Source organism: Streptomyces sp. NPDC020898, from assembly GCF_044333925.1.
Lineage (GTDB): Bacteria > Actinomycetota > Actinomycetes > Streptomycetales > Streptomycetaceae > Streptomyces.
The window spans coordinates 1-46,506 of record NZ_JBIRRV010000034.1 but is presented as its reverse complement, the minus strand read 5'-3'; the positions used below and the strand labels follow the sequence as shown (position 1 = coordinate 46,506).

Sequence of the window (46,506 nt, the reverse complement as noted above, 5' to 3'; positions counted from 1 at the left end):
GCGACTCCGAAGGGCCAAAACCTTCATCTCCCGCACAGCATCATTTCCAGAAGCTGCCCTACAACCAACTCCCTTTCATGTTCAGGACACACCAACCCCTGCTACCTCAGCACCGACAGTGGCCTCAGCCGGCTCTCTCTCCTCGCCGACGACATCGAGGCGGCCCAACTGGATTCCGGGGAGCAGGTGTTGAAGGGGGCGAAGGCCTTGCTCAGTGACCCCAGGGCGGGGGAGCGGGCCGTGCGGTTCGCGCTCACGCGGGCCGCCGAGTCGTTGGCGGACGTCCTGCGGATCGCGGTCAGCCGGGGAGGGCGGATCCCGATGGACCCGGCGGAGTGGTGATACCGGGTTTCCTCGGTCGCGGAGCCGAGCAGAGGTTCCGCTCCGCGACCGAGATTTCCCCCGTTGCGGAATCAACAATGCCTGGGCGCCGCCCTGTTGTCGTTGGCAGCCGGTGCACAGTTACTTGGCGCTGCGTCTACTCGCGTCCTACGGCCCTTTCCGGCAGCGCTTGTTGCCGGTACTCCCTGGGGGACATCCCGTACGTGGCGCGGAACGCCCGGGTGAAGTCGGAGGGGCGCGGGTAGCCCCAGCGGGCCGCGATGGTGTGGATCGGGGTGCCGCTCAACGAACCGTCCGCCAAGTCCCGGTGGGCGTTCTCCACGCGTCGGCGGCGGATCCAGGCCGCGACCGTTTCGCCCCGCGTCTGCTGCTGGAAGATGCGGTGCAGATAGCTGAGCGAGATGTTGTGGGCGGCGGCTATCACCGGCGGTGTCAGCTCCGGGTCGTGAAGGTTGTGGCGGATGAACGCCTGGACGCGTTCCGCCATAGCCCGCCCTCGGGTCTCCGGCGCCAACACGGCCTCCGCGTCCAGCAGTTGGGCGAACCAGGCCGACAGCAGGTCGAGGACGACCGTGCCCAGGCGGGGCGCGTCGGCGGGGGTGAGGGTGGCGGCCTGCCGGTCCAGGCCGACGAGGAACTCCGCCAGCAGGGCACCGATCCCGTCCTGCCCCGGCAGGTTCCGGCCCAGCAACTCCCGTACCCGGTCCGGCGGTAGGGGCAGCAGTGCCTTGGGGAAGTCCACGGCCATCCCCCTGACGACGCAGTCCTCCCGGTCGTCTGCCGTTCTGACGTCGTACGGCTTCGAACTGTCGGCCAGATGCAGGGTGCGTGCGGTGAACGTGCTTTCCCGGCCCGCGTGTTCGAGGTCCAGTCCGCCGTCGGTCAGCAGCGTCAGGTGGAACAGCTCGGGGTCGTCCTGACGCACCATTCTCGGGGTCCGCCGATAGCGTGTCGGCCGGAACGACATCTGGCTCACGATCAGCGGCCCCAGTTCCATCAGCCGCTGCTCCGCCCAGAAGTCGGCGGCGTGGTCACTGATGATTTCGCTGGAGCGCGTCCGGCCGACCAGTTCCCGCCAGTACTCGAACCGGTCTCCCGCAGGCACGTCCTCGCTCCGGAACACGGTCCCGATCATTCCGCCTGCCTCTCCGAATCCACCCCCACCCCACCACCAGCCGCGTCACCACCCTCTGACGGTAACCGAGCACTGTCCGAAACCCGTGCCCCACCCCGGCAACCTTTCCCCCGTCAGCTGCAACCACCAAGTGACCTGCCACCCCCCTCACTTGAACGGATGCCGCCGTGAGCGAGACAACCCGCAGCAAGCCCCGCAGCCCTCGTCGTCACCGTCGCCGCAGGACCGCCCTGTTCGCCGGGGTTCCGCTGGCCCTGACCGCCTCCGGGGCCATGGCCTACGGCGGCGTCTTCGGTGTGTTCGGTCAGGACGCGCAGCCGACAGCGTCCGCCGCCACCGCCGCCGCCTCCGCGCTCGCCGGTGTCACCGACGTCGCCAACGGGTTCGCCTCCGTCAACGCCCTGGGGCAGAACGGGACTTACGGCGGCCGGGACGGTCAGACCGTCACCGTGAAGACGCTCGCCGATCTCGAGAAGTACGCGACCGCGGCCGAGCCGTACATCATCGTCGTCGCCGCGACCATCAACATGAACCCGGTCGGCAAGGAGATCAAGGTCGCCTCCGACAAGACCATCATCGGGGCGGGGACGTCCGGGCACATCGTCGGTGGGGGGTTCTTCCTCGGGACCGGCGTCCACAACGTCATCATCCGGAACCTCACCATCCGGGATGCGTACCAAGGCGTCTGGAACGACAAGGAGAACGACTTCGACGCCATCCAGATGGACGGTGCCCATCACGTCTGGATCGATCACAACGACCTGCGGCACATGGCCGACGGGCTCATCGACAGCCGTAAGGACACGACCTATCTCACCGTGTCCTGGAACAAGCTGAGCCAGGAGAACAAGGCCTTCGGTATCGGCTGGACCGAGAACACCACCGCCGACATCACGATCCACCACAACTGGATCCGCGAGACCGAGCAGCGCAACCCGTCCACCGACAACGTGGCCCATGCGCACCTCTACAACAACTATCTGGAGGACGAGGCCGGGACCACCATCAAGTCCTCGTACGGTAATTACTCGCGCGGCAAGACGAACATGGTGCTGGAGAACTCCTACTTCCAGGGCCTGACCAACCCCGTCGTCCGGGACGCCACCGCCACCGTCGTCCAGCGCGGCAGCGTCTTCTCGGGGACGAGCGGGAAGAACGAGAGCGGGGGTACGGGCGCCGCCTGGAACCCCAAGACGTACTACACCTACACGCTCGACAAGGCCGCGGACGTGCCCGCGCTCCTCAAGTCCGGTGTGGGGCCCCGGAGTTCGGTGGCGAAGGCGACGACCGCCACCACCCCGGGCACCACCGCCGCCGCTGCCACGACCCTCACCGTCGCCGCCGACGGCTCCGGCCAGTACCGGACCGTGCAGGCGGCCGTGAACGCCGTACCAGCGAACAACGCCTCCCGGGTGGTCATCTCCGTCAAGCCGGGCACGTACCGCGAGCTGGTCAAGGTGCCGTCGAACAAGCCGCACGTCACCATCCAGGGCAGCGGTGGCAGCCGCAAGGACACCACGATCGTCTACAACAACGCGTCCGGTACGCCGAAGCCCGGCGGAGGCACGTACGGCACCGGCGGCAGCGCCACCGTCGCCGTCGAGGCGGACAACTTCCAGGCCCGCAACCTGACGATCTCCAACGACTTCGACGAGGCCGCGCACCAGGACATCGCCAACCAGGCGGTCGCCCTGCGCACCTCCGCCGACAAGGTGTTCCTCGACAGCGTCATCATCAGCGGCGACCAGGACACCCTGCTGGTGGACACCGCGTCCAAGGACAAGCTGGGCCGCGTCTACATCACCAACTCCTATGTCGTCGGCAACACCGACTTCATCTTCGGCCGGGCCACGGCCGTGATCGACAAGTCCGTCATCACCCTGAAGAAGCGCTGGAACGGCACCTCGGCCGGCTACGTCACGGCCCCCAGCACCGCCGCGAACCGCAAGGGCATCCTGATCGCCAACTCCACGATCAACGGCGACGTCTCCGACCGCAGCTTCTACCTCGGCCGGCCCTGGCACGCGGGCGGCGACGCGAGCCTCGACCCGCAGACCACGATCCGCAACACCACCCTGAGCGCCGCGATCAGGACCACCCCCTGGACCGACATGAGCGGCTTCTCCTGGAAGGACGACCGCTTCGCCGAGTACCAGAACAAGGGCGCGGGCGCGGGTGCCGCGAGCACCGACCGCCCCATCCTGACCGACGCCCAGGCCGCCGGCCAGGAGGTCGCCGACTGGCTGGGCGACTGGACGCCCACGGCCGGCTGACCGACGTACGAACGGCCAACGTACGGAACGACCCAGAGACCGGCTGGGGAGCGTGTGTCGACACCCCGCTCCCCAGCCGCACCACATTCCCCACGTACAGGGCACAGCAGAGGGCCCGAGGCGACTCGCCTCGGGCCCTCTGTGATGAAACTGCTGCCAGTACCGGCCAGTACCGGCCAGTACCGCTACTGAACGATCGTGATCCGGTTCGTCACCGGCGGCGCGATCGGGGTGGTCGCCGTGGAGTTGGCGGTCAGGTAGTCCGCCAGCGCCGCAAGGTCGTCCCCGCCGACCAGGTCGTTCGTGCCCTGGCCCAGCGTCGGGTAACCGTCGCCGCCGCCCGCGAGGAAGCTGTTCGTCGCGACGCGGTAGGTGGCCGCCGGGTCGATGGCCGCACCGTTCAGCAGGACGGAGCTGACGACGATCCGGTCCGCGCCGGTCTTCGTCATGTCCAGCGTGTACGTCAGGCCCGTCGACGGCAGCAGGATCTTCGGCGCCGCCGCGTTCGAACCGCTCACCTGCTCCTGGAGTACGGAGATCAGCTGGGCGCCGGTGAAGTTCTGCAGGTTCACCGTGTTGGAGAACGGCTGGACCGTGAAGCCCTCGGCGTAGGTGACGACGCCGTCGCCCTCACTGCCCTTCGCCGCGAACGTCAGCCCACCGCGGACCCCGCCCGGGTTCATCAGCGCGAGGTCGGTCTCCGGGTCCAGCTTCTTGCCGTACGCCAGTTGCGCGTCGGCGATGAGGTCACCCATCGGGGACTCGGTGCCGGTGCTCGGGATGTCGGCGGAGATGAAGCCGACCGCGCGGTTGCCGATGGGCGCCGCGAGGGTGTTCCAGCGGGCGATCAGCGCGGTCATGTCCGCGGCCTTGGCGACGGTCCGGGTGACCACGTGGTTCGCGGAGGAGACGGCCGTACGGGCGATGTCACCCGTCCAGCGGTCGTACGTCAGCGTGGTGTCCGTGTAGAGGCGGCCGAAGGACGCGGCCGAGGTGACCGTGCGCGGCTTGCCCGACGGGTCCGGGATCGTGCAGGCGTACGCGGCGTGCGTGTGGCCGGTGACCAGCGCGTCGACCTTCGGGGTGATGTTCTTGGCGATGTCGACGATCGGGCCGGAGAGGCCGGAGCCGCCGCCCGCCGCGTCGCAGTCGTAGTTGTAGGCCGTCGAGGCCGGGAGGCCGCCCTCGTGGATCAGCGCGACGACCGACTTGACGCCCTGGCGCTCCAGCTCCTTGGCGTACTTGTTGATCGTCTCGACCTCGTCCTTGAACTTGAGGCCCTTCACGCCCTCGGCGGAGACGACACCCGGGGTGTCCTCCAGAGTCACGCCGATGAAGCCGATCTTGACGCCGTTCTTCTTCCACACCCAGTAGGGCTTGAGGATCGGCTTCTTGGTCTTCTCGTTGAGCACGTTCGCCGCGAGGTACGGGAAGTCCGCCCCCGAGAACTTCTCGCCCTCGACGTAACAGCCGTCGACCGGGTGGCAGCCGCCGTTCTGCAGGCGGGCCAGTTCCTTGGCGCCCTCGTCGAACTCGTGGTTGCCGACCGCCGTGACGTCCAGCTCAAGGCCGTTCAGCGCCTCGATGGTGGGCTCGTCGTGGAACAGCCCCGAGATCAGCGGGGAGGCGCCGACCATGTCGCCGCCCGCCGCGGTGACCGTGTACGGGTTGCCCTTGCGCGCCTCGCGCAGGTGCGTCGCGAGGTACTCGACCCCGCCCGCGTCGATGGTCTTCGTCGTGCCGTCGGCCTGGTGCTCGGTGACGCGGCCGGACGAACCGGCCGGCGGCTCCAGGTTGCCGTGCAGGTCGTTGAACGACAGCAGCTGCACGTCCTGGTAGCGGGTCGGCTTGCTGTGGCCGCCGGGCTTGTACGACGACGTCTCGCCCGCGCTGGCCGGAATCGCGACGACGAGAGCGCCGACCGTGGCGACACCGGCGGCGGTGGCGAGCAGCACGCGCGTACGGCGTCTGCGGCGGTGGTACGGCTGGGGTGTGACTGGCATGTGCCCCCCTGAAGTTCGTGAGAGGAGAGGAAGGGACGCCCAGAAGAAGGCGTAAGAAAACAGTGAGAATTCGGCCCCGTCCCGGCGCAGCCTAGAGTCAACGCGCGTAGCGCGACAGGGGTTCCGGGTTACGGAACGGTTGCCTCCCAGGGCACTTCGCCACGAATCGGGCAGGCCTTACCCTCGTAGCCATGACCAGCGACGACACCGCGCCCCCCGGCACCCCCGGCCCTCCCGTCCTGTCTCGTTCCATCGACACCCTGACGGCCCTCACCGCCGAACAGGCCGACGCCGTACTCGCCCTGCTCACGGAGGCCGCCCGGATCGACGGCCAGCAGCCGGTGTCCGAGCAGGGGCGCCTGCAACTGCGCGGCGGGGCCCGCGAGGGCGTGTCGCACTTCCTTCTCCTGGTCGGCGGCGAACTCGTCGGCTACGCACAGCTGGAGGACACCGACCCGATCGAGGCGCCGGCCGCCGAGCTGGTCGTCCACCCGGCCCACCGCAGCCACGGTCACGGGCGGGCGCTCGGCTCGGCCCTGCTGGCCGCCTCCGGCAAGCGGCTGCGCGTGTGGGCGCACGGCGGCCACTCCGCCGCCCGGCACCTGTCCCAGGTCCTCGGTCTCACCCTCTTCCGCGAACTGCGCCAGCTGCGGCGCCCGTTGACCGGCCTGGACCTGCCCGACCCGAAGCTTTCCGACGGTGTGACGGTACGGACCTTCGTACCCGGCGAGGACGACGCGGCCTGGCTCGCCGTGAACGCCGCCGCCTTCGCCCACCACCCCGAACAGGGCTCCCTCACTCAGCGCGACCTCGACGACCGCATGGCCGAGGCATGGTTCGACCCGGAGGGCTTCTTCCTCGCCTTCCGCGACGGCGAACTCATCGGCTTCCACTGGACGAAGACGCACGCGGCGGAGGGCCTCGGCGAGGTGTACGTCATCGGCCTGCATCCGGGCGCCCAGGGCGGCGGCCTCGGGCGGGCGCTCACGACGATCGGCCTGCGCCATCTGGCGGACAAGGGCCTGCCCACGGCGATGCTCTACGTCGACGCGGACAACACGGCGGCAGTGAAGCTGTACGAGCGGCTGGGCTTCGCGACCCACGAGACGGACCTCATGTACCGGACCGAGTCCTGATGTAACCACCTATCAGGACTCCCCACAGGGGGCGGTGATCTTGACACCGCCCCCATTCTTGGGCCACCCTTTCACTACTTAATTAGTGAAAGGGTGGTTGCACGAGTGGTCGAGTACCGCATCGACAAACGCAACGGCGTCGCCACCTACCTCCAGATCGTCCACCAGACCAAACAGGCCCTGCGCCTGGGCCTGTTGGAACCCGGCGACAAGCTGCCCACGGCCCGCGAGGTCGTGGAGGCCACCGCCATCAACCCGAACACCGTCCTGAAGGCCTACCGCGAACTGGAGCGCGAAGGCCTGGTCGAGGCCCGTCGCGGCCTCGGCACCTTCGTCCGCAAGTCCCTGGGCGCCGCCCCGGCGGACTCCCCCTTCGGCGCCGAACTCGCCGACTGGGCCACCCGGGCCCACGCGGCCGGCCTCGAACGGGACGACGTGGCGGCGCTGTTCAACTCCGTACTCGACACGCATTTCAAGGGGGACCAGGGATGAGCGACACCGCCATGGAGGCCGCCGGACTGGGCAAACGGTTCGGCCGGCGGAAGGGCTGGGCGCTGCGCGCGTGCACGTTCCGGCTGCCGGCCGGGCGCGTCTGCGCGGTCGTCGGACCCAACGGCGCCGGCAAGTCGACGCTGCTGGCCCAGGCGGCCGGCCTGCTCAGGCCCACCGAGGGCACGCTCACCGTCCTCGGCACCAGCCCGGCGGCGGCGCGCGAGCGCATGGCGTACGTCGCCCAGGACAAGCCCCTGCACCTCCACCTCACCGTCGCCGACACCCTCCGGCTGGGCCGGGAACTCAACCCCCGGCGCTGGGACAGGGCCGTCGCCGAGCGGGTCGTGTCGGACGGCGCTCTCGACCCCGACGCCAAGATCCGCACGCTGTCCGGCGGCCAGCGCACCCGGGTCGCGCTCGCCCTCGCCCTCGGCAAGCGCCCCGAACTGCTGCTCCTGGACGAGCCGATGGCCGACCTCGACCCGCTCGCCCGGCACGAGCTGATGGGCACCCTGATGGCCGACGCCGCCGAGAACGGCACCACGGTTGTCATGTCCTCGCACGTCGTCGCCGAGCTGGAGGGCTCCTGCGACCACGTCCTGCTCCTCGGCGCCGGCCAGGTCCGCCTCGCCGGCCCGCTGGACGACCTCCTCGCCGCCCACTCCCTGGTCACGGGCCCGACCGCCGCCCTCGACGAGCACACGGTGATCGAGTCCCGTACGACGGGCCGCCAGACCACCGCCCTCATCCGCCCGGCGGGCCGCCTCGCCGGCACCTGGCGGGCCACCGCGCCCACCCTGGAGGAACTGGTCCTCGCCCACCTGCGCTCCCCGGAGGCCCCGCCCCTGCACCTCGACGCGGACGACTCCGCGAACGAGTCGGTGGAGGCCGCCATATGACCACCCTGACCACCACCGAGGCCCCGGCCCGCAAACAGCCCCGGGAATCCCGCGGCCCCCACGGCCTCACCTGGACCCTGCTGCGCGTCCACCGCTCCGCACTCTGGTTCTGGCTGCTGTACGTCGTCGTGTCGGCCGGCGTGATCCTGTGGACGTACGGGCCGGGCACGAGCGCGGCCCTGGACGAGCTGGCGCGCTCGGGCTGCCGTGACGGCGGCATGCCCAACCTCGGCTGCGACATGCTCGGACCGGCCGGGAACCGCTGGGACTCGGGCATCGTCCTCGGCAGCCTCCTCATCTTTGCCGCCCCGTTCCTGATCGCGGCCTGGGCGGGCGGCTCGCTCATCGGCCGCGAGCTGGAGAACGGCACCGCCGAGCTGGCCTGGACGCAGTCCGTGTCCCCGGCGCGCTGGCTCGCCGCGAAGCTCACCGTGCCCGCCGTGCTGATCACGGCCGGGATGCTCCTGCTCACCGTCCTGCACCGCCTGATGTGGGCCGCCGGTGCCGAACTGCGGCCGGGCAACTTCAACTGGTACGACGACCAGGTCTTCGAGCCAAACGGCACCCTCGCCATCGCCCACGCCCTGCTCGGCCTGACCGTCGGCGTCCTCGTGGGCCTGGCCCTGCGCCGCTCGCAGGCCGCGCTCGGCGTCGCCCTCGTCGTCACCGGCCTCGTCGTACAGCGACTCCAGTCCCTGCGTCCGCACCTGTGGCCGGCCGAGACCCGGAAGAGCCCCGTCGGGTTCGAGGCCCCCGACGGCATGATCGTCGGCAAGGGCTCCTACACCTCCACCGGCGCCCGCATCCCCGACCTGCTCTGCAGCGACAGCACCGCGTGCGTCACCCGCAACAACGTCGCCGGCGTCTACCTCGACTACCACCCGGTCTCCCACTTCTGGCCCCTCCAGCTCGTGGAGACCGGCATCCTCCTCGCCCTCGCGACGGTGTCCGTGCTGATCGCCTTCGCCCTCCTCAAGCGCCGTACGGGAGCCGCCGTATGACCACCACCACCGCACCCGCGGCCCCCGCGAGACCGCGGCGCGACCGCCTGCGCCCGCACGGCCTGCCCGCGACGATGCTGATCCTGCACCGCTCGGCCCTCTGGTTCTGGCTGCTGCTGGTCGCCGGGACCGCCGGGGCACTGCTGTGGGCCTATGGATTCGGGCTCGACGCGGCCTTCGCCGAGTTCACCAGGTCCGGCTGCCACAACGGGGGCGTGAGACTGGCCTGCGAGTACTCCGGAGCCGGCGGCTCCCCCCTCCTCGGCACCACCGTGTCCGTCAGCGGCGGCCTGATCAACCTCGTCCCCCTCCTCACCGCCGCCTGGGCGGGCGGCGCCCTGATCAGCCGTGAACTGGAGAACGGCACCGCCCGGCTGGCCTGGACCCAGTCGGTCTCCCCGGCCCGCTGGCTGGCCGCCAAGCTCGCCGTACCGGGCGCGCTGCTCGTCACCGGAACCGTCCTCCTCACCTTCCTGCACCGCCTGATGTGGGACAAGCACGCCGAGCTGTGGGGCTCGATGGGCTCCTGGGAGTGGCACCAGAGCACCAGCTACGTCTCCAACGGCCCCCTCGCCACCGCGTACGCCCTGCTCGGCCTGGCCGTCGGAGCCCTCGTGGGTCTGCTCGTACGACGGTCGCTGCCCGCCCTCGGTATCGCCGCCGTGTCCCTGCTGACCCTCATGAGCGTCCTCGGCGACCTGCGTCCACGCCTGTGGCCGGTCGAGACCCTGACCCGCGAGACCGGGTACCCGCAGGTGACCGGCATGCTCGCCCAGGACGGTGTCATCACCTCCAGCGGGTCCCGCGTACCGGACCCGTACTGCACCGACGACGCCTGCCGTGCCGCCCGTGACGTCGTCGGCTTCTACCGCGACTACCACCCGGCCTCCCACTTCTGGCCCCTCCAGCTCATGGAGACCGGCATCGTCCTCGTCCTCGCCGCCGCCGCGACAGCCGCCGCCTTCTGGCTGCTGCGCCGCCGCACGGCCTGAGGACACCGGGCCCCGCCCGGCCACGTATGCCCCTTCCACCGGGGAGAAGGGGCATACGCGCACCCCTCTGTCCACGCCCCTGCCCTCCCCTGCCGCACCGGCCCGCCCCTGCGAGCCGCCCCCCGATATCCCGCACGTCATGTCCCCGTAACCAGTGATTCAGCCGGGCTTGCGACGCTCACCCAATGACGCCCGCCGTGCCTGAGCCTTCACCGCCCCCCAGGGGCACCAACGGGACCGGAGCGGCCCCGGCCACCCCTGCCGCACTCCCGCCCGCGCTCTCCGACGCGCCCGTCCCTGGCCCGGCGCGGAACAATGGGGTCATGACCCAGCCAGATGCCCGTTCGCAGGTACAGCACGCGCAGCCGTCCGTCGGTTCCCTGACCTCCCACCGCCCCCACACGGTGTCGGCCGTGGTCTCCGACCTGGAACCCGACATCGACGCCGACCTCGACGCGTACGAGGAGGCCCCCTACGACGGCGAGACGCTGCCGCAGGGCAGGTTCCTCGACCGGGAGCGCAGCTGGCTCGCGTTCAACGAGCGGGTGCTCGAACTGGCCGAGGATCCGAATACACCCCTCCTCGAACGGGCTAACTTCCTGGCGATCTTCGCCAGCAACCTGGACGAGTTCTTCATGGTCCGGGTGGCCGGCCTGAAGCGCCGCATAGCCACCGGCGTGGCCACCCGTTCCGCGTCCGGCCTCCAGCCCCGCGAGGTGCTGGAGATGATCTGGGCCCGCTCCCGCGAGCTGATGGCCCGGCACGCCGCCTGCTACCAGGAGGACGTCGCTCCGGCCCTCGCCGAGGAGGGCGTGCACCTGGTCCGCTGGGCCGAGCTGACGGAGAAGGAGCAGGCCCGCCTGTTCACCCTCTTCCGCCACCAGATCTTCCCGGTCCTCACCCCGCTGGCCGTCGACCCGGCGCACCCCTTCCCGTACATCTCGGGTCTCTCCCTGAACCTCGCGGTGATCGTCCGGAACCCGGTGAGCGGACACCGTCACTTCGCGCGTGTGAAGGTGCCGCCGCTGCTGTCCCGCTTCCTGGAGGCCTCGCCGAGCCGGTACGTGCCCCTTGAGGACGTCATCGCCGCGCACCTCGAAGAGCTGTTCCCCGGCATGGAGGTCCTGGAGCACCACGCCTTCCGCCTCACCCGCAACGAGGACCTGGAGGTCGAGGAGGACGACGCCGAGAACCTCCTCCAGGCCCTGGAGAAGGAACTGATGCGGCGCCGCTTCGGGCCGCCGGTGCGCCTGGAGGTCGAGGAGTCCATCGACCGGTACGTCCTCGACATGCTGGTACGGGAGCTGAAGATCACCGAGGCCGAGGTGTATCCGCTGCCGGGTCCGCTCGACCTCACCGGCCTCTTCGGCATCTCCTCCCTCGACCGGCCCGAGCTGAAGTTCCCCAAGTTCATCGCCGGCACCCACCGCGAGCTGGCCGAGGTCGAGTCGTCGTCCGCGCCGGACATCTTCGCGGCCCTGCGCGAACGGGACGTCCTCCTGCACCACCCGTACGACAGCTTCTCGACCTCCGTCCAGGCCTTCCTGGAGCAGGCGGCCGGCGACGACGACGTCCTCGCCATCAAGCAGACCCTGTACCGGACCTCGGGCGACTCCCCGATCGTGGACGCCCTCATCGAGGCCGCCGAGGCCGGCAAGCAGGTCCTCGTCCTGGTCGAGATCAAGGCCCGCTTCGACGAGCAGGCCAACATCAAGTGGGCGCGGAAGCTGGAGGAGTCCGGCTGCCACGTCGTCTACGGCCTCGTCGGCCTGAAGACCCACTGCAAGCTGTCCCTGGTGGTCCGCCAGGAGGGCGACACGCTGCGCCGCTACTCCCACGTCGGCACCGGCAACTACCACCCCAAGACGGCCCGCCTGTACGAGGACCTGGGCCTCCTGACGGCCGACCAGCAGGTCGGCGCGGACCTCTCGGACCTGTTCAACCGCCTGTCCGGCTACTCCCGCCGCGAGACGTACCGACGCCTCCTGGTCGCCCCCAAGTCCCTCCGGGACGGCCTGATCTCGCGGATCAACAAGGAGGTCCAGCACCACCGTGCCGGGCGTCCCGCGTACGTCCGCATCAAGGTCAACTCGATGGTGGACGAGGCGCTCATCGACTCGCTGTACCGCGCGTCCCAGGCCGGCGTCCCGTGCGACATCTGGGTCCGCGGCATCTGCGCCGTACGACCCGGGGTCCCGGGCCTCTCCGAGAACATCCGGGTCCGTTCCGTCCTCGGCCGCTTCCTCGAACACTCCCGGGTCTTCACCTTCGGCAACGGCGGCGAGCCCGAGGTGTGGTTCGGCAGCGCCGACATGATGCACCGCAACCTCGACCGCCGTATCGAGGCACTCGTCAGGGTCACGGACCCGGCCCACCGGGCCGCGCTCAGCCGGATGCTGGAGACCGGCATGTCCGACCTCACGCAGTCCTGGCACCTGGGCCCGGACGGCGAGTGGACCCGGCACTCGACGGACAACGAGGGCCAGCCCCTGCGACACGTCCAGGAGATGCTCATAGACGCCCGGAGGCGCAGGCGTGGCACAACAACACCTTGACCCGACCGACCCCACGACGGCCGGACCCGTGACCGCAGACGCCCTGGCGGACTACCTGCGGGCGCAGGCCACGGAGTTCCTGCGCGCCCTGCGCCTGCACCGGGAGACAGGCACAGGCGCGAGCACAGCGACGACCACAACCGCGTCCACAGCCATGGGCTCCTCCCCGGAGGGGCCCGTGGACGCGGCCCGCGCCCTGCGCCACGCGGCCCGCCGCATCACCGGCACCCTCCACACCTTCCGCCCCCTCCTCGACCCCACCTGGTCGGAGAACATGCAGCCCGAACTGGCCTGGCTTTCGGGCACGTTGGCCAGGGAGCACGCCTACTCGGCCCGCCTGGAAAGGCTGTTGCTGGCACTGCACCGGCTGTCCGGCTCAACTCCCTTCCCCACACAGCCCGTTGGTGCAGCCACAGCCGCACTGCGAACGGCGTCCGGCAATACCACTCCCCCTCCCGTGCCCCACCCCTCCGCACCCCCGGACCGCAGCAACCTGACAGTGGGCGCCGCGAAAGCAGGCGCCCTGCTCGAACGCCAACTCACCCTGGCCCGCACCCGATCCCACTCGGCGTCCCTCCAGGCCCTGGGTTCGAGCCGCTTCCACGCCGTCGCGGACAACGTGGCGGTCCTGGCCAGCGAAGTCCCCCTCACCCCCGCCGCGGCCCACACCCCCACCGACCTCCGCCCCCTCGCCACCGCGACGGACGAACGCCTCTGTGACGCCGTCGCCGCCCTCCCCCTCCTCACCGCGGGCCACCCTTACAACGCGGAGGCCCTGATCCACGGCCTCTCCCCCGACCCGGCCCCCCACCCCCAGGACGCCCCCTGGCACCACGTACGGCTGCTGCTGCGCCTGCGCCGCTACGCCCACGAGGTCCTGGAGGGCGACGAAGCCCACGTCGACGTACGGATGCCGGCGGCCGGCGCCGCGCTCAACCGGCACCGGGACGCGTCCGAGGCCGCCGCGGCGGCGGCAGCGGCGGCGCGCACCCCGCGTATCGCCCCGGCGACGGCGTACGCGCTCGGCGTGCTCCATGCCGACCAGCGGCACGAGGTGGAGGCGGCCCGGTTCGCGTTCCAGCAGTCCTGGGAGCGGAAGACGGTGGGTACGCGGTGACGTCCGCCGGCGAGGGACCCGTACTGGCGGCGGGCTGCGTCCTGTGGCGCCGCTCGCCCGTCGACGGCGGCCTGGAGATCTGCCTCGTGCATCGGCCGAAGTGGGACGACTGGTCGCATCCGAAGGGCCGGCTGAAGCGCGGCGAGGAGACACTCGCCGCCGCGCTGCGCGAGGTCGAGGAGGAGACGGGCTACCGGGCCGCCCCCGGAGCTCCCCTCACCACGTCCCACTACGAGGCCAACGACCGCCCCAAGCAGGTGAGTTACTGGGCGGCGGAGGCCACGTCCGGCGCCTTCGCCCCGAACGACGAGGTGGACCGCATCCTGTGGCTGCCCCCGGCGGCGGCCCGCGAACGACTGACCCAGCCCCGCGACAGAGACCTGGTCGACGAGCTGCTGGCCCTGCGGCATCGGGCCTGAACCCCGCCGCCGGCGTCAGCCGCCGACCGTGTGTCCCTTGCCGTCCGACCTGGCCAGACTGCGGGCCCGGCGTGCGGGGCCGCGCCACCCGCAGACGCATCTGGCAAAGCAGAACGGCCCGTGTTCCACCATGGAAACGGCGTGCTCGTCGGAAGTCGGGGAAGGCTCGGTTCGGTCCTGCTGTGCCACACCCACCACCGTACCCACCCCCGGGTGCTGCGATTCCCCGGGGGACGACCCCCGGACCCCCAGCAGAAAAGCAGGTCGGCCAGTACGACCGGCGCGCCCACTGCGAGGCCAACCTGAGGAGAGCCTCCGGTATGCGCGTGACAACGTCTCCCACCCCTCGTTAAGCGGAACGACAGGGGCCGTGGACCGGCGGCCCGGCTTGAGAGCGGGCGGGCGATGGAGCAGCGGCGGTACGGACGCGGGAGCGGGGCGTTCCTCATGGCCGCCGCGACGACGGGCCTCATGATCTGCGCCACCGGATGCACGGCTGGCGGGCCCCCAGCCGGTGACGCGCGCCCCGCCACCGACACGGCCGACTCCGTCCGCGTCCTGCACCGCGCCGCCGCGACCCTGGTGGACGCGGGCACCTCCAGAGCCACCACCTCCATGGAGATGGCCACCGGCGGCACCCGGGTCACCATCCGGGGCGAGGGCGTCTACGACTACACGAAGCAGCTCGGCCAACTGAAGGTGCTCCTCCCCCAGGACCCGGCGGGCGCCAGCCCGCACCGCCCGATCACCGAACTCCTCGCCCCGGGCGCCCTGTTCATGAAGAACCGGGGTGCGGGCGTCCCGGCCGACAAGTGGGTACGGGTGGACACGGCGACCCTGTCCGACGGCAACCTGGTGACGGGCGGCGCCACCGACCCGTTCGCCGCCGCGGAACTGCTGCGCGGGACGCGCGAGGCGACGTACGTCGGCCGGACCCGGGTCGCCGGCACCGAGGTACGGCACTACCGGGGCACCGCCGACCTCGCCGAGGCCGCGAAGAGCGCCTCGCCGGGCAACAGGGGCCCGCTGGGAGCGGCGGCGAAAGGGTTCGCCACCGCCGAGGTCCCCTTCGAGGCCTACCTCGACGACGAGGGCCGCATCCGCAAGCTCCAGCACCGGTTCAGCTTCGTCAACGGCCAGCGCCAGGACACGGTCGCGGTCACCTCGACGACGCTGCTGTACGACTTCGGGGCCCCCGTACACGTACGGCTGCCGCGGCCTGCGGACATCTACGCGGGCCGCATCGCCGAGAAGTGAGGTCTGCGAGGCCCGGCGGGGACTGCCGTACGGAAAACCGGGAAGGCGGGCAACAGCTCTGCGGCGGCGAGCAACCCGGCCCGTCCGGGCTGCGTCCGCCGTAGCGCAAGGACTAGCCCGTCCGTGCCATGCGCGTTGTGTAGACCGCTCCCTACTCTAGGAAGCGGTGACGGCAGAGAAGAGGTGATGCACGTGGCTCCGGTCGGCGGTACTGCAGTTCAGGACCACGTGGCCCTCGCCGAGATCGAGCTGTGCGGCGACCTGATCATCGCGGCCTCGGCGGCCGGCGAGGGCCGGCTCAGCCTGGAGAGCATCGACGCGGTGCTGAAGGTGGCGGAGGAGCGCGAGGCACGCGGGGTGCGCGAGGTCGCGGCGAGTGGCTGAAAGACGACTCCCGTAACCGGGTAACTGGGTAACCGGGTCAGGGGAGCCGACGGGGCCAGGGGGTTCAGGTACGCAGCAGGCGGCCGATCGCCTTGGTCGCCTCCTCCACCTTCGCGTCGATCTCCGTACCGCCCTTGAGGGCCGCGTCCGCGACGCAGTGGCGCAGGTGCTCCTCCAGGAGCTGGAGCGCGAAGGACTGGAGGGCCTTGGTGGAGGCGGAGACCTGGGTGAGTATGTCGATGCAGTAGACGTCCTCGTCGACCATCCGCTGGAGCCCGCGGATCTGCCCCTCGATCCGGCGCAGCCGCTTCAGGTGCTCGTCCTTCTGCTTGTGATAGCCGTGCACGCCGCGGTCGTGATCGGTCACCACGGCATCGGTCACCACGTCCGTCGCCTCCGGAGAGGGCGCTGCCGCTCCGGCCTCGGTGGTCGTCATCGCGTCCTCCCGTTGAGATCCTGATGGAAACCCTGAACGAAATCCGGCCCGAAAGCCGGACAGATGGCATCGATATACCCCTGCCGGGTATATCGTAACGAACTTTGCTGGGTATAGGCCCCTTGCCCGCAGACCACCTGTAGGACCCCCGTACCCGATGGGCGACACTGGGGACGGCCCGTTAGTCGTGGCCGGATGTTGCGCCTAGCATCAGCCTGACCGAACCCGAAGGACTCCGAGGACCCCACGTGCGATTTCGTCTGACCCCCAGGGAGACGAGCTTCTACGACATGTTCGCCGCGTCCGCGGACAACATCGTCACGGGCTCCAGGCTCCTCATGGAACTGCTCGGGGCCGACGCCTCCGGCCGGGCCGAGATCGCAGAGCGTATGCGGGCCGCGGAACACGCCGGCGACGACGCCACGCACGCGATCTTCCACCAGCTGAACTCCTCGTTCATCACCCCGTTCGACCGCGAGGACATCTACACCCTCGCGTCGTCCCTCGACGACATCATGGACTTCATGGAGGAGGCAGTCGACCTCGTCGTCCTCTACAAGGTCGAGGAACTCCCCAAGGGCGTCGAGCAGCAGATCGAGGTCCTCGCGCGGGCGGCGGAGCTGACGGCGGAGGCGATGCCGAACCTCCGCACGATGTCGAACCTGACGGAGTACTGGATCGAGGTGAACCGGCTGGAGAACCAGGCGGACCAGATCCACAGAAAGCTTCTTGCACACCTCTTCAACGGGAAGTACGACGCGATCGAGGTGCTGAAGCTCAAGCAGATCGTGGATGTGCTGGAGGAGGCGGCGGACGCCTTCGAGAAGGTGGCGAACACGGTGGAGACCATCGCGGTCAAGGAGTCCTGACCTCTCCATGGACACCTTCGCACTGGTCGTGACCATCGGGGTCGCGCTCGGATTCACGTACACGAACGGCTTTCACGACTCGGCGAACGCGATCGCGACGTCGGTGTCGACCCGCGCGCTGACGCCCCGCGCGGCGCTGGCGATGGCCGCGGTGATGAACCTGCTGGGCGCCTTCCTGGGCAGCGGCGTCGCGAAGACGGTCAGCGAGGGCCTGATCGAGACGCCCGAGGACTCCAAGGGCATGGCGATCCTGTTCGCGGCGCTGGTCGGCGCGATCACCTGGAACCTGATCACCTGGTACTTCGGCCTGCCGTCCTCGTCCTCGCACGCACTGTTCGGCGGCATGGTGGGGGCCGCGCTGGCGGGCGGCACGAAGGTCTACTGGGACGGCGTCCTGGAGAAGGTCGTCATCCCGATGTTCGTCTCCCCGCTGGTGGGCCTGCTGGCCGGCTACCTGGTGATGACGGCGATCATGTGGATCTTCCGCCGCGCCAACCCGAGCAAGACGAAGCGCGGCTTCCGTATCGCCCAGACGGTGTCGGCGGCGGGCATGGCCCTGGGCCACGGTCTCCAGGACGCCCAGAAGACGATGGGCATCGTCGTGATGGCCCTGGTCATCGCGGACGTCGAGGACTACGGCGACCCGATCCCGGTCTGGGTCAAGATCGCCTGCGCGGTCATGCTGTCGCTGGGCACGTACGCGGGCGGCTGGCGCATCATGCGCACCCTGGGCCGCAAGATCATCGAGCTGGACCCGCCCCAGGGTTTCGCAGCGGAGACGACGGGCGCGTCGATCATGTTCGCCACGGCGTACCTCTTCAAGGCCCCGGTCTCCACGACCCACGTGATCACCTCCGCGATCATGGGCGTGGGCGCGACGAAGCGCGTGAAGGCGGTGCGCTGGGGGATCGCCAAGAACATCGTCATGGGCTGGTTCATCACGATGCCGGCGGCTGCGGTGGTGGCGGCAGCCGGGTTCTGGATCGTGAAACTGGCCTTCCTGTAGGCCTTCCCCTTGTTAATGTGCGCCTGATCGACACTCAAGTGTTCGAGTCAATGGCCCACTTACAGGGGGAAGTATGAAGTTCGACCGCAAGAGACTCGTGTACGGCGTCGGCATGGGAGCGGCCGTCACTGCGACCGTGCTCATCGGGGCAGGGCCCGCCGCGGCTGCGGGTGACCTGACGGTCCGCTCCGTGGCGTCGGGCAATTACGCGTACATGGCCGGCACGATGGACTTCTACGCCGACGGCGACGATTTCCAGGTGTGCGACAACTCCTTTGACAGCGCAGGAGTCGCCGGATACTGGAAGATCGGAAGCGGCGGCGACGTCACCAAGATCTACAACGGCAACGGCGCGGGCGCCAGCGACTGCGTGTGGCGCACCACTCACAACTTCGCCGAAACCTCCGTCGTCTACATCAGGGTCTGTCTCCAGGACAACGGTGACGTGCAGAACGGCACCTGCAGCGGCTGGAAGTCCATCCGCGCCAACGGCAGCAACCCCTGACCGGACCACCGGACAGACTGAACGGGCCCGCCCCCGGGGAAACCAGGGGCGGGCCCTATTCGACCTCGCGGTGGCACCGCCATGCAGCACCGCGAGGGGTATACGGGAGGACGTGCGGAGGACGTACGGGCGACGTCGGCTCAGCCGAAGCGCCCCGAGATGTAGTCCTCCGTCGCCTGGACCGACGGGTTGGAGAAGATGCGCTCCGTGTCGTCGATCTCGATCAGCTTGCCGGGCTGGCCGACCGCCGCGAGGTTGAAGAAGGCCGTGCGGTCCGAGACACGCGCCGCCTGCTGCATGTTGTGCGTCACGATGACGATCGTGAAGCGTTCCTTCAGCTCGCCGATCAGGTCCTCGATCGCCAGCGTCGAGATCGGGTCGAGGGCGGAGCACGGCTCGTCCATCAGCAGCACCTTGGGCTCCACGGCGATGGCGCGCGCGATGCACAGCCGCTGCTGCTGGCCGCCCGACAGCCCCGAACCGGGCTTGTTCAGCCGGTCCTTGACCTCGTTCCAGAGGTTCGCGCCCTTCAGCGACTTCTCCACGACGTCGCTCAGCTCGGACTTCTTGTACGAGCCGTTCAGCCGCAGCCCCGCCGCCACGTTGTCGTAGACCGACATCGTCGGGAAGGGGTTCGGGCGCTGGAAGACCATGCCGACCTCACGCCGTACCGCCACGGGGTCGACCCCGGCGCCGTACAGGTTCTCGTCGTCGAGCATGACCTTGCCCTCGACGCGCCCGCCGGGCGTGACCTCGTGCATACGGTTCAGGGTGCGCAGGAAGGTCGACTTGCCGCAGCCGGACGGACCGATGAAGGCCGTAACCGAGCGCGGTTCGACCGTCATCGAGATGTCCTCGATCGCACGGAAGGAGGTGTAGTAGGCGCTGAGCCCGCTGACGTCGATTCGCTTGGCCATGGGTATCACTGCTTCTTTCGAGGGGGCGGCCGGTCCCGGCCGGCTGCTACTGGTCGCTGTCGATGGCCGCGTCAGCGACCTGTCTTCGGGGCCTTCCAGCGGGCGATGCCGCGAGCACCGAGGTTGAGGATCATCACGAAGGCGATCAGCGTGAGCGACGCCGCCCAGGCACGGTCGTACGCCGCCTCCGCTCCTCCACTGTTCGCGTACTGCTGGTAGATGTAAAGCGGCAGCGAGGCCTGCGCACCCTCGAAGGGGTTGTCGTTGATGAAGGGGTTGCCGAAGACCAGCAGCAGCACCGGCGCCGTCTCGCCCGCGATACGGGCGACCGCCAGCATGATGCCGGTGGTGATGCCGCCGATGGCGGTCGGCAGGACCACCTTCAGGATGGTGCGCCACTTCGGGATGCCGAGCGCCAGGGACGCCTCGCGCAGCTCGTTCGGTACGAGCTTCAGCATCTCCTCCGTCGAACGGACGACTACCGGCATCATCAGGATGGCCAGGGCGAGCGAGCCGGCGAAACCGAACGGCTGCATGTCGAACTGGAGCATGAGGCTGAGGATGAAGAGGCCCGCGACGATCGACGGGATACCCGTCATGACGTCCACGAAGAACGTGACCGCCTTGGCGAGCTTGCCCCGCCCGTACTCCACCAGGTAGATCGCGGTGAGCACGCCGATCGGGGCGCCCATCGCCGTGGCCAGTGCGACCTGCTCCAGGCTGCCGATGATGGCGTGGTAGATGCCACCGCCCGGCTCGTTGTCGGCGACGACGCCCATCGAGTGGGTCAGGAAGTAGACGTCGAGGACCTTCACACCGCGGGCGACGGTCACCCAGACCAGGGAGACCAGCGGCACCACGGCGAGCAGGAAGGCGACCCAGACCAGCGAGGTCGCGATGCGGTCCTTGGCCTGGCGCTTGCCCTCGACGCGTGTGGCGATGACGTACGTACCGACGACGAAGAGGATCGCGGCGATCAGGCCCCACTGGATGCTGCTGTCAAGGCCGGCGGCGAAGCTGATGCCGACCCCGACCGCGATCGACCCGGCGGCGAGGGCGTAGGGGAACCACTTGGGCAGGCGGGCGCCCTGGAGGGTGCTGGGGCGCTTCTCTGCTACGACGGTGCTCATGCGTTGGCCCCCGAGTACTCGGCGCGGCGGGCGATGATCGCGCGGGCCGCTCCGTTGACCACCAAGGTGATGACGAACAGGACCAGACCGGAGGCGATGAGCGCGTCACGGCCGAACTCGTTCGCCTCACCGAACTTGGCGGCGATGTTCTGGGCGAAGGTGCCGCCGCCCGGGTCGAGCAGGCTGGTCTGGATGACGAAGCTCGGGGAGAGGACGGTGGCGACGGCCATCGTCTCGCCCAGCGCGCGGCCGAGGCCGAGCATCGACGCGGAGATCACACCGGAGCGGCCGAACGGCAGCACCGCGATGCGGATGACCTCCCAGCGCGTGGCACCGAGGGCCAGCGCGGCCTCCTCGTTCATGCGCGGGGTCTGCCGGAACACCTCACGGCTGACGTTGGTGATCACCGGCAGGATCATGATCGCGAGCAGGATGCCCACCGTCAGCATCGAGCGCGGCGCGCCCTCTTCCCAGGAGAAGATCCCGGTCCAGCCGAGGTAGTCGTTCAACCAGCCGAACAGGCCGTTCATGTTCGGTACGAGGATCAGGGCGCCCCACAGGCCGTACACGATGGACGGTACGGCGGCGAGCAGGTCGATCACGTACGAGATCGGGCCGCTCAGCCTGCGCGGGGCGTAGTGCGTGAGGAACAGCGCGATGGCGACCGCGACCGGGACCGCGATGACCATGGCGACGATCGAGGAGACGATCGTGCCGAAGGCCAGCACCGCGATGCCGAAGGTCGGCGGGTTGAGGCTGGTGTTCCACTCGAAGGTGGTGAGGAAGTTGCCCTCGTCCTTGCTGATGGCGAGGATCGCGCGATACGTGAGGAAGACCGCGATCGCGGCCATGACGGCCAGCAGCAGAATGCCCGAGCCGCGGGAGAGACCGAGGAAGATCCGGTCACCGGGTCGGGTGGCACCGCGGGAGGCGCGCTTCTGCTCTACCGCGGTCGGCTGGGAGGCGGGGGGCGGAGTATCTGTGTTCTTGGTGGCTATGTCCATCGGGTTCTCCGGTCTGCGGGGCCGTGCCCCGTGACGGGGACGCGGCTCCTGGCGGCGGTGCACCGGACGGTGCGGCCGGGCCCCGCTGAACAGCGGAAGCTGTCAGGGGGCCCGACCGCACGCTCAGATCAGGCCAGGCTCTCGACGGTGGTCCGAACCTTGGCGATGATCTCGGCGGGGATCGGGGCGTAGTCGATACCGCTCAGGATTCCCTGGCCCTCTTCGCTCGTGATGTAGCGGAGGAAGGCCTTCGTGGCGGGCAGCGTGTCCGCCTTGTTGCCCTTGTCGCAGGCGATCTCGTACGTCACCAGGGTGATCGGGTACGCGCCCTCGGCCTTGGTCTTGTAGTCCAGCTTCAGCGAGTAGTCGTTGCCGGTGCCGACGACCTCGGCGGCCGCGATCGCCTTGGTGGCGGACTCGGAGGTGGGCTTGACCGGGGCGCTGGCGCCCGTGTCGATGGACACCGTGGTCAGTTCCTTGGCGTACGACTGCTCCATGTAGCCGATCGCACCCTCGGTCTGCTTGACCCCCGCCGCGATGCCGGAGGAACCAGAGGCCGCCTGGCCGCCCTTGGCCTGCCAGGCCTTGCCGCCCTCGTACTTCCAGTTCTCGGGGGTGGTGGCGATCAGGTACTTGGTGAGGTTGTCCGTGGTGCCGGAGTCCTCGGAGCGGTGGAAGGCCTGGATCTTGGTGCTCGGCAGCTCCACACCCGGGTTCAGCGCCTTGATCGCGGCGTCGTCCCAGGTCTTGATCTTGCTGTCGAAGATCTTGGCGAGGGTGGGCGCGTCCAGGACGAGGTTCTCGACGCCCGGGAGGTTGTAGGCGAGCGCGATCGCGCCGCCGACCGCCGGCAGGTCGATGGCCTGGCCGCCGGTGCAGACCTCCTTGGACGCGGTGACCTCGTCGGGCTTGAGCGCCGAGTCGGAGCCGGCGAAGGCGACGGTGCCCTGCGTGAACGCGGTGACGCCGGCGCCGGAGCCGCCGCCCTTGTAGTTGATCTGCACACCGGAGCAGGCGGCGGTGAACTGCTTGACCCAGGCGTCGATCGCGTTCTTCTGCGCGGAGGAGCCGTCGGCCAGCAGCTGGCCCTTGGCGTCGTCGCACTTGATGGAGCTGTTGGCGGCGGTGGAGCTGCCACCGGTGCCGCCGGTGCCGCTGCCCGTGTCGTCGGATCCGCACGCCGTGAGGGCCAGGGCGCCGGAGACGGCGAGAGCACCGAGGGTGAGGGCCCGCCGGTTCATGCGCTGAAGCTTCACTTTTCGGGATTTCCTTCCAGGAGCCGCCGTCCTGAATTACGGCGGCGTGCGAGGTCGCGAAGTATGGGCGGCGCGAGGATGTCCGCAGGGGCACACCCAGCACCGGGTAAGGCCGAAAGTAGGCAGATCAGGTGAAGCCACCTACGGGCGCGGGTGAACGGAGGGTGAACCCCTGCGGTCGGTGCGGTGAGGTAACGGAATGCTCACGGGGAGAACACGTACGGATACCGACCCGGCAGTCCCACCCCTACCGGATCATCATCTTCCACTTCCTCCCTCCCTGCCTCCCGCGAAGAGAACCCGCGAGGGAACCCACGATCCATGGAACCCGTCTCGTTCGACGGGAGCCCGCGCGGGCTCGAACGGCGGAATCGAAGGAACCGAGGAGCGCCATGCAGCGGCGTACGTTCATGGGAGGCGGCGTGGCCGCCCTGACGGCGTTGACGACGACGTCGTGCACGGGCACCGACGGCAGCGCGGGCGGCACGACCGCCACCACGCCCCCGGGCACGGCCTCCCTCACCGCGACGAGCGCCTCGGTCCCGGCCAACTGGACGGCCCTCGGCCGCGACCTCGACGGCCCGCTCGTCCGCCCCGGGGACGCCTCCTGGCCGGCGGCCCGCCAGCTCTACAACACCCGCTTCGACGCCCTGAAGCCGGCCGCGGTGGCGTACGTCGCCCACGAGGACGACATCCGTACGGCCCTCTCCTACGCCCGCGCCCACTCCGTCCCCGTGGCGATCCGCAACGGCGGCCACTCGTACGCGGGCTGGTCCTCGGGCAACGGCCGCCTGATCGTCGACGTGTCGAAACTGAACCGGGTCAGGGCGTCCGGCGGCACGGCAGTAGTAGGAGCAGGGTCGAAACTGATCGACGTCTATCGCGCCCTGGCCGCGAAGGGCGTCACCATCCCGGCGGGCTCGTGCCCGACGGTGGGGGTCTCGGGCCTGACACTGGGCGGCGGCCACGGAGTGGTGTCCCGGGTCTACGGCCTGACCTGCGACAGCCTCACCCAGGCCACCCTGATCACGGCGGACGGCCGCCGCCTGACGGCGAACGCCACCACGAACAAGGACCTGTTCTGGGCCCTCCGAGGAGCCGGCAACGGCAACTTCGGCATCGTCACGGAACTCCACTTCCGCACCCACCCCGCGCCCCGAGCCGTATCGGCATACATGTCCTGGCCGTGGCGAAAGGCGGCGGCGGTCATGAAGGCCTGGCAGGAGTGGGGCCCGAGCCAACCGGACGAGATCTGGTCGTCGTTGCACGTGGCGAACGCGGCCGGAGGCACCCCCACCATCTCCATCTCGGCGTTCTCGCTGGGCACGTACACGGAGTTGCAGAACGCGGTGGACCGCCTGGCGGACCGAATCGGTTCCCCGGCATCGAGCGTCTCCCTGAAGCGCCGCTCGTACGAGGAGTCCATGGAGGTGTACGCGGGCTGCTCGTCCTTCTCGACAGACGCCCAGTGCCACCTCCCGGGCTCGACCCCGGGCCGCTCTCCCCAAGGAGCCCTCGGCCGGGAGACCTACGCGGCCCGCTCGGACTTCTTCGACCGCTCACTGTCGGCGGCGGGCATCCAGACCCTCCTCTCCCACATCGCCTCCGTCCAGGGCGGCTCGGGCAGCATCGCGTTCACGGCACTCGGGGGCGCGGTGAACCGGGTCTCCCCCACGGCGACGGCATTCGTCCACCGGCGCTCCAGGATGCTGGCCCAGTACATCGCGGCCTGGCGTGCGGGTACGCCGGGGAGGGCGGCGCAGTCCTGGCTGACGTCGGCCCACCAGGCCATGGCCCCGCATGCCTCGGGCGCCGCGTACCAGAACTACACGGACCCGACACTGAAGAACTGGCGGGCGGCGTACTACGGGGACGCGGCGCCCCGCCTGCGGAAGCTGAAGCAGCAGTACGACCCGGGCCGCGTGTTCACGTACCCGCAGGCGCTGTAGGCGACGTGGGCCGGCACACTGTCCCACCCGGCGCGGCCCACCCGTCCATCCGGCGACCGAAGTGATCGTCGGCTGTGGTCAGACCTCTGGACTCATTGCCGCCGACTGCTCGCCGCCGCCGCGCGAAGCCAGTGACGCGAGAATCTCCTCGCGGCAGACCTCGAGGATCTCGTCCGCCAGCGGAGAACCGTCCGGGCAGGCCCGCGACAACACGATCGCGCCGACCGAATGGGCGAGCATGTCGATCATCGCGGCGCGGGCCGTGCGCTCGTCCGCACGCTCGTCGTCCCCATCCCCGGGCGTGTCACCTTGGGCGGCGACCTGGAGAGCCGACAGCAGGTTCTCGATCCCCGCCCCGAACTCCTTCTGGACGTCCCCCGGTTGACGTGCGGCGTCGCCGCTGAGGGCGGCGATGGTGCAGCCGTCACCGCGCCCGTCGCGATGCTCCCGCGTGACGTAGCGCTCGACGAACTCGGTGGCGTCCCGGCCCTCCGCCTGTGCCACGGTCCGTGAGAGCCCGTTCGCGGACGCCTCGGCCATCAGGTCGGCCTTGGAGCCGAAGTGCTTGTAGAACCCGCCATGGGTGAACCCGGCGGCTGCCATCAGGTCCGCCACACCGACACCGTCATAGCCGCGCTCACGGAACAGCCTGCCGGCCGTCGCGACGATGTGCGCACGGTTCTGCTCCGCCTGTGCCTTGGTGACCCTCATGTCCAGCCGCCCTGTCCTCGGTCGACGCTCCACTCGCGTCTCGCGCCCAAGCATACATAGATGTCGATCGACATCAAAAGCCTTGACTTTTTAGATGACGATCGTCATCGTAGTAATCACCTCCAGTACTCACCCCTCCAGAAAGGCCCAGGCCATGAGCGACACGCATGTGACCGCACCGACTCAGTACATCGAGGTCGACGGCGACCGGTTCGCCTACCGCCGCTGGGGCAAGCCCTCCGGCGTGCCGATCGTCCTGATCCAGCACTTCCGCGGCGGAATGGACAACTGGGACCCCCTGCTCACCGACGGCCTGGCCGAAGACCGAGAGGTCATCCTGCTCAACGGGCGGGGCATCGCCTCGTCATCCGGCACACCGCGCAACCGGATGGAGGACATGGCCGACGACATCGCCGCGGTCATCCGGGCGCTGGGGCTGGAGCAGGTCGACCTGCTCGGCTTCTCGCTCGGCGGCTACCAGGTGCAGGAGGTCACGCTGCGCCACCCCCAGCTGGTGCGCAAGCTCCTCCTGCTCGGCACCGGCCTCCGCGGCGGCGACCCGACAAGTGACCCCCAGGTGCCTCAGTACGCCCTGAACCCGGTCCCCACCCTGGAGGACTTCCTCTTCCTGTTCTTCGGCCGCTCGGAAGCCGCGAAGCAAGCGGGCAAGGCCTTCTGGGAGCGCCGCCACCAGCGGGCCGACCAGGACCCGCCGAGCTCTCCCGCGGTCGCGCAGGCGCAGTTCGAGGCGACCATCGCCTACGCGGAACCGCTGCCGGGCGAGAACCCCTACGCCCACCTGAACGCGATCACTCAGCCGACGCTGGTCCTCAACGGCGAGAACGACGTGATGATCGCCTCGATCAACTCCTGGCACCTCGCCCAGAACATCCCCAACGCCCAGCTGCTGATCTACCCCAACGCCGGGCACGGAGCGCAGTTCCAGGAGCCGGAGCGGTTCCTGAAGCACGCGCTTCAGTTCCTGGGCGAGTAGGAGCTACGCCCCAGCCCGTCCGGCGTTTGAGGACAAGGCCCGTTCAGGGCCGTGAGGGGGGTCTGGGGGCGCAGCCCCCAGGTAGAGGATGGGACGGGTAGGGGCGGCGGGGGCGAAAACACCGCGCCCGCACCCCCCGTTACGCCGCCAGATCCCGCTCCTCGGCCTCCGCCGACCGAGCCCCCGGAACCGCACCAGCACCACTACCCGCATCCACACCCGAGCCCGAGCCCGTGCGCGACCCCGCACCCCGAGCCCGAATGAGCACCCCGCCCCACCCCGACCCCTCAACAGCCCGCGTGACCGGAGTGAGCAGCGCCATGGCCACCGGCGACAGCAACAAGGCGACCGCCGTCCCCAGCGCGAACCCGCCCACCACATCCGTCGGGTAGTGCACCCCCATGTACACGCGGCAGAACCCCTCCACCAGCGCGATCCCTATCCCCGCCAGCCCGAACTTCCGGCTGGCCACGAACAGCCCGACCCCCATGGCCATGGTGATCGTCGCGTGATCGCTCACGAACGAGTAGTCGGTCTTCCCGGAGACGAGAACCTCAAGCCCCTGGTGATCCAGAAAAGGACGAGGCCGCTCCACGAACCCCCGTATGGGGATGTTCACCAGCACGGCGACAGCCGCGGCGAGCGGCGCCCAGATCAACGCGGCCACGGAGACAGCCGCATCGTCCTCGCCCCGCCGCCGCACACCCCACCAGCAGCAGACCACCAAAAGCACCATGGCGAGCAACAGCCCGTACTCGCCCACGACTTCCACCACCCGGTCGAACCACCGGGGCGCGTCCTTGGCCAGGCCATTGATGTCGTAGAGCAGGTCGACGTCGGGGTTCGACCCGGATTCGGCGAGTCCAGCCATGGTGCTGCGGCCCCTTCGTCGGCATCTTCCAGAGCGCACTGGTTCGTGCGCCGTTCCTACTCACTCGTCCTGCTTACTCGCCCTGCTCGCTACGTCCCGCTCACTACGTCCTGCTCACTCGTGACGCAGGGACCCGCTGCTGCCACCGCTTGACACGTGACACAAGCGACGCGAGTGAACAGGAATGAACCCACACCCACGCGCACGCGCCACTCACCACCGAGCGACGGCGAACCCACTACTGGAACAGGAACGCACGGTCTCCGTTTATACGTTCCACTCTCCACCGAATGATCACTCAGACGTTATCTAAGAGAGATACATCGCCGCAGCTCAGGGCATGGTTTCACGCTGCGCTCACACGGCGGTGGGGAGCGCTTTCGCGCCATCTTCGGTGACCCGGGTCGCCCCGAAGTAGTCGGGGGTGTCGATCGGATCGAACCGGATGACCGCACCGGTACGGGGCGCGTCGATCATGTAACCGCCGCCCACATAAATCCCGACATGGCGGATGGCCCGCGAGTTGGTGAGGTCGTCCGAGAAGAAGACGAGGTCGCCCGGCAGCAGCTCCTCGCGCGAGGGGTGCGCCCCGGCGTTGTACTGATCGTTGGCAACGCGCGGCAGCTGGATGCCCACACTGTCGTACGCGGCCTGGGTGAGCCCGGAGCAGTCGAAGCGTCCGCCCTGCTCAGCGGTACCGGTGCCGCCCCAGAGGTAGAGCGTGCCGAGCTTCTCCTGGGCGTAGTTGATCGCCCCGGCCGCCTGCTCGGAGGGGTCGACACGACCCACAGGAGCCGCAAAGCTGGCCTGCAGCGTGGTGATGGTCTTCACATAGTTCTGGGTCTCTTTGTACGGGGGTACGCCCGCGTACTTGATGACGGCGTACGCGCCCGCGTTGTAGGCGGCGAGCATGTTGTGCGTGGGGTCTCCGGGCGCGTCCTTCACGTACGAGGCGAGCTCGCAGTCGTACGACGCGGCCGATGGAATCGCGTCATTCGGATCCCAGACGTCGCGATCGCCGTCACCGTCACCGTCGATTCCGTGCGAGGCCCAGGTGCCGGGGATGAATTGCGCTATCCCTTCCGCCTTTGCCGGACTCTTCGCATTCGGATTGAATCCGCTCTCCTGGTACAGCTGTGCGGCAAGCAGGGCGGGATTGATGGCAGGGCACAGATTGCCCCACTTCTGCACGAGCGCCGAATACGCGGCCGGCACGGCCCCCTTGGCCAGCGCGACGCTGCCACGCCCGACCCCACCGGCGACGTTCCCGGCGACGAGATAGACACCGACGACGAGCAGCATCACGAAGCTGAGGGCGCCCCCGACGGCGACACCGGCCACGACCCATGCCTTACGCACCGTCAACCGCCCTTCACCGCCCGGGAGTACGCCCACGTCAGTGTAGAGGCGCTACCCATCCTCGGGGGTGATCATGGCAAAGCCGACGCGCCCCGCTCACGGCTCCGTGGCCTCCCGGTACAACGCGGCCGCAGCCGGCCCGAGCACCGCGCTGTACGACACGTCATCAGTGGCCCCGCCCTGCTCGAACCCCCCGAGCACCCCCACCACACGGCCCTCCCCATCCACCCAGGGACTCCCACTCGTACCGTCGGTGAAGTCGGGGCATGCGATGCGCTGTTGGGTACGGCTCTGCACGCCGGGCCGGTTGGTACACGTAACCGGCGCGTCCAGCACGTTCGGATACCCGCTGACGGTCACGACGGCACCCCCGGTAGCCCTCCCCGTAACGAGCTCGTTCGCCCCCACCACGTCCTCCAGATCCATCCCACCCTTGGAGGCGACGATGGCAAAGGCGAAGTCACTGTCCTCATCGGACCGATCGCTCCAGGCCCCCGGCACGAACGTCTCCGTCACCCGCCACAGCCCGTACGGCGCCCTGCCGTCCCGATACCCGGGCGCGAAGACGACATCGGTGTCCCCGTCCCCGCTCAGACAGTGCGCGGCGGTGAGAATCAGATCCCGCCCACCACTGCGCACGACGGACGCGGTACAGAAATGCCCACCTTCCAGGTCCCCGCCGAACAACGCGCCCACGCGGGCACTCTGCCGCGTCGCACCGGCCGCCGCCGTGACGCCGAGGGGCCCGGGGACAGCTCGGCCGGCGGTCGCCCCGGGGAAGGAGGCGAGGGCGAGCAGCGCGACGACGGGAATCAGCGCATGCCGCCGATTGCCGGGGAGACGAGTGATGCCCTTCATCAGGGCCCACTGTGCCGCGCGGATTCAAGAACGGGGCCGGGTCCTCGCTGAGAATCTTCCGTGGATCCCGTAAACGCACTCACCGCAGGCCACCCCACCGACACTCGGCCCACAACAGCTTCCCGCCCTTCGAGGCCCCCAGCTCCCGCAGCACGGAGACCCCCAACGAGTCCGCACACGCCCGTACGAGCTGAAGCCCCCGGCCGCACTCGTCGTCGTCCGCCGGGGGTACGACGACGGTGGCGCCGTCGCCGGTGAACCCTGCCGGAACCCTCGGATCGGTGTCCCAGACGGCCACCCGGAACCGGTCCGGCTCACCGAGGTGAACGATGCGCAGGGCGTACGGGCCCTTGGTGTGCTGCTGGGCGTTGGTGAGCAACTCGGACGCGAGAAGCTCGGCGGTGGGAATGGCCCCGGCGAAGCCACGGGCGGCCAGAACGCTCCGCAGGGTCACGCGGCCGATACCCGGTGAGCGTGGATCGCGCGGGAGTTGCAGGGTGTAGCTCCAGGGCGGGGATACGGTGGCCATCGGAAGTCTCCGATCACTGAGGGGAGTTGGACGGTTGCCCAGTGACTTGGCCGCTCCGTCGAGCGGTGTGCTTCTGGGTGAGGCGCCTGGAACCACGGTAGCGAGCTGCGGATATATTCTTCACCCAAATCCGGGGATACTAAAGGCAATCACCCTTGTGGGTGACAACATCACGCAGGAGAGACGGGAATGCCCGTGCGGAACAGCCCAACGGGACGTCAACTCCGGCTTGGCGCCGAGCTGCGCAAACTGCGCGAGCGCGCAGGCCTGACGTCAACGCAGGCCGCGCAGATGCTCGGCATGAAGCAGGCACAGGTCAGCAACATGGAGACCGCGCGGCTGGGCGTGAGCGCCGAGCGCGTACGCGCACTGGCCGGCAGCTACGGCTGCCCGGACAAGACCCTCGTCGAGGCGATCGCCGCAATGACCGGCGACCGGAAACGCGGCTGGTGGGAAGAGCACCGCGAGCCACTCGCCCCCGCGCTCCTCGACCTGGCCGAACTGGAGCACCACGCCTGGTCGTTGCGCGACTCCACCACCGCCCGCATCCCCGGCCTGCTCCAGACCCGCGAGTACGCACTGGAGATCTTCCGCCAGGCCGTCACCGAGCTCTCCCCGCCCGACGTCGAGCACCGCCTGTCGTTCCGCATCAAACGTCAGGCCATCCTCTTCCGCGACGAGGAACCGACACCGTACGAGGCGATCGTCCACGAGGCCGCGCTGCGCATGAAGGTCGGCGGCTCCACGGTTGCCCGGCAGCAGCTACAGCACCTGCTCGACATGAGCGACCGAGACCACGTCACCCTGCGCGCCATCACCTTCGATGTCGGGGCCTACCCCGGGTCCGGACAGTCGATCCACTACGCACGCGGCCCGGTACCGGAGCTGGACACCGTCTATCTCGACCAGGCCCACGGCCTCGCGTTCCTCGACGCCGAGGCGGAGTTGCACAAATACCGCACACTGTTCGACCGGATCGAGGCCATCGCACTCGCCCCGGAGAAGACCCGAGACCTCATCCACAACGTGATGCGAGAACTGTGAAGGGAATGCCCATGACCCCGCGCTGGCAGAAATCGTCGTACTGCTCGGAAGGCGCCTCCTGCATACACATCGCCACCACCCCCACCCCCCGCCGCGCCATCCACCTCACCGAATCCGGCGACCCCACCGGAGCCATACTCACCACCACCCCCACCGCCTTCCGCACCCTCCTCACCGCCCTCAAAGCCGACGAGACCCCGCCGAAGACAACCACCCCCCGAATCGAAGTCACCCTCGACAACGAAACCCCCGCCGCCCCCGTCCACCTCCGCTCAACCACCGCCCCCGACACGGTCGTCACCACCGACCGCGACAAATGGAACGCCTTCGTCCTGGGCGTACGAGCAGGCGAGTTCGACCACTTCGCAGAAGACGTCGCCACGCAGATGTGACGTCGTGGCGGAGCAGGTCCGCCTCAAGCCCCGTCCAGTTCCTCCCCCACCCGCCCCCACGTATGGCTGTCCAAGCTGTCGTAGGGCCCGATGCGGGAGACTTCCGCGCCGTCGCGCCCCAGCGCCACGATGACCGGGCGGACCCCGCGGCGGACCGCCGGGGCCATCCACGCGGCGATGAGCCTGCGCCGCTCGGGAACGCGGATCCGGCGGTCACCGACGAGGATGTGGCCGACGTCCGGCCCGAGTTGGACCACGACGCAGCCGATCGCCGGCGCCGTTTCGATGGAACGCGGCGGGTCGACTCTGCGGAGGAGGCTGAGTGCGCCCCCGGCGCTCCGGATCTCAAGCACCTCGCCGCCGATGCCGTTGACCTCGAAAGGTTCGTCCACAGGCCCGCTGCTGGCGCCGCCCACGTACCGCCACTGTCCCTCGTACCGCTCCAGGAGCGGGAAGTGCTCACGCGCCCGCGCCGAGCGGGGACGCCACACCATCCACACCGCCCCGACACCGGCGCCGGTGTCGACATCAGCTGACACCACGGTCAGCACACGCCCCGGCATCCAGCGCGGCTGCGGCTCACCACCGGCCAGCACGCGCCGCACCACGCCCGGCAGGACAACCTCCACCCAGCGTTCGGCGGACAACGGCCCCGGCGCAAACCAGGACTGAACCCCCGTCAGGCCCCAAAGGCGCACGCCCGCCCTCCCCCCACCGCCTATGCACAAGCTGTGCACGGCCTGTGCCCATGGTCAAGCCACCCCCACCCCCCGCCCATCACCCCGTCAGCGATCAGTAACCCATCACCCCAGTTCAGTAAGGCGGAAGTCAGGATTCCGCAACCCATCTTGTTGTCACGTACCCAACAAGCAAGGGTCATCGGCGGGCCCCCAACCCGCCGCCGGGGACACCGCACCGACGGCAAGCACCACCGGCTCCACCACCACCCGCACTGCCCCTGACCACCCCCTACCAGGAGGCTGTACGTTGCGTACGTCACCCCCCAACAGTCAGTCCACGCACGGCAGATGGCGCCGTATAGGCACCGCCGCCGTAGCAACGGCCGCGCTCGCCCTCGCCGGACTCGGCACCGCGGCCCAGGCCGGCGCCGCCACCCCCGCGAGCCTGAACGCGACCTCGAAGGTCACCGCCAAGGTCAGCGCCCAGGCCATCGCCGCGCAGGTCGCCAAGGCCCACGTGACCTACACCAGCCCGTGTGACGCGACCCCCGCGAAGGGCTTCGCGTCCTGCAACGCCCTGCGCGTCACCAGCGGCACCACCGCCTTCCAGGAGGAGCAGGCGGCGAAGAAGGGCGTCGCACCCGCGACCATCAAGCCGAACGCCACCGCGGCCACCCCCACCGGCTACGGCCCCAGCGACCTCCAGTCCGCGTACGGACTGACCTCCGCCGCCGCCTCCAACGGCTCCGGCGAGACCATCGCGATCGTCGACGCGTACGACGACCCGAACGCGGCGGCCGACCTCGCGACGTACCGCTCGTACTACGGCCTCTCGGCCTGCACCGTCGCCAACGGCTGCTTCAAGAAGGTCGGCCAGACCGGCTCCACGACCTCCCTGCCCGCCGCCGACAGCGGCTGGGCCGGTGAGATCTCGCTCGACCTCGACATGGCCAGCGCGATCTGCCCGAACTGCAACATCCTGCTGGTCGAGGCCACCTCGTCCTCGATGGCCAACCTCGGTACGGCCGTGAACCGCGCCGTCACGATGGGCGCGAAGTTCGTCTCCAACAGCTACGGCGGCTCGGAGTCGTCCTCCGACACCTCGTACGACTCCTCGTACTTCAACCACCCGGGCGTCGCCATCACCGTCAGCTCGGGCGACGAGGCGTACGGCGCCGAGTACCCGGCGGCCTCCAAGTACGTCACCGCCGTCGGCGGCACCAAGCTGTCCACCTCCTCCACCAGCCGCGGCTGGACCGAGAGCGTGTGGAAGACCAACAGCACCGAGGGCACTGGCTCCGGCTGCTCCGCGTACGACGCGAAGCCGACCTGGCAGACCGACACGGGCTGCACGAAGCGCACGATCGCCGACGTCTCCGCGGTCGCCGACCCGGCCACCGGCGTCTCGGTCTACGACTCCTACGGCGCCGACGGCACCGGCTGGAACACCTACGGCGGCACCAGCGCCTCCTCGCCGATCATCGCGAGCGTCTACGCCCTCGCCGGCACCCCCGGCAGCAGCGACTACCCGGCCTCGTACCCCTACGCGGCGGCCGGCACCTCGGCGCTCAACGACGTCACGTCCGGCAACAACGGCACCTGCTCCACGAGCTACTTCTGCACCGCCGGGTCCGGCTACGACGGCCCGACCGGCTGGGGCACCCCGGAGGGCCTGAGCGCCTTCACCGGCTGATCCGAACCACCAGATCCAGCCATAACAAGAAGAAAACACAAAGAACGCCACCGGAGGTCGTGGGGATCACCGGCGGGCACTGGGGAACGGGCCGCGGCAACAGCCGCGGCCCGTCGCCATGTCCGAGGTCCGCGATAGCCTGCACCTGGAGACGGACCGTCGGACGAACAGTCAGAGACGGTCCGTGACCGCCCTGATGGCCAGAGGTGGTCAACGACGGAACCACACCACAGGTTCCGCCCACACTTCATTGCCCGGCGTGACCTGCCGTGATACACAGAGTGACCATACGATCCGTTCAACCCCTCGCACACCGTCCCACGCTCCCCCATAGGGTGCCGCGCGGGCCGGCGGCAAGGTATTCGTACGAAACCCGCCAATCAATGACGCCAAGTCGACATCCGACAGCGTCATTGTCGGCGAGAATGAGCCTGACCTCTGCACTGCGGCAGGGGGCGCGCAGAACTACCCGACAGGGGCGGTGACTTACATGTGGCTTGCGGCCGAAAAGGGCGACATCAACACCATCATCGGCGGGATCGCTCCGGACTGGGGCCCCTTCGGCAGCCTGGGCACCGAGGCGAAGACGATGGTCCAGGTCGTGATGGCCGTGGCCATCCTGATGTGCCTGGGCATCGCGATCTGGGGTGCGGCGAAGCAGCGTATCGGCGCCACGGCCCTGCGTGACACCTTCAGCGCAGAACAGGGCAAGGGCCTCATCATCGCGGGCCTGACGGGCGTGTTCATCATCGGCTCGCTCGGCACGCTCTTCACCATCGTGTACGGCATGGCCGTGTAGGCGGCGCCGACTCCGCGCGGCGCATCCTCAGTCGGACCGCCGGGCACTCCCGGTTTCCCCTCTTCTTCCTCCCACCACCCACCCACCCGTCGTGCCCACCGGCTGAGGTTGCGTCTCCCTGATGTCGAGTCACCACACCGCGCCCGCGCGGGAACCAGCACGGCTACCGTCGTACTGTCACGCGTACCCGTACGCGTGGATTCGACACGAGTTCGAGGGGACGGGCGCCGCATGAGTCTCGGTGACGGCCAGGGCGACAGCGATACCACGCGCCCCGACGACGGCGGATACGGCGGCACCGGCCAGACCCGGACCCGCTACCACGACCAGGACAACGGCGGCCTCTACGGCGGCGCCCGGCGCCCCAAGTCCTCGCGGGGCACGGTGACGGCGGTCGGTGTGGTCGTCCTGCTGATCGCGGCGATCGCCTTCGCGAACCGTGGAGGAGACGATTCCTCTACCTCGTCCTCCGCTACGGCGGGCAGCAGCGCCGGCAGCGACAGCGGCAACGCCGGCCAACCCGACGCGGCCCCCACCACCGCCTCCGGCGAACAGCCCGTCGGGACGAAGGTGGCGAACATCCCGTCCGGGTTCGCGCACAACCGCCAGGGCGTCCAGTCCGCGGCGGCCAACTACGCGGTGTCGCTGGGCTCGACGGGCATGTTCAAGAAGGACAGCCGGGACAAGATCCTCGACGCCCTCTTCACCGCCGAGGCCGGCGCCAAACTCAAGGCCCCACTGGACAGGACCTACTCCGCAAGCCTCCTCACCAGACTCGGCCTCGACGCCAACGGCAACGCCCCTGAGGGCAGCACGTTCGTCTCGCGCGTGACCCCGGTCGGCACCAAGGTCGTGGCCTACGGCGGCGCCACCGCCACGGTCGAGGTCTGGTACCTCGGCCTGACCGGCATCGCCGGCGAGACGTCCACCGACCCGGTCACCTCGTCCTGGAAGACCTGGACGTACGACATGCGCTGGTCGAACGACGACTGGAAGATCGTCTCCTACTCCGAGAAGGACGGTCCCACCCCGGTCCCCGGCGACGACCGGGCCGCCGCCTCCGACGAGATCAGCAAGGCCATCGACGAGTACGGAGGGTTCACCTATGCCCGGTAACGCGCCAGGTAGGTCCTACCTCGTGCTCAGGCTCGCCGGCGCGGTGACCGCCGTACAGACGGCTGCCGTGCTGCTCGCGTCCCAGGCGTACGCGGAACCAACGCCGTCCCCCACGCCCTCGCCGACGGCCGACAAAACGGACTGCAGCCTCCTCTTCGACAAGGCCAAGGAGCTCTGCGAAAGCGAGCAGGGCGGCGCCGGAGCCCCCTCCGTCAGCGACCCCACCTCCACCCTCGACCCGCTGTCCTCCCTCGCCAAGGGCTGCGCCGAGGCCGCCGCCTGGACGGTCGACAAGCTCAGCGAGGCCGTGAAGGAGACCGCGAACGTCGACTTCACGAACGCCAAGTTCCTCCAGCAGTACGCGGTCGTGTTCGCCGCGTCCACCATCCTGACCCTGGTGCTGTGGCTGCTCGCGGTCTCCAAGCGGGCCGTGCGGGGCGTCCCCCTCACCACGGCCATCTCCGAGGCGATCGGCTTCCTCTGGCTGACCGTCCTGGCCTCCGCCTTCACGCCCCTCGTCCTCTACACGGTCGTCTCGGCGACCGACGGCGTCACCGAGGTCCTCGCGAGCGCGACCGGCGACCAGACCGACACCTTCTTCGGCACCTTCTCCGGGGCGCTGGCCAAGGGCGAGGACATCGGCGGCGGCCCGATCATGCTGATCGTGGTCTCCATGGTGTCGATCCTCGCGGCCGGTGTCCTGTGGCTCGAACTGGTCATCCGGGCCGCCCTGCTGTACGTCGGCGCGCTGCTCGGCACGGTCGTGTACGCGGGGCTGGTCGACAAGAACCTGTGGGGCCACGTCCGCCGCTGGGCCGGCATCATGATCGCGGTCATCCTGGTCAAACCGGTGATCGCCATCGTGCTGGGCCTCGCCGGCGCGCTGTCCACGAACGACGGCCCGGACGCCTTCTCGGCGGTCGTCTCCGGCCTCTCCATCATCCTCCTCGCCATCTTCGCGAGCGCGATGATCTACCGCTTCGTACCGGGCTTCGGCGACGAGATCGCCCACTCCCGCAACAACCGCATCATGCAGGGCGCCGAAGGCAAGGCCGCCGCCGTGATCAGCTCCCCGGCGACCCTCGTCGCCCAGGGCATCAAGACCCACAGCAGCCGCGCGGACAACAACGGGGGCGGTGGAGGCGGCGGCCAGTCGTCCTCCGGGGCGCGCCCGGCCAACCCCGTGTCCGGTGGCGTGGCCGCGCACAGTTCGCGACCCTCGGGCGGCGGCGGATCCGTCCCCTCCGCCGCACCCCCGCCGCGCAGCAGCCCGCACGCCGGCAACAGCAACCGATCCAACCGCCCTGGAGGTGACGGGCGTTGACGACGGATTCCCATGTGGCCCACGTGACCCACGCAGTCTCGCCCCGCCGTACGTACCTGATCGGCCGTGCCCGACCGAACGCCATCGTCGGCCGCAACCGCGAGTCCGGCGAGATCACGCTCATCATCGTGGGCGCCTTCCTCGGCATGGTGTGCGGCCTGGTCGTCCCCGTACTGGCCCTGCGCATCGTGCTCCTGACCGGCTTCCCGATGCTGGCACTCGCGGTGGTGTACGTCCCGTACAAGCGCCGCACGTTCTACAAGTGGTTCGAGATCAACCGCAGTTACAAACGCTCGCTCCGCCAGGGAACGACGTACCGCAGCTCGGTGATGGAAGCCGGCACCCACGTCGACGGCCGTGAGGTCGAGATCGGCCCGCCCCCCGGCATCGGCCGCATCAACTGGCTCGCGGCCCCGTTCGGCCCGGACGAGATCGCCGTACTCCTGCACGCGGACCGCCGTACGGTGACGGCCGCGATCGAGATCGAGGGCCCCGGCGTCGGCCTGCGCGACAGCGAGGACCAGGAAGCCCTCGTAGACCGCTTCGGCACGCTGCTCAAGCACGTGGCGAACGGCGACGGCTTCGTCACCCGCCTCCAGATGCTCGCCCGCACCCTCCCCGCCGACCCGGACGCGCACGCCAAGGACGTGGCCGTACGCGGCGACGAGAAGGCACCGCCGTGGCTCCAGCACTCGTACGACCAGCTCCAGTCCATGGTGTCGACGAGCAGCGAGCAGCACCGCGCGTACCTCGTCGCCTGTATGCACTTCAACCGTGAACTGGCCGCCGAGGCCCACGCGATGGCCCGCGCCGCCCGTCCGCAGGGCGGCCGGAAGATCGACCGGGACGCGGGCCTCGCGGTCGTCATGGCCCGCGAGCTGACGGACATCTGCTCCCGGCTCCAGGAGGCGGACATCAGGGTCCGCCAGCCCCTGGGCCAGGGCAGGCTGGCCTCCCTCATCCACTCCATGTACGACCCGGACCACCCGATCGACCACCTCCAGGCGATGACGAAGCGCAACGCCTGGCCGGCCGAGCTGGACGCGATGGAGCCGATGTACCTCCAGGCGAAGACACGCGAGTCGTCGACGCGCGCCCCCTGGTGCCACTCCACGGCCTGGGTGAAGGAATGGCCGATGACCCCGGTCGGCGTCAACTTCCTTGCCCCGCTCCTGGTCCACACCCCGGACGTCATCCGCACGGTGGCGGTGACCATGGACCTGGAACCCACCGAGGTGGCCATCGAGCGCATGCTCACCGAGAAGACGAACGACGACGCCGAGGCCAGCCGCGCCGCCAAGATGAACCGTACGGTCGACCCGCGTGACGTGGCCTCTCACAACCGTCTCGACCAGCGCGGCGAGGACCTCGCGAGCGGCGCGGCCGGCGTGAACCTGGTCGGCTACATCACCGTCTCCTCCCGCTCACCCGAGGCCCTGGCGCGCGACAAGCGCACGATAAGGGCGTCGGCGGGCAAGTCGTACCTGAAGCTGGAGTGGTGCGACCGAGAGCACCACCGAGCGTTCGTCAACACACTCCCGTTCGCCACCGGAATCCGAAGGTAGGGCTGATGCGCTGATGCGGGACCCGCTGACCGCCCTCACCGACACCTTCACCTCCTTCCTCTTCGGCAAGGTCGAGACGACCCGCCTTCCCGTCCGCACCTCCACGGGCCAGGCCCAGGCCGTCTACCTCCCCACGGCCGCCCCCGGCCTCGGCGACTCCGGCGTCATCATCGGCCGCGAGGTGTACTCCGGAAAGGGCTACATCTACGACCCCTTCCAGCTGTACGGGCAGCAACTCCCCGCCCCGCACTGGCTGGTGCTCGGCGAGTCCGGCAACGGCAAATCAGCCCTGGAAAAGACGTACGTCCTACGTCAACTGCGCTTCCGGGACCGCCAGGTGGTCGTCCTCGACGCACAGGGCGAGGACGGCGTCGGCGAATGGAACCTCATCGCGGAGGAGTTGGGGATAACTCCAGTCCGCCTCGACCCGATGGCCGCCCTGGACATGGGCATCCGCCTGAACCCGCTCGACCCCGCGATCACCACGACGGGCCAGCTCGCCCTCCTCCGCACGATCATCGAAGTCGCGATGGGCCACGGCCTCGACGAACGCTCCGGCTTCGCATTGAAGGTCGCGCACGCCTACGTCAACGAGACGATCGTCGAACGCCAGCCGGTGTTGACGGACATCGTCGAGCAACTCCGCCACCCCGAACCGGAGTCGGCGGAAGCGATGAACGTCGCCATAGACGACGTACGCGCCTGGGGCCTCGACGTGGCCCTGGTCATCGACCGCCTGGTCGACGGCGACCTGCGAGGCATGTTCGACGGCCCGACAACGGTCGGCATCGACCTCGACGCCCCCCTGATCGTCTTCGACCTGTCCCACATCGACCGCAACTCCATCGCCATGCCGATCCTGATGGCGATCATCGGCGTCTGGCTGGAGCACACCTGGATCCGCCCCGACCGGAAGAAGCGCATCTTCCTGGTCGAGGAGGCCTGGCACATCATCAGCAGCCCCTTCGTCGCCCAACTCTTCCAGCGCCTCCTGAAGTTCGGCCGACGCCTCGGCCTGTCCTTCGTGGCAGTCGTCCACCACCTCTCCGACGTGGTGGACGGAGCGGCGGCAAAGGAAGCGTCCGCGATCCTGAAAATGGCGTCGACAAGGACGATCTACGCCCAAAAGGCCGACGAGGCAAGGGCGACGGGCCGAGTGATCGGCCTCCCACGCTGGGCGGTGGAGATCATCCCGACCCTCACACCAGGCATCGCCGTCTGGGACGTCAACGGCAACGTCCAGGTCGTCAAACACCTCGTCACGGAGACGGAACGCGACCTCGTCTTCACCGACCGCGCGATGACCCAGTCGTCCCGCGACCGCGACCGCGAGCTCACCGACGACGCCCTGCAAGCAGCGGAACGCGAGGCCGAGGAACGCGCGGCGGCCTTCGTGGAGCAGCACCTCAGTGACCTCGACGACACCCCCGAGTCCACGGTGGCATGACGATGAGACCGGACGAACGTCGCCAGAGCAGCGAACGCGGCGTCTCCGACGGCCTGTTGGTCGGCCTCATCGGGTTCCTGCTCGGCCTGACGGTACTGGTGTGGGCGGCAACGGGCCTGGCGGGCCTGCTCTCCCACGGCGCCTGGCCACAGGGCGTCACCTTCACCCGCACCCCGGAGGCGCTGCGCCACCTGGTCACGGAGCCACGCGACGTGCCGGGCGCGTGGCCGCAGACACCGGCCGCGCAACTCTCCGGGTGGGGGCTGTTCTGGGGGCTGTTCATCGGCCAGCTGATGATCCTGTTCGTCATGACGATCTTCGTGGTCGGCACGCTGGCACGCTGGAAGGCGGTACGGGCGACGAGAAGGGCGACACGGGCCCAGGCGCCGCACGAGATCCCGGTGCCGGTGCAACGGACGGAGGAGCCGCGGGCCGAGGCGGAGAAGGCCCCTGAGGCGGAGATGCCCCAGGAACCGGAGAAGGCCCCCGAGGTGGAGAAGGCCCTCGAAGAGGCTCCGCCGGCACCCCCGAAGGTGTTTTCGACGCCCCCCGTGGCAACAGACGGCAAACGGGTGGGCGGGTGGGAAACAATCTTCTACGGCACCCCAGACACCCGCACCCTCACCGCGACCCAAGCCGTCCAGGACGCCGAGGGACCCGCCCTCATCCTCACTTCCAACCCCACCCTCTGGCAGGAGACCAAGGACGCCCGAGCCAAACTCGGCCCCGTCCTCCTCTACGACCCCGCCCACCTCTGCGACACCCCGGCCCGCCTCCACTGGCCCCCCACCACCGGCTGCGAGGACAAACCCACCGCGGCCGCAAGAGCGACAGCCCTCCTCACCCCGGTCCGCCCGACCGCGAAGATCGATCAGACCACCACCGAGACCGCGGAAACACTCCTCCGCAGCTACCTCCACGCCGCCGCCATAGACGCCCGCACCATCCGCCACGTACACCGCTGGGCCCAGGGCACCCACGTCCAGGAAGCCGTACGCATCCTCCGTACCCACCCCAAAGCAGCCCCCGGCGCCGCCGGCGAACTCGAAGCCGCCCTCACCGCGCATCCCGAACGCCGGGACATCGCACAGGAGTTGACGATCCGAGCCCTCGCCGCGCTCTCCACGGTGAACATCCGCGAGGCCTGCGCGGCGAACCGAAGTGATGCCCTCTCGCTGGATTCCTTCATCGACGAAGGGGGCACGCTTTATGTGGTCGGTGAACCGATCGAGGACCCCAGGACGAACCCGGGCGCGATGCCCCTCCTGACGGCACTGGCCGCAAGCGTGGTCGAGCGCGGCCGGCGCATGGCCGAACGGTCATCCTCCGGTCGCCTCGACCCACCACTGACGCTCGTCCTGGACGACGTCGCGGCGGTCGCTCCCCTTCCCCAGCTCCCGGAGCTGCTCGCCACCGGAGCGGACCGGGGTATGCCGACCCTGGCCCTGCTCCGGTCAAGAGAACAACTCCGCGCCAGATGGCCCCACCACGACCTACGGCTGTAGCTCCCGCTCCAACACGAACTCCAGCTCGGAGTCGCCGAATTCCCCACCCACCGACACCGTGACCCCGCTGGGCACGAACCCCACCCGCCGATAGAACCGCTGCGCCCGCGCGTTGTCCTGATGCACGATCAACCGCACCCGTTCCACACCGGCGGCCTCCCAAGCCCACTCCAGAGCGGCATCGAAGAGCACATCGGTCAACCCGCACCCCCGATGCTCGGGCAGCATGAACACCCCGACGATGTGCGCCTGCAGCTGCTCGACAGCGCACCCGGCCCAATCAGTCGTCCCAGCCTCTTCAACAAACACGACAAGCCCCCCGACCCACTCCCCGTCGGGCCCCTCGGCAATGATCTGCTGAGCGCCGGTCGCCCCCTCGGCCCCCTTCCGCACCCGCTCCTGCCAGAAGGAGTCAGGCCGGCCCACGGCCTCCTCGTACGCCTCCAAAAAGGCGATGTGCGCGACGGGATCCCGCAAGGCAGCCAGCCGAAGCTCCTTGGCGGCACGCCACTCATCCACCCGCACGGAGCGAATCACAAAGCTGCTCATGGGGATCACGGTAGTACCCGGGTACGACACCCTCACCCGATATACGGCCGAGGTCGGACGCCCGCCCCCACCCCCGGCCCGAACATCGAAGCATGATTAAGGCCCAGCACCTGACCAAACGCTACGGCGACAAGACAGCCGTCTCCGACCTGTCCTTCACCATCCGCCCGGGCACCGTCACCGGCTTCCTCGGCCCGAACGGCTCCGGCAAGTCCACCACCATGCGGATGATCCTCGGCCTCGACGCCCCGACCCGCGGCAGCGCGCTCATCGCGGGCAAGGCGTACGCCGACCACCCCGCACCCCTCACCCAGGTGGGCGCCCTCCTGGAGGCCCGCTCGGTCCACCCCGGCCGCACGGCCCGCCACCACCTCCTGGCCCTGGCCCACACCCACGGCATCCCGCGCACCCGCGTCGACCACGTCCTCGACCTGACCGGCCTCACCGAGGTGGCGAACCGCAGGGTCAAGGGCTTCTCCCTCGGCATGGGCCAACGCCTGGGCATAGCAGCCGCGTTGCTCGGCGACCCAACCACAGTCGTCCTCGACGAACCGGTCAACGGCCTCGACCCCGAGGGCGTCCTGTGGATCCGCAACCTCCTCAAGTCCCTCGCCACAGAAGGCCGTACGGTCTTCGTCTCCTCGCACCTGATGAGCGAAATGGCCCTGACAGCCGACCACTTGATCATCATCGGCCGAGGCCGCCTCCTGGCCGACACGACCATGGACAACTTCGTACGGGACTCCGGCACCGCCTCGGTCAAGGTGGTGACCCCCAACCCGTCAGCCCTGACAGCCCAGTTGAGCACCCCAGAAATCAAGATCAGCACGACACCCGAACCGAAAACCCTGAAGATCCAGGGAACGACCGCCGAACACGTAGGCCGCACCGCGGCAACCCACAACATCCCTCTCTACGAACTCACCCCGAAGACAGCCTCGTTGGAGGAGGCCTTCATGGACCTCACCCGAGAAGCACTCGAGTTCACGGCGACAACGGAAGGAGCCACAGCATGAGTACGACGACACTCACCGCAGCCTCCCACCGGGTCACAACCCCCCGAGTCCTCCACGCGGAATGGCACAAACTACGCACCCTCCGCTCCACCTGGATCACCCTCCTGGCAGGCTCCGCCCTGACCATCGCCACCGGCATCACGATCGGCGCCACCTACACCCCCGCCGGCGGCGACAGCGACATGGACCCGGTCCTCCTGGTCCTGATCGGCACCCAGTTCACCCAGATCTCCCTCGCCGTACTGGCCATCCTGGTCACGGCCGGCGAGTACCCGACCGGCATGATCCGCGCCACCATGACCGCCGTACCGCGCCGCCCGCCGGTCCTCTGGGCGAAGTCGGCGGTCTTCGCGGCCACCGCGTTCGCGACCTCCCTGGCAACGGCGTTCATCACGTTCCCGTCGGCCCAACTGTTCCTCCAAGGCACCGACCAGGAGACCTCACTGACCGACCCGGGCATCCTGCGCACCCTGTTCACCAGCTCCGCCGGCCTGACCCTCCTGGGCCTGCTCGCCCTCGGCCTCGGCGCCCTGCTCCGCTCGGTCCCGGGCGCCAACGGCGCCTTCATCGGCGGCGTGATGATCCTCCCGGAAGTCCTCAGGATGCTCCCGTACGACGTGGTCGCCGACGCCGCGAAGTACTTCCCGGCGAAGTGCCTGGAAACCCTCACCACCGCCCACCCGGACCCGGGCGCCCCTTCCCCCGGCATGGCCCTCCTGGCGATGGCCCTCTGGGCAGCGTCAACCCTCACACCCGCCGCCCTGCTCCTCAAACACCGCGACGTCTGACACCCCCACCAGCCCGAACACCTGGCCGCACCCGAGCCACCCAGCGAGGATGAGAAACGTGACGGCCGAAGACGCTCCCCCACCCACCGAACCCCTGACCCGACACGTCCACCGCACGATCCAGCGCATCCGAGCCCACGACCGCCGCCACCCCCTCCCCTGGGACCTGCACTGCGCCGGCTTCTTCCTCACCGCCGCCCTGATAGACGTCAGCAGCGGCGGCTGGCGCAACATCGCCGAGAACCCGGAAGTACCGGTCTGGCTGGTGACAGCCATGTCCCTGGGCTTCTCGATCCCGCTCCTCTGGCGCCGCACCCACCCCGTGACCGTCCTCCTGGTCACCCTCCCCATCACGGTCGTCAACGCCTGGACAGGGGCAGTGCTCCAGGCCTCCCTCACCCTCCTGGTCACCCTGTTCAACATCGCCCTGCGCGCCCGCCTCCGCACCATCCTCTGGTCCTACGCGGCCGCCCTCACGCCCTTCGTCGTCACGGCCTTCCGCTACCCGGCGGAGCAGGGCCCGGACCAGAACATCGTCCCCGCGGCGATGAGCCTGGCCCTCTCCGCGGTCCTGGCCATAGCGGTCCGCACCCGCAGCGACTACATGGCCTCCCTCGTCGAACGAGCCCGCCAACTGGAGGTGGACCGCGACCAACAGGCCCGCCTGGCCGCAGCCGCCGAACGCACCCGCATAGCCCGCGAGATGCACGACATCATCGGCCACAACCTCTCCGTCATCACCGGCCTGGCCGACGGCGGCCGTTACGCCGCCCCCAAGTCCCCCGAACGAGCCGCCCAGGCCCTGGACGCGATATCCACCACCAGCCGCCAGGCCCTCACAGAACTACGCCGCCTACTGGACGTTCTACGAGAAGACCCCGAACCAGCCGCCCAGCCAGCCGAGTTGACCCCCCAACCCGCCCTGTCCGACCTGACCACCCTCCTGAACGGAGTACGAAAAGCAGGCCTCCCCACCACCCTGACCACCAAGGGCCACCCCACCCACCTCCCCCAGGGCCGCCAACTCACCGCATACCGAGTAATCCAGGAAGCCCTGACCAACACCCTCAAACACGCAGGCCCAAAGGCAACTTCCCACATCACGCTCTCGTACGACCCTTCAGGCGCCCTCACGGTCACCATCACCGACACCGCCCCCGAAGCCACCCCCGTCAACGGCACCCAGGGCCGCGGCCTGACCGGCATGCACGAACGAACAGCCCTGTACGGCGGCACACTTGAGGCAGGCGCACTCCCCGCCCCGGCCCAGGGCTGGCGCGTACGCCTACACCTCCCCCCAGACCGAACAGCACCAGCAACAGCTCACCTCGTGGAGGAACCCCCGCAGTGACCACCGTCCTGATCACCGACGACCAGCCATTGCAACGCCTCGGCTTCCGCATGCTGCTGGAGAGCCAGGACGACATGACGGTCGTCGGCGAGGCGACGAACGGCAGCGAGGCGGTCCGCCTGACCGCCGAACACCACCCGGACGTCACGCTGATGGACATTCGCATGCCCGGCCTCGACGGCATAGAGGCCACCCGCCGCATCGTCGCCTCCGGCGCCCGCACCCGAGTCCTGATCCTCACGACCTTCGACCTCGACGAGTACGCCTACGCCGGCCTCCGCGCCGGCGCCAGCGGCTTCCTCATCAAGGACGCCCAGCCGGAGGAGCTCCTCTCCGGCATCCGCGCGGTGGCAACGGGCGACGCAGTAGTGGCCCCCAGCCTCACCCGCCGCCTACTGGACGCATACGTCGACCACCTCCCGACCCCGAGCACCCCGGACTCCCCGGCCCAGGACCCACGCCTCGCCCTCCTCACCGACCGGGAACGCGAGATCCTGACGGTCATAGGCCAAGGCTGGACGAACACAGAGATCTCGACCCGCCTCCACCTGGCCGAATCCACGGTGAAAACCCACGTGGGCCGAATCCTGGCAAAAACGGGAGCACGGGACAGAGTCCAGGCAGTAATCCTGGCGTACGACACAGGATTAGTAAGCCCCGAAAAATAGCTACGGAAAATAGTTCAGAAAATAGCTGGAACGCAGAAAAGCCCCGTACCGGTATCCCCGGCACGGGGCTTCTCACAATATTTGTTCGGCGGTGTCCTACTCTCCCACAGGGTCCCCCCTGCAGTACCATCGGCGCTGTGAGGCTTAGCTTCCGGGTTCGGAATGTAACC

44 protein-coding genes and 1 rRNA gene are annotated in these 46,506 nt (G+C 69.3%); 30 read left to right on the top strand and 15 right to left on the bottom strand.

Annotated features, from left to right (window positions below; genetic code table 11):
• The first annotated feature begins 207 nt into the window (after positions 1 to 207).
• The gene (locus tag ACH4TV_RS46875; RefSeq protein ID WP_398407600.1) at positions 208 to 342 is read left to right on the top strand and encodes a hypothetical protein; all 135 of its coding nucleotides are present in this window, start codon (positions 208 to 210) and stop codon (positions 340 to 342) included.
• A 136-nt stretch (positions 343 to 478) separates the two neighbouring features.
• On the opposite strand, the gene ACH4TV_RS46870 is transcribed toward ACH4TV_RS46875, so the two are convergent.
• The gene (locus ACH4TV_RS46870) at positions 479 to 1,477 is read right to left on the bottom strand and encodes an AraC family transcriptional regulator (RefSeq protein WP_398407599.1); all 999 of its coding nucleotides are present in this window, start codon (positions 1,475 to 1,477) and stop codon (positions 479 to 481) included.
• 167 nt (positions 1,478 to 1,644) lie between these two features.
• On the opposite strand from ACH4TV_RS46870, the gene ACH4TV_RS46865 reads away from it, so the two are divergent.
• Positions 1,645 to 3,750, top strand: a complete 2,106-nt coding sequence (locus ACH4TV_RS46865) for a pectinesterase family protein (protein WP_398407598.1) — start codon at positions 1,645 to 1,647, stop codon at positions 3,748 to 3,750.
• 185 nt (positions 3,751 to 3,935) lie between these two features.
• Here ACH4TV_RS46865 and ACH4TV_RS46860 read toward each other — a convergent pair whose 3' ends face one another.
• On the bottom strand, positions 3,936 to 5,753 hold the full coding sequence (locus tag ACH4TV_RS46860; protein ID WP_398407597.1) for a bifunctional metallophosphatase/5'-nucleotidase: 1,818 nt from the start codon (positions 5,751 to 5,753) through the stop codon (positions 3,936 to 3,938).
• 191 nt (positions 5,754 to 5,944) lie between these two features.
• Between ACH4TV_RS46860 and mshD the strand changes: the two genes are divergently transcribed.
• The 10 genes from mshD (at position 5,945) to ACH4TV_RS46810 (ending at position 16,005) form a co-directional block, all read left to right on the top strand.
• Complete coding sequence (mshD, locus tag ACH4TV_RS46855) at positions 5,945 to 6,889, top strand: mycothiol synthase (protein ID WP_398407596.1); 945 nt, start codon at positions 5,945 to 5,947, stop codon at positions 6,887 to 6,889.
• 105 nt (positions 6,890 to 6,994) lie between these two features.
• Positions 6,995 to 7,381 (top strand): GntR family transcriptional regulator, encoded by a 387-nt coding sequence (locus ACH4TV_RS46850; protein WP_398407602.1) that lies wholly within the window; start codon positions 6,995 to 6,997, stop codon positions 7,379 to 7,381.
• Positions 7,378 to 8,280 (top strand): ABC transporter ATP-binding protein, encoded by a 903-nt coding sequence (locus ACH4TV_RS46845; RefSeq protein ID WP_398407595.1) that lies wholly within the window; start codon positions 7,378 to 7,380, stop codon positions 8,278 to 8,280. Before ACH4TV_RS46850 ends, ACH4TV_RS46845 begins: the two co-directional genes overlap by 4 nt.
• Positions 8,277 to 9,281, top strand: coding sequence for a cbb3-type cytochrome c oxidase subunit 3 (locus ACH4TV_RS46840; protein WP_398407594.1), 1,005 nt, complete (start codon positions 8,277 to 8,279; stop codon positions 9,279 to 9,281). Before ACH4TV_RS46845 ends, ACH4TV_RS46840 begins: the two co-directional genes overlap by 4 nt.
• Positions 9,278 to 10,273 (top strand): ABC transporter permease, encoded by a 996-nt coding sequence (locus ACH4TV_RS46835; protein WP_398407593.1) that lies wholly within the window; start codon positions 9,278 to 9,280, stop codon positions 10,271 to 10,273. Before ACH4TV_RS46840 ends, ACH4TV_RS46835 begins: the two co-directional genes overlap by 4 nt.
• 185 nt (positions 10,274 to 10,458) lie before the next feature.
• Complete coding sequence (locus tag ACH4TV_RS46830; RefSeq protein WP_398407592.1) at positions 10,459 to 12,828, top strand: RNA degradosome polyphosphate kinase; 2,370 nt, start codon at positions 10,459 to 10,461, stop codon at positions 12,826 to 12,828.
• The gene (locus tag ACH4TV_RS46825; RefSeq protein ID WP_398407591.1) at positions 12,809 to 13,945 is read left to right on the top strand and encodes a CHAD domain-containing protein; all 1,137 of its coding nucleotides are present in this window, start codon (positions 12,809 to 12,811) and stop codon (positions 13,943 to 13,945) included. The genes ACH4TV_RS46830 and ACH4TV_RS46825 overlap by 20 nt, the downstream gene beginning before the upstream one ends.
• Positions 13,942 to 14,364: an NUDIX hydrolase gene (locus ACH4TV_RS46820; protein WP_398407590.1), complete on the top strand. Its 423-nt coding sequence runs from the start codon at positions 13,942 to 13,944 to the stop codon at positions 14,362 to 14,364. The genes ACH4TV_RS46825 and ACH4TV_RS46820 overlap by 4 nt, the downstream gene beginning before the upstream one ends.
• 405 nt (positions 14,365 to 14,769) lie before the next feature.
• On the top strand, positions 14,770 to 15,621 hold the full coding sequence (locus ACH4TV_RS46815) for a hypothetical protein (RefSeq protein ID WP_398407589.1): 852 nt from the start codon (positions 14,770 to 14,772) through the stop codon (positions 15,619 to 15,621).
• Between the two features lie 186 nt (positions 15,622 to 15,807).
• Positions 15,808 to 16,005: a hypothetical protein gene (locus tag ACH4TV_RS46810; RefSeq protein WP_398407588.1), complete on the top strand. Its 198-nt coding sequence runs from the start codon at positions 15,808 to 15,810 to the stop codon at positions 16,003 to 16,005.
• A gap of 64 nt (positions 16,006 to 16,069) precedes the next feature.
• Here ACH4TV_RS46810 and ACH4TV_RS46805 read toward each other — a convergent pair whose 3' ends face one another.
• Positions 16,070 to 16,441 carry a metal-sensitive transcriptional regulator gene (locus tag ACH4TV_RS46805; protein ID WP_398407587.1) on the bottom strand — a complete coding sequence of 124 codons (372 nt, stop codon included), beginning with the start codon at positions 16,439 to 16,441 and terminating at the stop codon, positions 16,070 to 16,072.
• Between the two features lie 248 nt (positions 16,442 to 16,689).
• Here ACH4TV_RS46805 and ACH4TV_RS46800 point away from each other — a divergent pair, with 248 nt between their 5' ends.
• The 3 genes from ACH4TV_RS46800 (at position 16,690) to ACH4TV_RS46790 (ending at position 18,821) form a co-directional block, all read left to right on the top strand.
• Positions 16,690 to 17,310 carry a DUF47 domain-containing protein gene (locus tag ACH4TV_RS46800; RefSeq protein ID WP_398407586.1) on the top strand — a complete coding sequence of 207 codons (621 nt, stop codon included), beginning with the start codon at positions 16,690 to 16,692 and terminating at the stop codon, positions 17,308 to 17,310.
• A gap of 7 nt (positions 17,311 to 17,317) precedes the next feature.
• The gene (locus tag ACH4TV_RS46795) at positions 17,318 to 18,316 is read left to right on the top strand and encodes an anion permease (protein ID WP_398407585.1); all 999 of its coding nucleotides are present in this window, start codon (positions 17,318 to 17,320) and stop codon (positions 18,314 to 18,316) included.
• 73 nt (positions 18,317 to 18,389) lie between these two features.
• Positions 18,390 to 18,821, top strand: a complete 432-nt coding sequence (locus tag ACH4TV_RS46790) for a hypothetical protein (RefSeq protein WP_398407584.1) — start codon at positions 18,390 to 18,392, stop codon at positions 18,819 to 18,821.
• Positions 18,822 to 18,961: 140 nt separating this feature from the next.
• Here ACH4TV_RS46790 and pstB read toward each other — a convergent pair whose 3' ends face one another.
• The 4 genes from pstB to pstS form a co-directional block, all read right to left on the bottom strand.
• Positions 18,962 to 19,738: a phosphate ABC transporter ATP-binding protein PstB gene (gene pstB / locus ACH4TV_RS46785; protein ID WP_398407583.1), complete on the bottom strand. Its 777-nt coding sequence runs from the start codon at positions 19,736 to 19,738 to the stop codon at positions 18,962 to 18,964.
• A gap of 71 nt (positions 19,739 to 19,809) precedes the next feature.
• Positions 19,810 to 20,868, bottom strand: coding sequence for a phosphate ABC transporter permease PstA (gene pstA / locus ACH4TV_RS46780; protein ID WP_398407582.1), 1,059 nt, complete (start codon positions 20,866 to 20,868; stop codon positions 19,810 to 19,812).
• Positions 20,865 to 21,872, bottom strand: a complete 1,008-nt coding sequence (gene pstC, locus ACH4TV_RS46775; protein ID WP_398407581.1) for a phosphate ABC transporter permease subunit PstC — start codon at positions 21,870 to 21,872, stop codon at positions 20,865 to 20,867. The genes pstA and pstC overlap by 4 nt, the downstream gene beginning before the upstream one ends.
• Before the next feature lie 128 nt (positions 21,873 to 22,000).
• Positions 22,001 to 23,128: a phosphate ABC transporter substrate-binding protein PstS gene (gene pstS / locus ACH4TV_RS46770; protein ID WP_398407580.1), complete on the bottom strand. Its 1,128-nt coding sequence runs from the start codon at positions 23,126 to 23,128 to the stop codon at positions 22,001 to 22,003.
• A 392-nt stretch (positions 23,129 to 23,520) separates the two neighbouring features.
• Between pstS and ACH4TV_RS46765 the strand changes: the two genes are divergently transcribed.
• The gene (locus tag ACH4TV_RS46765; RefSeq protein ID WP_398407579.1) at positions 23,521 to 25,077 is read left to right on the top strand and encodes an FAD-binding oxidoreductase; all 1,557 of its coding nucleotides are present in this window, start codon (positions 23,521 to 23,523) and stop codon (positions 25,075 to 25,077) included.
• Between the two features lie 78 nt (positions 25,078 to 25,155).
• Here the strand turns inward: ACH4TV_RS46765 and ACH4TV_RS46760 are convergent, their stop codons facing one another.
• Positions 25,156 to 25,788, bottom strand: a complete 633-nt coding sequence (locus ACH4TV_RS46760) for a TetR/AcrR family transcriptional regulator (RefSeq protein ID WP_398407578.1) — start codon at positions 25,786 to 25,788, stop codon at positions 25,156 to 25,158.
• A gap of 154 nt (positions 25,789 to 25,942) precedes the next feature.
• On the opposite strand from ACH4TV_RS46760, the gene ACH4TV_RS46755 reads away from it, so the two are divergent.
• Positions 25,943 to 26,782 carry an alpha/beta fold hydrolase gene (locus ACH4TV_RS46755; protein ID WP_398407577.1) on the top strand — a complete coding sequence of 280 codons (840 nt, stop codon included), beginning with the start codon at positions 25,943 to 25,945 and terminating at the stop codon, positions 26,780 to 26,782.
• Positions 26,783 to 26,921: 139 nt separating this feature from the next.
• Here ACH4TV_RS46755 and ACH4TV_RS46750 read toward each other — a convergent pair whose 3' ends face one another.
• From ACH4TV_RS46750 to ACH4TV_RS46735, 4 genes are all read right to left on the bottom strand, one after another.
• Complete coding sequence (locus ACH4TV_RS46750) at positions 26,922 to 27,653, bottom strand: phosphatase PAP2 family protein (RefSeq protein WP_398407576.1); 732 nt, start codon at positions 27,651 to 27,653, stop codon at positions 26,922 to 26,924.
• Between the two features lie 357 nt (positions 27,654 to 28,010).
• Entirely contained in the window at positions 28,011 to 29,018 is a 1,008-nt protein-coding gene (locus ACH4TV_RS46745; protein ID WP_398407601.1) for an NlpC/P60 family protein, read from the bottom strand.
• A gap of 90 nt (positions 29,019 to 29,108) precedes the next feature.
• Positions 29,109 to 29,870 (bottom strand): trypsin-like serine peptidase, encoded by a 762-nt coding sequence (locus ACH4TV_RS46740; RefSeq protein WP_398407575.1) that lies wholly within the window; start codon positions 29,868 to 29,870, stop codon positions 29,109 to 29,111.
• Positions 29,871 to 29,949: 79 nt separating this feature from the next.
• Positions 29,950 to 30,399, bottom strand: a complete 450-nt coding sequence (locus ACH4TV_RS46735) for an ATP-binding protein (RefSeq protein ID WP_398407574.1) — start codon at positions 30,397 to 30,399, stop codon at positions 29,950 to 29,952.
• Between the two features lie 189 nt (positions 30,400 to 30,588).
• On the opposite strand from ACH4TV_RS46735, the gene ACH4TV_RS46730 reads away from it, so the two are divergent.
• Complete coding sequence (locus tag ACH4TV_RS46730) at positions 30,589 to 31,443, top strand: helix-turn-helix domain-containing protein (RefSeq protein ID WP_398407573.1); 855 nt, start codon at positions 30,589 to 30,591, stop codon at positions 31,441 to 31,443.
• An 11-nt stretch (positions 31,444 to 31,454) separates the two neighbouring features.
• On the top strand, positions 31,455 to 31,835 hold the full coding sequence (locus ACH4TV_RS46725) for a DUF397 domain-containing protein (protein WP_398407572.1): 381 nt from the start codon (positions 31,455 to 31,457) through the stop codon (positions 31,833 to 31,835).
• A gap of 23 nt (positions 31,836 to 31,858) precedes the next feature.
• On the opposite strand, the gene ACH4TV_RS46720 is transcribed toward ACH4TV_RS46725, so the two are convergent.
• Entirely contained in the window at positions 31,859 to 32,482 is a 624-nt protein-coding gene (locus ACH4TV_RS46720) for a hypothetical protein (protein ID WP_398407571.1), read from the bottom strand.
• Positions 32,483 to 32,822: 340 nt separating this feature from the next.
• On the opposite strand from ACH4TV_RS46720, the gene ACH4TV_RS46715 reads away from it, so the two are divergent.
• From ACH4TV_RS46715 to ACH4TV_RS46685, 7 genes are all read left to right on the top strand, one after another.
• Positions 32,823 to 34,208, top strand: coding sequence for a peptidase S8 (locus tag ACH4TV_RS46715; RefSeq protein WP_398407570.1), 1,386 nt, complete (start codon positions 32,823 to 32,825; stop codon positions 34,206 to 34,208).
• Between the two features lie 490 nt (positions 34,209 to 34,698).
• The gene (locus ACH4TV_RS46710) at positions 34,699 to 35,007 is read left to right on the top strand and encodes a hypothetical protein (protein WP_053742551.1); all 309 of its coding nucleotides are present in this window, start codon (positions 34,699 to 34,701) and stop codon (positions 35,005 to 35,007) included.
• Between the two features lie 231 nt (positions 35,008 to 35,238).
• Positions 35,239 to 36,123, top strand: a complete 885-nt coding sequence (locus ACH4TV_RS46705; protein ID WP_398407569.1) for a hypothetical protein — start codon at positions 35,239 to 35,241, stop codon at positions 36,121 to 36,123.
• The gene (locus tag ACH4TV_RS46700; RefSeq protein WP_398407568.1) at positions 36,113 to 37,447 is read left to right on the top strand and encodes a hypothetical protein; all 1,335 of its coding nucleotides are present in this window, start codon (positions 36,113 to 36,115) and stop codon (positions 37,445 to 37,447) included. The genes ACH4TV_RS46705 and ACH4TV_RS46700 overlap by 11 nt, the downstream gene beginning before the upstream one ends.
• 23 nt (positions 37,448 to 37,470) lie before the next feature.
• Positions 37,471 to 39,012, top strand: a complete 1,542-nt coding sequence (locus ACH4TV_RS46695) for an SCO6880 family protein (RefSeq protein WP_398407567.1) — start codon at positions 37,471 to 37,473, stop codon at positions 39,010 to 39,012.
• Between the two features lie 13 nt (positions 39,013 to 39,025).
• Positions 39,026 to 40,459 carry an ATP-binding protein gene (locus ACH4TV_RS46690; protein ID WP_398407566.1) on the top strand — a complete coding sequence of 478 codons (1,434 nt, stop codon included), beginning with the start codon at positions 39,026 to 39,028 and terminating at the stop codon, positions 40,457 to 40,459.
• A 2-nt stretch (positions 40,460 to 40,461) separates the two neighbouring features.
• Entirely contained in the window at positions 40,462 to 41,964 is a 1,503-nt protein-coding gene (locus ACH4TV_RS46685; protein WP_398407565.1) for a TraM recognition domain-containing protein, read from the top strand.
• Here ACH4TV_RS46685 and ACH4TV_RS46680 read toward each other — a convergent pair.
• Positions 41,953 to 42,513 carry a GNAT family N-acetyltransferase gene (locus ACH4TV_RS46680; protein WP_398407564.1) on the bottom strand — a complete coding sequence of 187 codons (561 nt, stop codon included), beginning with the start codon at positions 42,511 to 42,513 and terminating at the stop codon, positions 41,953 to 41,955. The two genes, ACH4TV_RS46685 and ACH4TV_RS46680, sit on opposite strands and share 12 nt — an antisense overlap.
• 92 nt (positions 42,514 to 42,605) lie before the next feature.
• Between ACH4TV_RS46680 and ACH4TV_RS46675 the strand changes: the two genes are divergently transcribed.
• Genes ACH4TV_RS46675 through ACH4TV_RS46660 form a run of 4 tightly spaced genes read left to right on the top strand, consistent with a single transcriptional unit; the run spans position 42,606 to position 46,336 of the window.
• Positions 42,606 to 43,529 carry an ABC transporter ATP-binding protein gene (locus tag ACH4TV_RS46675; RefSeq protein WP_398407563.1) on the top strand — a complete coding sequence of 308 codons (924 nt, stop codon included), beginning with the start codon at positions 42,606 to 42,608 and terminating at the stop codon, positions 43,527 to 43,529.
• The gene (locus ACH4TV_RS46670; protein ID WP_398407562.1) at positions 43,526 to 44,317 is read left to right on the top strand and encodes an ABC transporter permease; all 792 of its coding nucleotides are present in this window, start codon (positions 43,526 to 43,528) and stop codon (positions 44,315 to 44,317) included. The genes ACH4TV_RS46675 and ACH4TV_RS46670 overlap by 4 nt, the downstream gene beginning before the upstream one ends.
• Positions 44,318 to 44,366: 49 nt before the next feature.
• Complete coding sequence (locus ACH4TV_RS46665) at positions 44,367 to 45,668, top strand: sensor histidine kinase (RefSeq protein WP_398407561.1); 1,302 nt, start codon at positions 44,367 to 44,369, stop codon at positions 45,666 to 45,668.
• Positions 45,665 to 46,336, top strand: a complete 672-nt coding sequence (locus ACH4TV_RS46660) for a response regulator (protein ID WP_398407560.1) — start codon at positions 45,665 to 45,667, stop codon at positions 46,334 to 46,336. Before ACH4TV_RS46665 ends, ACH4TV_RS46660 begins: the two co-directional genes overlap by 4 nt.
• Positions 46,337 to 46,419: 83 nt before the next feature.
• On the opposite strand, the gene rrf is transcribed toward ACH4TV_RS46660, so the two are convergent.
• Positions 46,420 to 46,506 (bottom strand): 5S ribosomal RNA (rrf, locus tag ACH4TV_RS46655); the annotation flags it as partial.

What these genes read in the sequence shown, in the direction of transcription:
- ACH4TV_RS46750 (WP_398407576.1), bottom strand. Translation starts at nt 27,653, where the DNA reads ATGGCTGGACTCGCCGAATCCGGGTCGAACCCCGACGTCGACCTGCTC.
- ACH4TV_RS46810 (WP_398407588.1), top strand. Translation starts at nt 15,808, where the DNA reads ATGCACGTGGCTCCGGTCGGCGGTACTGCAGTTCAGGACCACGTGGCC.
- ACH4TV_RS46740 (WP_398407575.1), bottom strand. Translation starts at nt 29,870, where the DNA reads ATGAAGGGCATCACTCGTCTCCCCGGCAATCGGCGGCATGCGCTGATT.
- ACH4TV_RS46840 (WP_398407594.1), top strand. Translation starts at nt 8,277, where the DNA reads ATGACCACCCTGACCACCACCGAGGCCCCGGCCCGCAAACAGCCCCGG.
- ACH4TV_RS46845 (WP_398407595.1), top strand. Translation starts at nt 7,378, where the DNA reads ATGAGCGACACCGCCATGGAGGCCGCCGGACTGGGCAAACGGTTCGGC.
- pstA (WP_398407582.1), bottom strand. Translation starts at nt 20,868, where the DNA reads ATGAGCACCGTCGTAGCAGAGAAGCGCCCCAGCACCCTCCAGGGCGCC.
- ACH4TV_RS46665 (WP_398407561.1), top strand. Translation starts at nt 44,367, where the DNA reads ATGAGAAACGTGACGGCCGAAGACGCTCCCCCACCCACCGAACCCCTG.
- ACH4TV_RS46735 (WP_398407574.1), bottom strand. Translation starts at nt 30,399, where the DNA reads ATGGCCACCGTATCCCCGCCCTGGAGCTACACCCTGCAACTCCCGCGC.
- ACH4TV_RS46755 (WP_398407577.1), top strand. Translation starts at nt 25,943, where the DNA reads ATGAGCGACACGCATGTGACCGCACCGACTCAGTACATCGAGGTCGAC.
- ACH4TV_RS46680 (WP_398407564.1), bottom strand. Translation starts at nt 42,513, where the DNA reads ATGAGCAGCTTTGTGATTCGCTCCGTGCGGGTGGATGAGTGGCGTGCC.
- pstB (WP_398407583.1), bottom strand. Translation starts at nt 19,738, where the DNA reads ATGGCCAAGCGAATCGACGTCAGCGGGCTCAGCGCCTACTACACCTCC.
- ACH4TV_RS46870 (WP_398407599.1), bottom strand. Translation starts at nt 1,477, where the DNA reads ATGATCGGGACCGTGTTCCGGAGCGAGGACGTGCCTGCGGGAGACCGG.
- ACH4TV_RS46690 (WP_398407566.1), top strand. Translation starts at nt 39,026, where the DNA reads ATGCGGGACCCGCTGACCGCCCTCACCGACACCTTCACCTCCTTCCTC.
- ACH4TV_RS46705 (WP_398407569.1), top strand. Translation starts at nt 35,239, where the DNA reads ATGAGTCTCGGTGACGGCCAGGGCGACAGCGATACCACGCGCCCCGAC.
- ACH4TV_RS46765 (WP_398407579.1), top strand. Translation starts at nt 23,521, where the DNA reads ATGCAGCGGCGTACGTTCATGGGAGGCGGCGTGGCCGCCCTGACGGCG.
- ACH4TV_RS46805 (WP_398407587.1), bottom strand. Translation starts at nt 16,441, where the DNA reads ATGACGACCACCGAGGCCGGAGCGGCAGCGCCCTCTCCGGAGGCGACG.
- ACH4TV_RS46835 (WP_398407593.1), top strand. Translation starts at nt 9,278, where the DNA reads ATGACCACCACCACCGCACCCGCGGCCCCCGCGAGACCGCGGCGCGAC.
- ACH4TV_RS46815 (WP_398407589.1), top strand. Translation starts at nt 14,770, where the DNA reads ATGGAGCAGCGGCGGTACGGACGCGGGAGCGGGGCGTTCCTCATGGCC.
- ACH4TV_RS46700 (WP_398407568.1), top strand. Translation starts at nt 36,113, where the DNA reads ATGCCCGGTAACGCGCCAGGTAGGTCCTACCTCGTGCTCAGGCTCGCC.
- ACH4TV_RS46685 (WP_398407565.1), top strand. Translation starts at nt 40,462, where the DNA reads ATGAGACCGGACGAACGTCGCCAGAGCAGCGAACGCGGCGTCTCCGAC.
- ACH4TV_RS46795 (WP_398407585.1), top strand. Translation starts at nt 17,318, where the DNA reads ATGGACACCTTCGCACTGGTCGTGACCATCGGGGTCGCGCTCGGATTC.
- ACH4TV_RS46675 (WP_398407563.1), top strand. Translation starts at nt 42,606, where the DNA reads ATGATTAAGGCCCAGCACCTGACCAAACGCTACGGCGACAAGACAGCC.
- ACH4TV_RS46725 (WP_398407572.1), top strand. Translation starts at nt 31,455, where the DNA reads ATGACCCCGCGCTGGCAGAAATCGTCGTACTGCTCGGAAGGCGCCTCC.
- ACH4TV_RS46860 (WP_398407597.1), bottom strand. Translation starts at nt 5,753, where the DNA reads ATGCCAGTCACACCCCAGCCGTACCACCGCCGCAGACGCCGTACGCGC.
- ACH4TV_RS46760 (WP_398407578.1), bottom strand. Translation starts at nt 25,788, where the DNA reads ATGAGGGTCACCAAGGCACAGGCGGAGCAGAACCGTGCGCACATCGTC.
- ACH4TV_RS46730 (WP_398407573.1), top strand. Translation starts at nt 30,589, where the DNA reads ATGCCCGTGCGGAACAGCCCAACGGGACGTCAACTCCGGCTTGGCGCC.
- ACH4TV_RS46830 (WP_398407592.1), top strand. Translation starts at nt 10,459, where the DNA reads ATGACGCCCGCCGTGCCTGAGCCTTCACCGCCCCCCAGGGGCACCAAC.
- ACH4TV_RS46670 (WP_398407562.1), top strand. Translation starts at nt 43,526, where the DNA reads ATGAGTACGACGACACTCACCGCAGCCTCCCACCGGGTCACAACCCCC.
- pstC (WP_398407581.1), bottom strand. Translation starts at nt 21,872, where the DNA reads ATGGACATAGCCACCAAGAACACAGATACTCCGCCCCCCGCCTCCCAG.
- ACH4TV_RS46790 (WP_398407584.1), top strand. Translation starts at nt 18,390, where the DNA reads ATGAAGTTCGACCGCAAGAGACTCGTGTACGGCGTCGGCATGGGAGCG.
- mshD (WP_398407596.1), top strand. Translation starts at nt 5,945, where the DNA reads ATGACCAGCGACGACACCGCGCCCCCCGGCACCCCCGGCCCTCCCGTC.
- ACH4TV_RS46710 (WP_053742551.1), top strand. Translation starts at nt 34,699, where the DNA reads ATGTGGCTTGCGGCCGAAAAGGGCGACATCAACACCATCATCGGCGGG.